Origin of the sequence: Mycolicibacterium arabiense, from assembly GCF_010731815.2 — a bacterium.
Classification (GTDB): Bacteria; Actinomycetota; Actinomycetes; order Mycobacteriales; family Mycobacteriaceae; genus Mycobacterium; species Mycobacterium arabiense.
Genome location: NZ_AP022593.1, coordinates 4474730 through 4531671, shown reverse-complemented (window position 1 = coordinate 4531671; position 56942 = coordinate 4474730). Strand labels below are relative to the sequence as shown.

The 56942-nt window shown below is 68.3% G+C and carries 52 protein-coding genes and 2 pseudogenes (2 of these 54 running past the window's edge); 26 read left to right on the top strand and 28 right to left on the bottom strand.

Annotation, left to right across the window (positions count from 1 at the left end):
* Positions 1 to 215 carry the 5' portion of a heparinase II/III family protein gene (locus G6N61_RS23410; RefSeq protein ID WP_235887273.1) on the bottom strand. 622 nt of this gene lie to the left of the window's left edge, so the window shows 215 of its 837 coding nt (coding positions 1-215); it begins with the start codon at positions 213 to 215; its stop codon lies beyond the left edge, outside the window.
* Positions 216 to 333: 118 nt separating this feature from the next.
* On the opposite strand from G6N61_RS23410, the gene G6N61_RS23405 reads away from it, so the two are divergent.
* Positions 334 to 1341: an IS481 family transposase gene (locus tag G6N61_RS23405; protein WP_163916602.1), complete on the top strand. Its 1008-nt coding sequence runs from the start codon at positions 334 to 336 to the stop codon at positions 1339 to 1341.
* Here G6N61_RS23405 and G6N61_RS23400 read toward each other — a convergent pair.
* Positions 1237 to 2589 (bottom strand): heparinase II/III family protein, encoded by a 1353-nt coding sequence (locus tag G6N61_RS23400; protein ID WP_235887272.1) that lies wholly within the window; start codon positions 2587 to 2589, stop codon positions 1237 to 1239. The two genes, G6N61_RS23405 and G6N61_RS23400, sit on opposite strands and share 105 nt — an antisense overlap.
* Positions 2590 to 2798: 209 nt before the next feature.
* Here G6N61_RS23400 and G6N61_RS23395 point away from each other — a divergent pair, with 209 nt between their 5' ends.
* From G6N61_RS23395 to G6N61_RS31345, 6 genes and pseudogenes are all read left to right on the top strand, one after another.
* Complete coding sequence (locus G6N61_RS23395; RefSeq protein WP_163921781.1) at positions 2799 to 4112, top strand: phenylacetate--CoA ligase family protein; 1314 nt, start codon at positions 2799 to 2801, stop codon at positions 4110 to 4112.
* 13 nt (positions 4113 to 4125) lie between these two features.
* Positions 4126 to 5460: a putative glycoside hydrolase gene (locus G6N61_RS23390; RefSeq protein ID WP_235887271.1), complete on the top strand. Its 1335-nt coding sequence runs from the start codon at positions 4126 to 4128 to the stop codon at positions 5458 to 5460.
* A gap of 24 nt (positions 5461 to 5484) precedes the next feature.
* Complete coding sequence (locus G6N61_RS23385; RefSeq protein ID WP_163921778.1) at positions 5485 to 6078, top strand: AMIN-like domain-containing (lipo)protein; 594 nt, start codon at positions 5485 to 5487, stop codon at positions 6076 to 6078.
* Positions 6065 to 7699, top strand: coding sequence for a hypothetical protein (locus G6N61_RS23380; RefSeq protein WP_163921775.1), 1635 nt, complete (start codon positions 6065 to 6067; stop codon positions 7697 to 7699). The genes G6N61_RS23385 and G6N61_RS23380 overlap by 14 nt, the downstream gene beginning before the upstream one ends.
* A gap of 105 nt (positions 7700 to 7804) precedes the next feature.
* A complete protein-coding gene (locus tag G6N61_RS23375) occupies positions 7805 to 9184 on the top strand; it encodes a P-loop NTPase family protein (protein WP_163921772.1) in 1380 nt (459 codons plus the stop codon).
* A pseudogene (locus tag G6N61_RS31345) lies at positions 9184 to 10407 on the top strand (O-antigen ligase family protein); the annotation flags it as partial. The gene G6N61_RS23375 and the pseudogene G6N61_RS31345, both read left to right, overlap by 1 nt.
* Positions 10408 to 10557: 150 nt before the next feature.
* On the opposite strand, the gene G6N61_RS23370 reads toward G6N61_RS31345, so the two are convergent.
* From G6N61_RS23370 to G6N61_RS23320, 11 genes are all read right to left on the bottom strand, one after another.
* Positions 10558 to 11907, bottom strand: a complete 1350-nt coding sequence (locus G6N61_RS23370; RefSeq protein ID WP_163921754.1) for a glycosyltransferase family 4 protein — start codon at positions 11905 to 11907, stop codon at positions 10558 to 10560.
* Entirely contained in the window at positions 11904 to 14168 is a 2265-nt protein-coding gene (locus tag G6N61_RS23365) for a glycosyltransferase (RefSeq protein WP_235887270.1), read from the bottom strand. The genes G6N61_RS23370 and G6N61_RS23365 overlap by 4 nt, the downstream gene beginning before the upstream one ends.
* On the bottom strand, positions 14165 to 15235 hold the full coding sequence (locus G6N61_RS23360; protein ID WP_235887269.1) for a glycosyltransferase family 4 protein: 1071 nt from the start codon (positions 15233 to 15235) through the stop codon (positions 14165 to 14167). The genes G6N61_RS23365 and G6N61_RS23360 overlap by 4 nt, the downstream gene beginning before the upstream one ends.
* The gene (locus G6N61_RS23355; RefSeq protein ID WP_163921751.1) at positions 15232 to 16659 is read right to left on the bottom strand and encodes a P-loop NTPase family protein; all 1428 of its coding nucleotides are present in this window, start codon (positions 16657 to 16659) and stop codon (positions 15232 to 15234) included. The genes G6N61_RS23360 and G6N61_RS23355 overlap by 4 nt, the downstream gene beginning before the upstream one ends.
* Before the next feature lie 40 nt (positions 16660 to 16699).
* Positions 16700 to 18265 (bottom strand): oligosaccharide flippase family protein, encoded by a 1566-nt coding sequence (locus tag G6N61_RS23350; RefSeq protein ID WP_163921748.1) that lies wholly within the window; start codon positions 18263 to 18265, stop codon positions 16700 to 16702.
* A gap of 389 nt (positions 18266 to 18654) precedes the next feature.
* Positions 18655 to 19824 carry a 17-hydroxy-3-oxo-4-pregnene-20-carboxyl-CoA lyase gene (locus tag G6N61_RS23345; RefSeq protein ID WP_163921746.1) on the bottom strand — a complete coding sequence of 390 codons (1170 nt, stop codon included), beginning with the start codon at positions 19822 to 19824 and terminating at the stop codon, positions 18655 to 18657.
* A complete protein-coding gene (locus G6N61_RS23340; protein WP_163921742.1) occupies positions 19824 to 20246 on the bottom strand; it encodes a MaoC family dehydratase in 423 nt (140 codons plus the stop codon). Before G6N61_RS23340 ends, G6N61_RS23345 begins: the two co-directional genes overlap by 1 nt.
* Entirely contained in the window at positions 20228 to 21211 is a 984-nt protein-coding gene (locus G6N61_RS23335; RefSeq protein ID WP_163921739.1) for a bifunctional MaoC family dehydratase N-terminal/OB-fold nucleic acid binding domain-containing protein, read from the bottom strand. Before G6N61_RS23335 ends, G6N61_RS23340 begins: the two co-directional genes overlap by 19 nt.
* On the bottom strand, positions 21208 to 22371 hold the full coding sequence (gene fadE29, locus G6N61_RS23330) for an acyl-CoA dehydrogenase FadE29 (protein WP_163921736.1): 1164 nt from the start codon (positions 22369 to 22371) through the stop codon (positions 21208 to 21210). The genes G6N61_RS23335 and fadE29 overlap by 4 nt, the downstream gene beginning before the upstream one ends.
* On the bottom strand, positions 22371 to 23378 hold the full coding sequence (locus G6N61_RS23325; RefSeq protein ID WP_163921733.1) for an acyl-CoA dehydrogenase family protein: 1008 nt from the start codon (positions 23376 to 23378) through the stop codon (positions 22371 to 22373). The genes fadE29 and G6N61_RS23325 overlap by 1 nt, the downstream gene beginning before the upstream one ends.
* Positions 23379 to 23426: 48 nt before the next feature.
* A complete protein-coding gene (locus G6N61_RS23320) occupies positions 23427 to 24668 on the bottom strand; it encodes a cytochrome P450 (protein ID WP_163921730.1) in 1242 nt (413 codons plus the stop codon).
* A 142-nt stretch (positions 24669 to 24810) separates the two neighbouring features.
* Here G6N61_RS23320 and G6N61_RS23315 point away from each other — a divergent pair, with 142 nt between their 5' ends.
* The 3 genes from G6N61_RS23315 (at position 24811) to G6N61_RS23305 (ending at position 26912) form a co-directional block, all read left to right on the top strand.
* Entirely contained in the window at positions 24811 to 25974 is a 1164-nt protein-coding gene (locus G6N61_RS23315; protein ID WP_163921727.1) for a steroid 3-ketoacyl-CoA thiolase, read from the top strand.
* A gap of 71 nt (positions 25975 to 26045) precedes the next feature.
* Positions 26046 to 26411, top strand: a complete 366-nt coding sequence (locus tag G6N61_RS23310; protein ID WP_163925048.1) for a DUF8021 domain-containing protein — start codon at positions 26046 to 26048, stop codon at positions 26409 to 26411.
* A gap of 21 nt (positions 26412 to 26432) precedes the next feature.
* Entirely contained in the window at positions 26433 to 26912 is a 480-nt protein-coding gene (locus tag G6N61_RS23305; protein WP_163921724.1) for a nitroreductase family deazaflavin-dependent oxidoreductase, read from the top strand.
* Here the strand turns inward: G6N61_RS23305 and G6N61_RS23300 are convergent.
* Entirely contained in the window at positions 26909 to 28111 is a 1203-nt protein-coding gene (locus tag G6N61_RS23300; protein WP_163921721.1) for a metallophosphoesterase, read from the bottom strand. The genes G6N61_RS23305 and G6N61_RS23300 overlap by 4 nt on opposite strands.
* Positions 28112 to 28181: 70 nt before the next feature.
* Between G6N61_RS23300 and G6N61_RS23295 the strand changes: the two genes are divergently transcribed.
* On the top strand, positions 28182 to 28922 hold the full coding sequence (locus G6N61_RS23295) for a mycothiol-dependent nitroreductase Rv2466c family protein (protein WP_163921718.1): 741 nt from the start codon (positions 28182 to 28184) through the stop codon (positions 28920 to 28922).
* Positions 28923 to 28958: 36 nt separating this feature from the next.
* The gene (locus G6N61_RS23290; protein ID WP_163921715.1) at positions 28959 to 29414 is read left to right on the top strand and encodes a nitroreductase family deazaflavin-dependent oxidoreductase; all 456 of its coding nucleotides are present in this window, start codon (positions 28959 to 28961) and stop codon (positions 29412 to 29414) included.
* Here G6N61_RS23290 and G6N61_RS23285 read toward each other — a convergent pair.
* The gene (locus G6N61_RS23285) at positions 29411 to 30316 is read right to left on the bottom strand and encodes an SDR family oxidoreductase (protein ID WP_163921712.1); all 906 of its coding nucleotides are present in this window, start codon (positions 30314 to 30316) and stop codon (positions 29411 to 29413) included. The genes G6N61_RS23290 and G6N61_RS23285 overlap by 4 nt on opposite strands.
* Positions 30317 to 30329: 13 nt before the next feature.
* Positions 30330 to 31103, bottom strand: a complete 774-nt coding sequence (locus tag G6N61_RS23280) for an SDR family oxidoreductase (RefSeq protein ID WP_163921709.1) — start codon at positions 31101 to 31103, stop codon at positions 30330 to 30332.
* Between the two features lie 53 nt (positions 31104 to 31156).
* Here G6N61_RS23280 and echA20 point away from each other — a divergent pair, with 53 nt between their 5' ends.
* The 5 genes and pseudogenes from echA20 to G6N61_RS23255 all read left to right on the top strand — a co-directional run bounded on the left by echA20 (position 31157) and on the right by G6N61_RS23255 (position 35643).
* On the top strand, positions 31157 to 31915 hold the full coding sequence (gene echA20, locus G6N61_RS23275) for a (7aS)-7a-methyl-1,5-dioxo-2,3,5,6,7,7a-hexahydro-1H-indene-carboxyl-CoA hydrolase (RefSeq protein WP_163921707.1): 759 nt from the start codon (positions 31157 to 31159) through the stop codon (positions 31913 to 31915).
* A gap of 34 nt (positions 31916 to 31949) precedes the next feature.
* Positions 31950 to 32849, top strand: coding sequence for a cholesterol ring-cleaving hydrolase subunit IpdA (gene ipdA, locus G6N61_RS23270; protein ID WP_163921704.1), 900 nt, complete (start codon positions 31950 to 31952; stop codon positions 32847 to 32849).
* Complete coding sequence (ipdB, locus tag G6N61_RS23265) at positions 32846 to 33595, top strand: cholesterol ring-cleaving hydrolase subunit IpdB (protein ID WP_163921701.1); 750 nt, start codon at positions 32846 to 32848, stop codon at positions 33593 to 33595. The genes ipdA and ipdB overlap by 4 nt, the downstream gene beginning before the upstream one ends.
* A complete protein-coding gene (gene ipdC / locus G6N61_RS23260) occupies positions 33592 to 34665 on the top strand; it encodes a (3aS,4S,5R,7aS)-5-hydroxy-7a-methyl-1-oxo-octahydro-1H-indene-4-carboxyl-CoA dehydrogenase (protein WP_163921698.1) in 1074 nt (357 codons plus the stop codon). Before ipdB ends, ipdC begins: the two co-directional genes overlap by 4 nt.
* 115 nt (positions 34666 to 34780) lie before the next feature.
* Positions 34781 to 35643: pseudogene (locus G6N61_RS23255) on the top strand (endonuclease domain-containing protein).
* A gap of 78 nt (positions 35644 to 35721) precedes the next feature.
* Here G6N61_RS23255 and fadA6 read toward each other — a convergent pair.
* The 5 genes from fadA6 to ipdE1 are packed head-to-tail and all read right to left on the bottom strand — an operon-like array spanning position 35722 to position 39751.
* Positions 35722 to 36870, bottom strand: a complete 1149-nt coding sequence (gene fadA6 / locus G6N61_RS23250; protein WP_163921696.1) for a steroid 3-ketoacyl-CoA thiolase FadA6 — start codon at positions 36868 to 36870, stop codon at positions 35722 to 35724.
* A complete protein-coding gene (gene kstR2, locus G6N61_RS23245) occupies positions 36863 to 37486 on the bottom strand; it encodes a TetR family transcriptional regulator KstR2 (RefSeq protein WP_163921694.1) in 624 nt (207 codons plus the stop codon). The genes fadA6 and kstR2 overlap by 8 nt, the downstream gene beginning before the upstream one ends.
* A gap of 53 nt (positions 37487 to 37539) precedes the next feature.
* Positions 37540 to 37803: a hypothetical protein gene (locus G6N61_RS23240; protein WP_163921691.1), complete on the bottom strand. Its 264-nt coding sequence runs from the start codon at positions 37801 to 37803 to the stop codon at positions 37540 to 37542.
* Positions 37804 to 37817: 14 nt separating this feature from the next.
* Entirely contained in the window at positions 37818 to 38606 is a 789-nt protein-coding gene (gene ipdF, locus G6N61_RS23235; protein ID WP_163921689.1) for a (5R,7aS)-5-hydroxy-7a-methyl-1-oxo-2,3,5,6,7,7a-hexahydro-1H-indene-carboxyl-CoA reductase, read from the bottom strand.
* Positions 38603 to 39751, bottom strand: coding sequence for an acyl-CoA dehydrogenase IpdE1 (gene ipdE1 / locus G6N61_RS23230; protein ID WP_163921687.1), 1149 nt, complete (start codon positions 39749 to 39751; stop codon positions 38603 to 38605). The genes ipdF and ipdE1 overlap by 4 nt, the downstream gene beginning before the upstream one ends.
* Positions 39752 to 39798: 47 nt before the next feature.
* On the opposite strand from ipdE1, the gene fadD3 reads away from it, so the two are divergent.
* The 5 genes from fadD3 to G6N61_RS23205 all read left to right on the top strand — a co-directional run bounded on the left by fadD3 (position 39799) and on the right by G6N61_RS23205 (position 45641).
* Positions 39799 to 41346 carry a 3-((3aS,4S,7aS)-7a-methyl-1,5-dioxo-octahydro-1H-inden-4-yl)propanoate--CoA ligase FadD3 gene (fadD3, locus tag G6N61_RS23225; RefSeq protein ID WP_163921685.1) on the top strand — a complete coding sequence of 516 codons (1548 nt, stop codon included), beginning with the start codon at positions 39799 to 39801 and terminating at the stop codon, positions 41344 to 41346.
* A gap of 7 nt (positions 41347 to 41353) precedes the next feature.
* A complete protein-coding gene (locus G6N61_RS23220; RefSeq protein WP_163921683.1) occupies positions 41354 to 42487 on the top strand; it encodes an acyl-CoA dehydrogenase family protein in 1134 nt (377 codons plus the stop codon).
* A 73-nt stretch (positions 42488 to 42560) separates the two neighbouring features.
* On the top strand, positions 42561 to 43523 hold the full coding sequence (locus tag G6N61_RS23215; protein ID WP_163921680.1) for an acyl-CoA dehydrogenase family protein: 963 nt from the start codon (positions 42561 to 42563) through the stop codon (positions 43521 to 43523).
* Positions 43520 to 44461 carry an acyl-CoA dehydrogenase IpdE2 gene (gene ipdE2, locus G6N61_RS23210; protein WP_163921677.1) on the top strand — a complete coding sequence of 314 codons (942 nt, stop codon included), beginning with the start codon at positions 43520 to 43522 and terminating at the stop codon, positions 44459 to 44461. Before G6N61_RS23215 ends, ipdE2 begins: the two co-directional genes overlap by 4 nt.
* A 10-nt stretch (positions 44462 to 44471) precedes the next feature.
* Positions 44472 to 45641 (top strand): pyridoxal phosphate-dependent aminotransferase, encoded by a 1170-nt coding sequence (locus G6N61_RS23205; RefSeq protein WP_235887268.1) that lies wholly within the window; start codon positions 44472 to 44474, stop codon positions 45639 to 45641.
* Here the strand turns inward: G6N61_RS23205 and G6N61_RS23200 are convergent.
* The 3 genes from G6N61_RS23200 to G6N61_RS23190 form a co-directional block, all read right to left on the bottom strand.
* Positions 45638 to 47944: a putative bifunctional diguanylate cyclase/phosphodiesterase gene (locus tag G6N61_RS23200; protein ID WP_163921673.1), complete on the bottom strand. Its 2307-nt coding sequence runs from the start codon at positions 47942 to 47944 to the stop codon at positions 45638 to 45640. The two genes, G6N61_RS23205 and G6N61_RS23200, sit on opposite strands and share 4 nt — an antisense overlap.
* 217 nt (positions 47945 to 48161) lie before the next feature.
* Positions 48162 to 48908, bottom strand: a complete 747-nt coding sequence (locus G6N61_RS23195) for a 3-hydroxybutyrate dehydrogenase (RefSeq protein WP_163921670.1) — start codon at positions 48906 to 48908, stop codon at positions 48162 to 48164.
* Entirely contained in the window at positions 48908 to 50257 is a 1350-nt protein-coding gene (locus G6N61_RS23190) for an MFS transporter (protein ID WP_163921667.1), read from the bottom strand. Before G6N61_RS23190 ends, G6N61_RS23195 begins: the two co-directional genes overlap by 1 nt.
* A gap of 108 nt (positions 50258 to 50365) precedes the next feature.
* On the opposite strand from G6N61_RS23190, the gene G6N61_RS23185 reads away from it, so the two are divergent.
* Genes G6N61_RS23185 through G6N61_RS23175 form a run of 3 tightly spaced genes read left to right on the top strand, consistent with a single transcriptional unit; the run spans position 50366 to position 52894 of the window.
* The gene (locus G6N61_RS23185) at positions 50366 to 51271 is read left to right on the top strand and encodes a LysR family transcriptional regulator (protein ID WP_179973515.1); all 906 of its coding nucleotides are present in this window, start codon (positions 50366 to 50368) and stop codon (positions 51269 to 51271) included.
* 31 nt (positions 51272 to 51302) lie between these two features.
* On the top strand, positions 51303 to 52079 hold the full coding sequence (locus tag G6N61_RS23180) for an alpha/beta fold hydrolase (RefSeq protein ID WP_163921662.1): 777 nt from the start codon (positions 51303 to 51305) through the stop codon (positions 52077 to 52079).
* Positions 52080 to 52120: 41 nt separating this feature from the next.
* Positions 52121 to 52894 carry an alpha/beta hydrolase gene (locus tag G6N61_RS23175; protein ID WP_163921659.1) on the top strand — a complete coding sequence of 258 codons (774 nt, stop codon included), beginning with the start codon at positions 52121 to 52123 and terminating at the stop codon, positions 52892 to 52894.
* Positions 52895 to 52912: 18 nt separating this feature from the next.
* On the opposite strand, the gene hsaB is transcribed toward G6N61_RS23175, so the two are convergent.
* The 4 genes from hsaB to hsaA are packed head-to-tail and all read right to left on the bottom strand — an operon-like array spanning position 52913 to position 56547.
* Positions 52913 to 53491: a 3-hydroxy-9,10-secoandrosta-1,3,5(10)-triene-9,17-dione monooxygenase reductase subunit gene (gene hsaB, locus G6N61_RS23170; RefSeq protein WP_163921656.1), complete on the bottom strand. Its 579-nt coding sequence runs from the start codon at positions 53489 to 53491 to the stop codon at positions 52913 to 52915.
* 35 nt (positions 53492 to 53526) lie between these two features.
* The gene (gene hsaC, locus G6N61_RS23165; protein WP_163921653.1) at positions 53527 to 54429 is read right to left on the bottom strand and encodes an iron-dependent extradiol dioxygenase HsaC; all 903 of its coding nucleotides are present in this window, start codon (positions 54427 to 54429) and stop codon (positions 53527 to 53529) included.
* A complete protein-coding gene (gene hsaD / locus G6N61_RS23160) occupies positions 54426 to 55346 on the bottom strand; it encodes a 4,5:9,10-diseco-3-hydroxy-5,9,17-trioxoandrosta-1(10),2-diene-4-oate hydrolase (RefSeq protein WP_163921651.1) in 921 nt (306 codons plus the stop codon). Before hsaD ends, hsaC begins: the two co-directional genes overlap by 4 nt.
* A gap of 16 nt (positions 55347 to 55362) precedes the next feature.
* A complete protein-coding gene (gene hsaA / locus G6N61_RS23155) occupies positions 55363 to 56547 on the bottom strand; it encodes a 3-hydroxy-9,10-secoandrosta-1,3,5(10)-triene-9,17-dione monooxygenase oxygenase subunit (protein WP_163921647.1) in 1185 nt (394 codons plus the stop codon).
* Positions 56548 to 56726: 179 nt separating this feature from the next.
* Here hsaA and G6N61_RS23150 point away from each other — a divergent pair, with 179 nt between their 5' ends.
* Positions 56727 to 56942: the 5' portion of a ferredoxin--NADP reductase gene (locus G6N61_RS23150; RefSeq protein WP_163921644.1), read on the top strand. Its footprint extends 846 nt past the window's final position; the window shows 216 of its 1062 coding nt (coding positions 1-216); the start codon lies at positions 56727 to 56729; the stop codon falls past the right edge of the window.

The following is a 56942-nucleotide window of genomic DNA, read 5'->3' as shown; positions in this document are numbered from 1 at the left end:
ACTTCGACGGTCGGGTGCACCCGGGTGCCGCGGTGGACGGTCCGCCACTCGGGGTGCCCGTAATAACTCGCCGCGCCTGGGTCACCGATCAGGTCATCACCGTCCAGGGCGACGGTGACCGACAACGCGTCGGCATGGCCGTGCGCGGCGATCGAGAGGAAGCCGAGTGGTCCGACGTCCATCACCACCCGCCGCCGGTCCGAGCGGAGGATCACTAGTTGTGATGTCCAGGGACGTTGTCCTGATTTGTATCGGTGAGCCTGTGTGACAGGGAAGGCCTCCGGTTGTGAAGTGGAGCTGTCTAGAAACCGCTTCACCAACCAGGAGGCCTTCGTGTCCCACGCTAATGCTGCATTGACCCCGCGCGCTCGATTGAGGCTTGCTCGGCTCGTCGTTGAGACCGGCTGGACCTACGCCGCCGCGGCCAAGTTGTTCATGGTCGCTCCGCGAACCGCCAAGAAGTGGGCCGACCGGTACCGGGCCGAGGGCCCGGCCGGGATGGTCGATCGCAGCTCGCGCCCGCACGTCAGTCCGACCAAGACTGCGCCTCTAGTCATGCGGCGGATCGTGGACATGCGATGGCGACAGCGGTTGGGACCGGTGCAGATCGGCGGACGGCTCGGAGTGCCGGCCTCGACTGTGCACGCGGTGTTGACTCGGTGCCGGGTCAACCGACTGTCCTACATCGACCGCGTCACCGGGGAACCGCTGCGCCGCTATGAACACCCTCATCCCGGATCGCTCGTCCACGTCGACGTCACCAAGTTCGCCAACATCCCCGACGGCGGCGGCCACAGGTTCGTGGGCAGACAACAAAGCAAACGCAACGCCATCGCTACCGGCCACCGCACCGGCGAGCGTGGCGGCCAATCAACGCACTATCGCCCCAGGATCGGAATAGCGTTCGTGCACACTGTGATTGACGACTATTCACGGATCGCCTATGCCGAAGTCCAGTTCGACGAGAAAGCCGCCACCGCGATCGCCGTACTGCAACGCGCCGTGATGTGGTTTGCCGCTCGCGGCGTCACCGTGGAGCGGGTCCTATCCGATAACGGATCGGCCTATCGCTCTTACGCCTGGCGCGACGCCTGCACCGAACTGCACATCACCCCAAAGCGAACCCGTCCCTACAGACCGCAAACCAACGGCAAGATCGAACGATTCCACCGAACCCTGGCCGACGGCTGGGCCTACGCCCGACTCTACGAATCCACCGAACAACGCAACACCGCGCTACCAGGCTGGCTGCACTTCTACAATCACCACCGAGCCCACTCCGCCCTCGGAGGCCGCCCACCGGTCACCCGGCTGACCAACCTCCCTGGACATCACAACTAGTCCCCCTGCCGGCGCGTGGTGACTGTCGCCGACCGTCTCGAGGGTCGACGGCGCACCGGTTGGCACCCTTGAGCCGGCGAGCCCGCCGAACCACTCGGATGTCCACGAGGCGGTGCCGTGACGGCTGCTGACGGGTTCGCCGGTCACCGCCGCCACCAGACCGAGGTGGTCTCGGACCGAGCGCAGGGGCGATCCGTCGAGTCGGAATGCGAAACCCTCGTCGTCGTCACCGATGCGTGGCGCTGGGTCGCCGTCACCCACTAGCGCCGTGAGGTAGTGCCCACTGCGGATGAGCGCACGCCGGATGCCGTCGGGTATCTGGCCGTCCCTGACCTGGAGCAGGGCGCCGACCACGAGTAGCAACTCGGCCGTGAAGACCTGGTAGCCCACGGCCTGCTCCGCGCCCGAGCCGTCGTCGAGGATCTGCCGGCCCGCTTCGGCCTCGAGTTCGCGCACCGCGCGGCGCTCCCAGGTCGTCGCCCCGGGCAGGTCGGGGAAGACGAGCGCGACGACCGCCAGGCCCGCGAGTTCTCCGACGAGGTGATTGTTCGCCGAACTGAACCGGGACCGGTCCGACCAGCAGTACTGCGCAGTCGCGACGAGCATGTCGGTGATGCGCGCGAACCGGTCGACGGTGAGATCGGGGCTGTCCCGCAAACCCTGCAGCGCCAGCGCGATCGAGATCGCCCGCAGTCCCGGCTCGAACGGGTTGCGCCAGCCGATGCCCGTCCCGGGCGGGTTCTGCCGGATCCAGTCGTCGATCTGGTCGAAGGCGGCCGCGCTGAACCGCGCCTCGCCGGTGATCAGCCACGCCTGCGCGAGCAGTGGCAGGTGCTGCAGCCGGTTCAGCTCCCAGATCCACTTCACGTCACCGGCGGCGGTTCGGTAGTCGATCGCCGAAGCCGCGGTGGTCGGCCACGTCGTCCGCGACACCGGGTCGAAGTGCCAGTCGACGGGGGCGGGCACCTGAACGGTGGGGTAGCCGAAGTAGGTGACCTCCAGGCGCGCCGCCCGCTCCGCCGCGTCGACGAGGTCGGCGGCCCACCGCGGGTGCGCATCGGCCAGCGCTCGAGCACGCGACCGGTCCAGCAGCACGGGACGTCGCCGCGCCGCACGGAACGCGTCGAGCGCCGCATCGCGCATGCCGTCCGAATAGCCCGAAGCAGGCCTCCCGACAGGCAGCCCTGCCGCGTGGACCCGTCGCGCCGCCACCCGGCCGACCCGCCAGCCCACCTCGGCCGCACTCATCGACCTGAGTCGACTGGCATACCAGCGAAAATTTGCCATGACACCGCCTTTCGTGTGCAGGCGAGTACCCTAACCGCCGTTCGATGAGTCACACGAATCCTCGCACAGCAGTTAGATCGGGTATCGTCTGCGTTCGGCCCTCGTTTACGGCCTCAACCATTAGTTCCGTATCGACGTTGCTAGCAGCAACCAGAGGAAAGTGATTGGCAATGGCTCCACGCGTACCGGCGGTGAGCATCACCCACCGCGCGCGGACCATGCATCCGCTGCGTCCCGCCATGCGCCGCGAACTGTCGCGATTGGAACGAGCGGGCGCCGACGAGATCCGGCGCACCCAGGAGCGGCGACTGCGCGCCCTGGTCCGCTTCGCCGCCTCGGCGTCCCCGTTCTATCGCCGGTACTTCCGGGACAGCGGCATCGACCCGCGTTCGATCACCACGCTCGACGATCTCCACCTGCTGCCACTGCTGACGCGCGACGATCTCGCGGCCGACCCAGAGGCCTTCCGCACCTACCCCCGACGCCTGATGTGGAGTTCGAGTTCGAGTGGCACGTCGGGGCGACCGGTCCGTGTCTACCGCACCCAGGGCTCGTCGGTGTACGAACTGTGCGCGCTCGAACGGCAGTGGTCGTGGTTCGGCCTACGTCCCGGAGCACGTCGGGTCATCCTGCGGGGCAGCGCCTTCGCCGCCGACGAACCGGGCCGGGTCACCAAGGAGGTGCCCGGCGCCCACCAACTCCTGGTGTCCAGCTTCCACCTCACCCCGGCCACGCTGGACGCCATCCTGACCGACGTCCGGGCCTTCACCCCGGATGCCATCGAAGGCTGGCCGTCGAGCATCGCCCTGCTCGCCTCGCTGCTGCGCGAACGTGGCGAACGGCTGCCCGTCACCGCGGTCATCACGTCGTCGGAGACCATGAGCGACGCACGCCGTGCGCTGATCGCCGACACCTTCGGCGGCCCCGTGGTCGACCACTACGGCCAGACCGAACGCGTGCTGATGGCAGGCGGTTGCGAGCGCGGCGGGTATCACGTCTTCCCGGACTACGGCATCGCCGAGTCGTTGCCGGTACCCGGTGCACCGGATCGGTGGGAACTCGTCGGCACACCGCTGCACAACTGGGGCTTCCCGCTGTTCCGCTACCGGACCGGTGACGAGGTGGGCCCCGAACCCGGACAACAGTGCGCATGCGGGCGCTCGTTCCCCCGACTACACCCCGTCTACGGCCGCGTCGAGGATTCGTTCACCGCCGCCGACGGTAGGCCGATCCCGTTGCCCGGCACCGTCGTCGACGATCTGACCGGTGTGCGCGAGGCGCAGATCGCGCAACTCGGAGCCGGGCGCTTCGAGGTGCGCGTCACCCCCGCGGGAGGTTTCGAGCGACCCATCGTCGATGCGGCAGTGCGACGCAACGTCGACCGCTACATCGGAGCAGGGCAGAACGTGACGCTGCGCGTCATGACCGAGATACCGCGCGGCAAGAGCGGCAAGCTCAAGACCGCCGTGGTCGAGGGTGGCTGATCTCGTGCGCGTCGTGACCAGAGCCGTCGTCTACTCGATGGTGGCCGCGCTCATCGCGTCCTGCAGCGCCGCGAACGTCGGCACCGCGACGTCGCGCGCCGAACCCATCCGCGCCGCAGAGACCGGGCCGACGTTCCCCAGAACCGCCGCCTACTACCTCGACCAGGACGAACTGCCGCCGGTCGACGAACTCGCCCGCTACGACGTCGTCGTGATCGACAACGAGTGGGCCCACCGGATGCCGCGTTCGTTCTTCGATCGGCTGCACGCGCGCAACCCGCGCCTCGAACTGCTGGCCTACGTCAACGTCGTGGACTCGGTACACGAGATCGGGTCCCACGAATATTGGCGCAACGCCTACGCGATGTGGCAGATCACCAAGGACGACAAGGCCTTTCGATTCCCCGACCAGTGGCTCGCCAAGACGGCGGCCGGCGCACCCGTGCACGAGTGGGAGGACCGCGTGATGGCGAACCTCACCGATCGCGCACCGCGGGTCGACGGACGGCTCTTCGTGGAGTACGCCGCCGACTGGATCGTCGACACCGTCTGGACGGCTGGCATCTGGGACGGGGTCTTCCTCGACGTCTGGGGTGACCGCATCTGGACCGCCGATGCCGACCGCTGGGACGTCGACCGCGATGGCGTCGACGAGACCGACGCCGAGATCTACGCGCCAGGGGGCCCGTGGGACCGGGGCCTCACCATTGGTGAGCGCAGGCTGCGCAGCGCGCTGCCCACCGCGATCCTGGTGGCCAACGGCAACCGCACTCTGCGCGACGGCCTGCTCAACGGACGGGTGTTCGAGAGCTTCGCCGATCCCGCCGTGCGGCCCGACCCGATCGACGACGTCTACTCCTATGTCGACGCCGCGTCCAGCGGCGGACAGCGCCAGCCGTCGGTCTCGATCAACGTCAACACCGACCGCGAGGCGCCGGGCTCACCGGTGGCGTTGCGCAAGGCCAGGTTCCGGTTCGTGGCCACCTTGCTGCAGGACGGCTACTGGGCCCCGATGGGCAAGGACTACGGCGTCCTCGAGTACTACGACGAGATGGATGGCGCCGGGCGCGGCCCGGGCTACCTCGGCCGTCCGCTGCAGCCCGACCCGACGGTCGACGCACTCACCCGACCACGCGAGGCAGGCACCGGTTCGCCCTTGGGCGGGGTGCTGCGACGCGACTTCGAGAACGGGATAGTGCTGTTGAACACCACGCCCAGCCGGGTCAGCATCGAACTCGAACGGCCCTACGCGAGATTGCAGGGCACCCAAGACCCGGTGACGAACGACGGCGTACGCGCCGCCTCCGTCACCATCGACGGCCACGACGGAATCGTCTTGGTGAGGTGACCGATGGAGCTGACACGATGCACCATGAGAGCTAGCCGCCGCACCGCCGCCTACCTGGCGCCGCTCGTCTGCCTGGCGATACTCGCGTCCGGATGCAGCAACGCCGTGTCTGCCGGCGAGAGCACGGCGCCCATGACGTCGTCGGCGCCCACCACCGCCTCGCAGCCGGTTCCGTTGCGACAGGCGGGAATCGGACGCAAGACCCGTAGACCCGACGCCGAGGCGCTGGCGATCTCGATGACGAGCATGGCCGTCGCCCGCCAGGGCGATCACGACAGCGCGGTGCTGACCTTCACCGGCACCGCGGTGCCCGGGTGGACCGCCCAGTACGTGACGACACCGCTGCAGAACGGCACCGGCCAGGTGCTCGCGCTACCGGGGCAGTCCGTCCTGGAGGTCCTTGTCCTCGAGACGCCGAGCCCCTTCTCGAGCCCTGCCGGCTACACCGGACCGCCGGTCGTCTTCGACCAGGCCACGCCACAGATCAACACCGTTCAGTTCTCGGCTCAGGGCGCGGGCATCACGCAGGTGTTCGTCACCGTCAACGGCAATCAGCCCGCCTTCGACGTCACGGCGCTGACCAACCCGACGCGGATCGTCATCGATGTTGCTGACTGAGTCCCGCCGTACCGTCACCACGTCGACGGCGTCGATGCTGTTCGTCGCGGTTATCGCGGTCCACGCCGCGGTGGCACTGCTGGTGGGCATGCGGGGCTGGGACGACGGATCGATCACCGTCGCGTTCGCGCGCACGTTCGCCGACACGGGGCGCATCGCGCTGACACCGTTGTCGGAAGTGGTGGAGGGCTATTCGAGCCCATTCTGGATGGCGCTGCTCGCAGCGACCTACCGGGTACTGCCGCTGGGCTTCGACGGCATGGTGCTGGCCAGCCAGCTGTGGGCGGGTCTGTTCGCAGCAGTCGGCGCCGTACTGCTGCACCGACTGCTCCGCCCCTTCCTTGGCCGGTCCGCCGTCGTGGTGTCCTTCGTGGTGTTCGTCTCCACCGCATTCCTGAACGAGACCGCCAACGGCATGGAGATGACGGCGTTGAGCGCCGTCACCCTGGCCGTCCTGTGGGCGCTGCGGACCCGGCGCCCCACGTCCGTCCTGTTCGCGCTCGCAGCGCTCATCCCCTGGATCCGGCTCGAGGCGTCGGGCTACGTCATCGCGGGTGCCGTGCTGATCGCATTGGTCACGCGCAGTCGTCGCCGCGGTGGTGCGCTGATCCTCGGCGTGCTCGCCTCCGCGCTCCTGTTGACCGCACTGCGCTACGCCGTGTTCGACTCGGTGCTGCCAAACACCATGCTGGCCAAGCAGTCTCCCCCATACCCGTACGGCACCTCGCTCGCAGAACGCGTCGCGATGAGCAAGACCGTGGTCAAGGAGCTACTGCTCGTGGTGACCCCAGGACTGATCGTTGGCGCCGGAGCCCTGCTCGGCAGGCGGTTCCCCGCTCTGCCGAACCCGCTGGCCCGGCTGCGAGCACGGACGGTGTCACCGGCAATCGCGTTCGCCGTGGGCTACCTCGCCGGAGTGGTGGGCGCCAACCTGGTGCTCGGTCCGAACTGGGGATACCTCGGCCGGATGGAACAGTCGCTGGTGGCACTGGCCGTCGTGAACGTGGCGTTCTGCCTCCCCCGCGCGATGCGAGCACTCGAGTCGCCGATGCGGCTGGCGTGCGTCGTCGTCGCCATGCTGGCGGTGGCCTGCTACGGCGTCGACGGCGAACGCGTCGACGCGGTACTGGAACCCGGTCGCACGGACGCGATCACCCCCGCGGCCTACCGTGATTCGGCCGAGGCGGTCGACACCGTGCGGCGCGCACTCGGCGCCGAGCAGTTCTCGCTGCTGACCCCCGACGTCGGGGGAGCCAGCCTGTGCTGCGAGAACTTCGAGATCCTCGACTCCGGACTTCTGACCAACCGCGAACTCGCCCGCAACGGCTACCGGGCGCTTGGTCCGTACCTGGCGAGCCATCGACCCGATGCGATCATCACGCACTCCGTCTGGTCGAGTGCCTCAGACGTCTACGCGCTGACGCAGTTTCGGACGGCGTATTCGCCGATCACGGCCTCCGGTACGTGGTTCTACGTGCGCAATGACCTCATCGCGCGACTCGGCGAGTCCTGCTCGCCGGTCCCCGTCGCCGACACCACGTCCTTCCGCTATCGCGGCGACGACGTCGACGAGTCCTACATCCGATCTCTCGGCATGACCGACGTCTGCCGCGTGAACTGACGTCGCTCGCAGCGACCCATGGGATCCGCGCGATCCCCGATCTCTCGAAGGGGACGACCGTTGACCCGCACGAATACTCCGACACCGGACGCCACTGAGGCTCGGGTGCACTCGGATCCACTGACCCCGACCGACCGGCGCCCCGGCGGCCTGGCCATCCAGGTCGATCGGATCCGCCGACGCAAGTGGCTCGTCGCGGCCATCGTCGCGATCGCCGGTCTCGGCGGTATCGCCGCGGCCGCGGCGTCGACGACCCAGTACACCGGCCAGGCGGTGCTGTCGGCGGCGAGCGTGAACCGCGCCCCGCTGGAGGACGCGGCGCTGTCGCAGGGCTACGTGATGTTCTTCAACGAGGGCGACTACGCCAGCGGCCTGGCCGACCGGGCGAAGGTGACCGGCGACGTCGGCGGATTCAGCGCTCGCACCGCGGGACTGGGTCCGGTCTTCTTCGTCACCGCGACGTCGGGGTCGGCCGAGACCGCACAGAGCGCGGCGACCGCGATGGCGCGGACGTTCGCCGCCGAGATCAACGCCTCGATGGTGTCGCAACGGGACGACAACGTGGCGGCGATGCTCGAGCGGTTGCGTGCCGAGTACGGCGACCGCACCGATCCGGAGGCGGTGGACGCCCAGAATTCCCTGCAGACGCAGATCAACGAATTGAATGCCGACACGTCCAACCAGGTCACGCTGCTCGAACCAGAGGGCGGTGTCACCGAGATCGGCGCGGGTCGGGTCACCACGATTGCCATGTCGCTCGCGGCGGGTCTCGTATTGGGATGTGCTGCTGCGCTGTTCGCGGCGAACGCGGCACGGCGCATCGACACGGACTACGACCTCGTCGACAAGCTAGGGATCGAACCGCTCGACGTGCTTCCCGCCCCTGGCGATGCCGCGCACGCGGGAACCCGTGCCGTTCGGGTGCAACACCTGCTGAATCTCCTGGTGCGCGACGCCGACGGCCGCCCCGTGACCGTTTCCGTGGCGCCCGCGGGCACGGGCCGTGCGGCACACGACCTGGCCGACGACATCGCGAGACAACGCGCGGCACAGGGCGAGCGGACCGTGCTGGTGCAGGCCGATCTGCGCGACGGCGGCGACAAGCGACCGGGTCTGGCCGAACTACTGGCGTCCGGGGCGCCCTCCGAGGTCGACTTCATGGTGGAGAACACGGCCGACGACCTCGACGTGGTCCGGCCCGGCACCACGAACGGCGATCCGTACGAGTTGTTCGACAGGGCAGCCGTGCAGGCCGTGCTGACCAGCCTTCGCGAACGGGCCCGGTTGATCGTCGTCAGTACGCCGTCGATGTCGCGAGCCGGGGAGGCCCAGGTGCTCGGTGACCTGAGTGACTCCGTGGTGCTGGTCGTCGAGGTGGGCACCTCGCTGATCGACGTCCAGGAATCGATCCGCACCGTGGCGCAGGTCGACGGACGACTGGTCGGCGTCGTGCTCGTCGAGCGCACCGCGCGGGGGCGGTCCTGATGGTCGACACCGCGCTACCCACGGGTGAACCGGAGACCTGCAGCCGGTCGCAGTGGACGGTTCGCCTCGTAGTCGCGGCGCTGCTCGGCGTTGCCGCGGCCGCCACCGTTGCAGGTGCCGGGCTCTCGGGCGGGTTCGCCGGGACTGCCCTCACCGTCGCCGTAGCCGTGCCGCTGGTCGTGGTCGGTCTGCGTAGCCCGCTGTGGGCCGTGATCCTGTTGCTCGTCACGCTCCTGATGCGTCTGGCGCTGCCCAGTGTCGGGGCCGACCCGTTCCTGGCCGCGTTCGCATTGCTCGTCGTGTCCTTCGGGGCGTGGTGGGCGGCGAATCGCCGGCATCGTCTCAAGCTGGGCGGCATCGAGATCGCCATGCTGCTATACGTCGCGTGGAACGTGTTCTCCATCCTGGGTAGCCACGAGCTGCCCGCGCTGGTGGATCCCGAACTCACCGACCAACTCTCGCTGTGGCGCTACCTGCTCATCGGCACGGTGATTCCGTTCGTCGTCTACTTCGTCGCCCGTTCGGCGATCACGACGCTGGCCGCGGTGCGGACACTGCTCGTCGCGTCGCTGGCCTTCGCGTCGTACTCCGCCGCGGTGAGCATCATGCAGTTCACCGGCCCCCGGGCGCTGGTGTGGCCGCGCTACGTCGTCGATGCGCCGAATTACACCGAGCGCGCCAATGGACTACTGAATCAGCCTGGCGCCAACGGCGTCGTGCTGATCATCGGCTACGCCGTCGCCGTCCTGCTCGCCAGCACACTGCCCCATCCCCGCTGGCGCCGGCTGCTGCTGTGGACCATCGCGGCCGCGTGCACGTACGCCATCTACCTCACCCACACCCGGGCGGTGTACTTCGGCTTCGTGGTGGTCGTCGTGATCGGCGCAACCATGGCCAAGGGCATCCGCAGGCCCTATCTGGTGACGCTGGGGCTGCTGGCGGCAGGGGTTGCCGCCAACTGGCAGTCGTTCTCGAGTTCGGACCGGGAGCAGGGTGGCATCGCGTCCACCAACGAGGTCTTCGACCGGCTCAACGCCGACGCGACCGCCCTGTGGGCGTTCGCCGAGAAGCCCTGGTTCGGCTGGGGTCTCGGCCGCTTCCTCGCGGTCAACACGTTCCACCACCAACGCGCGTCGGAAGACGTGCCGTGGATCCGCGGACTCGGGGTGGCGTCGCACTTCAACGAGCTGGGGATCCTGGCCGAACTCGGCATCGTCGGTCTGCTGATGTGGTTGGCCGTTCTCGGTCTGATCTTCGGTGCGCTGCTCCGGGGCATCCGCGCGATGCCCACCGAGGGCCTGCTCGGCAGGCCCCTCGTACTCACCGCGCTGATGGGCCTGACCGCGCTGACCATCCTCGGCCTCTTCGCCGACCTACGCCTGCTTGACTACCCGAACGCCCTCGCGTTCGGCCTCGTGGGCATGGCGGTGGGTGTGATCGATCGCTGCCGCGGGACGACGGAGCAGCAGTACGTCCGCATTCCGCGCGCGAGGTTCTGACACCGGGGTCAGGCCCTGGCGCGGACGAACCACGTCGGCGAACACCATGTCGTAGAACTTGATCAGGTTGCGGCGCGAGTTCTCCCAGGAGAGCGCCGTTTCGACGCGGGCCCGACCCAGTGCGCCCATCGCGGCGCGCTTGTCCGGATCGTCGAGCAACTCGTCGATGGCCACGGCGAACGCCGCCTCGTCGTTGGCGGGAACGTACACCGCCGACTCCCCTGCCGACACCCGGGCCTCGACGAGGTCGAACGACACCAGCGGCGCGGACATCGCCATGTACTCCACGACCTTGTTCATCGTGGACACGTCGTTCAGCGGGTTCTTCGGGTCCGGCGACAGGCAGACGTCGGCGGTGGACAGGCAGCGCTGGACGAACTCGTCCGGCACCCGGCCGGTGAACTCCACCATCTCGGAGATCCCGAGTTCGGCGGCGAGCAGCACCATGTCGTCGAGCATGTCGCCGCCACCCATGAACACGAAGTGAACGTCCTTGCGCCCGAGCGTGTCCCGAAGGTGTGAGATCGAGCGCAGTGCGTAGTCGACTCCGTCCTGGGGACCCATGACGCCGAGGTAGGCACCGAGGTAGCGCTTGCCCTTGCGCAGGTCCGCATCGGCCGGACGCCGGACGAACCTAGACAGGTCCGGCGCACTCCTGACCACCGCGACCCGTTCGGGTGTCATCTTGCCGCGGCCGATGGCAACCTGCCGATAGCTCTCGTTGGTGGAGATCACGGCGTCGGCAGCGGCGAACGTGATGCGCTCGACGAGCAGCGTCATGCGGTACAGCCACTTGCCGCCGGTGGCGAAGCGGGACTGGAACAATTCGGGGCACAGGTCGTGCTGGTCGAACACGAACCGGGTACCGCCGAGCACCCTCAGCATCAAGGCCACGATGAAGAAGACGTCGGGCGGGTTGCATGCGTGCACGACGTCGATCGGACCGTTGCGCCGCACCTTGAGGGCGAGCCGCATCGTGTGGAACAGCGCGAGCCCGTACTCGCGGACGTAGCCGATCGGACCACCGCTGGCCGCCTGCAGGGGGTAGCGCAGGATGCGCACGCCGTCGATCACCGCCTCGGCCTCGACGTCCTGCTTGGTGCCCTTCGGGCAGATGACGGTTACCTGGTGGCCGGCGTCGACCAACGCCCGGCTCTCCTGCCACACCCGTCGGTCGAACGGCACGGACAGATTCTCGACCAGGATTAGGACGTGACCCTTCATCGTGTTCCTCGAATCAATCGTTGGAGTAGGTCTTCGTAACCGGCTGCCGTGCAACCAATGTCGTGGTGCCGCTCGGCCCGCTGTCTGCCGTGCGCGCCCAGCCGAACACGCGCCGCGTCGTCGCAGGCGAGGCGCACCAGCCGCTCGGCGAGCTGGTCGGCGTCGCCGACCGGGACGACGAAACCCGTCTCGCCGTCGACGACCAGGTCGCGGACCGCGCCGCAGTCGGTGGCGACCACGGGCAGCGCGGCGGCCATCGCCTCGATGAGCGTGATGGGGACGCCCTCGTGCACCGAGGAGAGGCAGGCGACGTCGAGGCCCGGGAGCAGATCGGCGACGTCACGCCGGACGCCGAGGAATCGGGTCCGCTCGTGAATGCCGAGTTCGTCTGCCAGCGCGCGAAGTTCGGCCTCGCGGTCGCCGCCGCCGACGACGACGAGGCGAATGCGGGGTACCTCGCAGGCCGCCTTGGCCACGGCGGCGAACAGCACCTCGTGGGCCTTCTGCGGGCTGAGCCGCGCGACGATCCCCACGACGAAGTCGTCGTCGACCGCACCGATCAGGAGGCGGGCGCGCGCCCGGTCGGCGGCGGCCGGCACCCCGGGCATCGCGATGCCGTTTCCGATCACGACCTCGCGCGTCGTGGCCAGCCGCGACCGTCCGACACCCTCGCGGCGATGGAGATAGTCGCGCTGACTCTCCGACAGCAAGATCAGGGCGTCGGCGAAGGCGAGCGTGTCGACCGTCCACCTCGGTAGTACCCGGCCACCCACCGATGCGAGGTCCATGTCGTGGGCGGCAACGACATTCGCGGTCCGGGTGAGGCGCGCGGCGAGGCGCCCGAGCGCGAGCGCAGCGCGGTGATGGTGGTTCACCAGCACGACGTCCGTCGCGTCGGCGCGCAGCGACCGGACGAGGCGTGGCAGCGTGCGCACGTCGAATCGGCCCGTGCGGTGCAGCACTTCCACGTCGAACCCCGCCGCGCGGAAGTCGTCGGCCAGTGGGCCCGCTTCCCGCAGGCAGATGAGCCGCGGCACCACTGCCCGCGGGTCGAAGCGGCGGAACAATTCGAGCAGCAGCACTTCGGCGCCGCCCACGTGAGTCAGGTCCATGACCACGGCCAGCCGGACCGGCCGCGGCGGCCGCACCGCGGTCAACTCGTCGAGGACCGCCTCGGTCTTGGCGACACTGGCCCGCAGGCTGAACGACGCCTCGACCCGTGCGCGCGCCGCGCGACCCATCCTGCGTGCCAGCGCGTCATCGGTCAGCACGTCGAGCAGTCGCCGGGCCAGTGCGCCGGGGTCGTGTGGGGCGACGAGGTAGCCGGTGACGCCCTCGTCGATCATCTCGCGTACGCCCCCGACGTCGGTGCAGACTGCGGGGCGCCCCGCGGCCATCGCCTCGAGCAGCGCCATGGGGAAGCATTCGATGCTGAAGGAGCTGAGCACCACGACGTTCATCGCTCGGAGCAGGTCTGGCACGTCGTGGCGGGCGCCGGCCATCACGACGTTGTCGCCCAGGCCGAGTTCGTCGCGCAGCGACTCGATCTCGGGGCGCATGGGGCCGTCGCCGACGATCAGGAACTTCGCCTCGGGCAGGTGGTCGACGACACTTCGTGCCGCGCGCATGAAGTTGGCGTGATCCTTCTCGGGTCGCAGCGCGGCCACGATTCCCACGACCGGGTCACCATCGCCGATGCCCAAATCCGCGACGGCACGGCGGTCGTCGTCGCACCGGTAGGCCGCCGGCTCGACGCCGTTGTGAATGACCCGGATCTTGTCGGCCGGGTGCCCGAGGTCGTCGGTCAGGTATTCGTGCTGGGCCTCGGCCACCCCGAAGTAGGCCGTGGTGCCCCGGTCGAGGACGCGGTCGGCGATGCGACGCACCGCCCCGCGCGGTTCGGTGTCGGAGTGGTTGTGCACCCACACCACGCAGTGCGGGACGCCCGCGACCCGGGCGGCGACCCTGCCGAGTAGCTCGGCGTTGTAGCCGCGCAGCAGGACCACGTCGGGCCGGAACGCACGCATCTCGCGGATCAGGTCCCGCAGCGCGCCGAATGCCTGGCGCTTGCTGCGCTGCAACGCAACGGCTCTGACGTCACCGAGGTCGGCGAACAGTTCCCCTTCGACCCCGATGCAGACGACGGCCGGTTCGAAGCGCGCGCGGTCCAGGTTGGGCATCAGCGTCGTGACGTGGCGCTCCGCTCCGCCGAGGCCGAGGTCGGGCACCACGTACATCACGCGCAGGGGCCGTCCGGTCATCGGAGCGCACCGCGGTAGATGCCGTCGAACTCGCGCCACGCCACGTCGACGTCGAACCGGTCACGCACCCGGCGCAAGGCCGCATTGCCGAGATCGGCTCTGCGCTGGTGGTTCTCGACCACGTCGCACAACTCTTCGGCGAGGCGACGGGCATCACCGGGCGGCACCAGGATGCCCGCGTCGTCACCGACCATCTCCGGTATGCCACCCACCGGGCTGGAGATGACGCACAACCCGTTGGCCATGGCCTCGAGCACCGCCATCGGTTGGCCCTCGTAGTGCGAGGCCAAGACCAGCACCTGTGACGACCGCAGCATCTCGGGTACCCGGCGCGGATCGACCCACCCGGTGACGTCGACCGACGGTTCCAGACCGAGATCGGCGACCAGATCGCGGGCCCGCGACACCTCGCCGTCACCGGCGAGGGTGAGGTGCGCCGACGTCCGACCGTCGAGTCGCGCCGTCATGGTCCGCCATGCCTCGATGAGGGTGAACACGCCCTTGTCGTCCTCGATGCGGCCGAGGAACAGCACGCGCACGGGTTCGCCCGCAGCCGGTTGCACCGCAGCCCCGACGGGGCGGATCGGGTTGGGCACGACGCTGACTCGCGCCCGCGGTTCGATCGAACGCAGCCGCTGCGCCCACGTCTCGCCCAACGCGACCACGGCCGCGGAGTGGGCGAGCATGTCGCGGACCAACCATTGCACCACGGCCGGTGAGCCTGCGTAGAACACGTCGAACATCGCGCCGTGCACGTGGGACACGACCGGGACGCCGAAGGCCCTCGCGATCCCCGCGAACGTCGCCTTGCGGAAGAAGCTCCCCCGTGACGCCACGTGCAGGTGCACCACCGTCGGCCGGCGCCACGCCATCCGGTGGGTGAATCGGACCAGTGCCAGGAGGAACTGCACGACCTTGGCGGCTGCGCTGCCGTCGCGGTGGCTCGCGACGTGGGAGATCCCCCACTGCTCACGCAGCGGCGTCGTCAACATGCTGCGGACGAACGTCGACACACCGCCCTTGGTCTCGGTGCTGGTCGACACCCACAGCGCCGTGGGGACCGTCACTGGCCCGCGGCGTCCGCGTACACCGGGGTGCGGCCCGCGACCGGCTGGTCCACCCGTGGCGCTGCGGTAGCGGGCTTGCCTGCGCGGGCGGTGAAGCCGCGTGCCCGCGACGTTCCCGAGAGCACCGATCCGATCAGTCGCGCGCCGAACGACGTGAGCAGCGCCGAGGCTTCCGCGATGTCGGTCGTACGCGACTTCGACGCGTCGACGACCAGCAATACGCCGTCGCCTGCCGCACAGAGGATTTGGGACTCCGCGGCATCGGTGATGGGCGGTGCCGCGACGACCACGAAGTCGAATTCCTCGGTCAACCGCGCCAGTAGCGCGGCCACGCGTGGCGCGGTGACGGTGGTGAAGGGCGTACCCGACACCCGCCCCGACGACATCTCGCTCAGCTGGGTGTCGGTGGTGCGCAGGATCGCGTCGAGGTCGAGCGTCTCGTCCAGCAGCGCCTCGCCAAACCCGAACGCATCTGGTGCGTGCAGGTCCGCGTTCACCAGCACCGTGCGCAGCCCCTGCGCGGCACGACCCCTGGCGAGTTCGCGGGCCATGTCCCCGATTTCGGCCGTGGCGACCGTGGACGTCAACGTCACGACGGCACGCTGGGGTAGTCCGGCCAGACCGACGGCGTTGACCAGCTGCTGGACGCGGTGGGTCCGCAGGGCGCGGCTGCGCGCCGACTTGGCCGCGGGCACTTCGACGATCGGGGCGAGTCCGGTCTTGGCCGCGAGTTCGGCGGCCGTGGGGGTGCGACGCGAGACGGCGCCCGCCGCGACGGCTACGAGGCAGCCCAGCAGCAGTCCGCCGATCAGCGCGAGCAGCGCACCCGGCCAGGCGTTGGGCGAACTCTCGCTCATCCCCGACTCGAGCTGCATGCTCTTCAAGGTGTTGGTGCTGTCTGCGTTGATCTGATTGACCTGCTGCTGGAGCTGGTCGAGTGACACACCCGAGGCCACGCCGTTGGCCTGACGGGCGTCGTCGAAGGGCTTCCGGACCGCGGCGATCGTCTCGTCCCTGGCCACCTGCAGCTGTGCGTTGATGTCGTCGCGGAACATCTGCGCGGCTGCGGGAGCGGCGATCTCGGCCGAGGGGCGCGACTCGGACGTCGCCTCCACGTAGATGATCGGGCTGGCCGCAGCCGTCCGCGCGTGCATCGTCACGTCGGCGGGCACGGTGCCGGTGCGCTTGAGCTTGTTCTGGTAGCCGCTGCTGTTGAAGTAGTCGACGTAGCCCGACGCCAGCACGCCGTCCTGCTCGGGGGCCCGATCGGTCGTCGCGGTACTGAGCGTCGCCCAGCCGGTGTAGTGCGTGGGCTGGGACAGGCCGAACGCGTAACCCGCGATCGCGGCGGCCAGGCCGAGCGCGAGCACCGGCCAGAGGTGCCTACGGATCCGGTCGGTGTAGAGATTCCAAGCGTGGTTCACTGCGCCTCCATGTGCTGAAGTTCGGGGGTTCGAGATGCGGTCATGGGCGTCCCACCGTCTGCTTGACCTTGGCGATGCCGACGCCGGCGAGCTGCCGCATCGTGCTGGGCGCCACCAGGCACAGGGCTCCGACGTAGGCCGACGAGAAGATCAGGACGTCGAGCGCGAGCAGCCCGATGGCTGCTGCACCGGTCGTCGAATTGGCATGTACGACGGCGTGTTCGAGATAGGCCGTGACGAGCGCGGCGGCCGTGGCGGCGAGCAGCGAGGGCAGCAGGGCCCGGGCCACGGAACGGTAGGGCACGTCGACGACCTGCTTGGCGAGCTTGGCGACGATCAGCGCGACCAGGATGGTGGTGATCGAGATGGCCAGTGCGACGCCGGTGAGTCCGAGCGGACCCACTAGCGCCAGGGCCAGCGCGATGCCGACGCCGACTTCGGTTGCCGTGCACCAGTTGAGCAGGGAGGTGCGACCCGCGCCCTTGATCGCCTCCTCGCCGACGATGCCGAGGGCCCGGCCGATGCCCAGTCCGGCCATCGCGGCCACCGCGTGGCCCGCATGCCGCCACGGCTCGCCCAGGATGACCACCACTGCGGGTTCGCCGAGGACGATCATCATCGCGGTCAGCGGCGCGCCGCCGATCATGGCCCACTGCAGTGCGCGCAGGTAGCCCGATCGCATGCGGGTGGCGTCGTGGGCGATCCGCGAGAACGCGGGGAACAGCGCCACCGCGCCGACGTCGACGATGATCCGTTCCGGGATCTGGGCGATGCGCTGGGCATAGCGGTACTGGCCGAGTTCGGCGGCGCCGAGGGAACGGCCGACGATGACGGCTTCGGCGATGCCCTTGACCCGGAACCCCACCTGCGAGGCCACCAGCGGTGAACCGAACTTGGCGAGTTCGCGCCACAGCGTGAAGTCGAAGCGGCCACGACCTGGTCGCCAGCCACTGATCCACCACACGCCGACGACCCAGACGAGCGTCGACGCGTAGGACCCGACGACCATGCTCCACACGCCCCAGCCGCAGGCGGCCAGCGTGACCGCCACGGTCGCGAACGTGAGCGATACGGCCGGGCCGACGATGATGCGCCTGCGGACGTTGAAGTCCCGCTGCAGCATCGCCTCGGGCACGTTGGTGAGGGCGAAGAGCAGCAGGGTGCCGGACGTGGCGGCGGCGACCAGGCCGACGGTCTGATCGTCGAACACCATGCTGACCACCGGGGCGATGGCGAGTACGCCGACGCACAGCACTGCACCGCTGAGCAGCGTCGCGCGGAACACCGTCTCCGCGGCGTCGTCGATGCGCCCTCCGCGCTGTACCAGCGCTGCGCGCAGCCCGCCTTCGACGAAGTCGAACAGCGCCGTCGTCAGCACGGTGCCTGCCGTGAAGATCCCCACCTCGGCGGGTGTCAGCAGCCGGGCCAGCGCCACGACCTGCGCGAGCGTGACCAGTTCGCCAACGACCAGTGCCAGCGCAGATGCCGACGCGACGAGGCCGATCTTGCGGCGCAGCGAACCCTCGGATTCCCCGGATGAAGAGCCGTCGCCGTCGGCACGTACCGCTGCGTACTCCCCCGAGGGGCTCGACGGCACATCCGACATACTTCGCTCAATTCGCAATCTGTTGCACATTTACTTAGCTGCACCGGGCCAAAATACATTTTCACCAGGGTCGACATGCAGAACTGGTCCGGCTTGGTCACCGTACACGTGATTGCCAAAACGTTGCTAGTGTTGGCGTAGCGAATCCGAAGAAGTGTGACCTACGACTCAACCAGTACGTCGACGGATGGATTCGCGCAGTTCGCGGCGTCGCGAGCGCGTGCTGACGACTGCGTCAGGCAAACCACGAAGTACGTCTGGGTACGTTGCGGCCGCACCTGGCCTCGCGTGTCAGCCCGTCAACGACGACGAGCAGACGCGGAATCGCACGACCGAGGTCGGTTCAGTGCGATCCCGCGTCTGCTCGCGGAAGGAAGTGCGTGCGGGGTTTACCCGAGGATGAGGCCGGAGGTGGGCACACCGGTGCCCGCGGTGACCAGGACGTGCTCGACGTCGGGTACCGGGTTGACCGAGGTGCCGCGCAGCTGGCGGACGCCCTCGGCGATGCCGTTCATGCCGTGGATGTAGGCCTCGCCGAGCTGGCCGCCATGGGTGTTGATGGGCAGCCGCCCACCGATCTCGATGGCGCCGTCGGCGATGAAGTCCTTGGCCTCACCCCAGCCGCAGAACCCAAGTTCCTCCAACTGGATCAGGGTGAACGGCGTGAAGTGGTCGTAGAGGACCGCGGTCTGGATGTCGGTCGGCTTCAGCCCGGACTGCGACCACAACTGCTTGCCGACCAGGCCCATCTCGGGCAGGCCGTCGAGTTCGGGGCGGTAGTAGCTCACCATCGAGTACTGATTCGGGCTGGCGCCCTGAGCGGCCGCTTCGATGACGGCCGGCCGCTGCTTCAGGTCTTTGGCGCGCTCCGCCGACACGATCACCAGCGCGACGCCACCGTCGGTCTCCTGGCAGCAGTCCAGCAACCGCAGGGGTTCGGCGATCCACCGCGAGTTCTGATGATCCTCGATGGTGATGGGCTTGCCGTAGAAGTACGCCTTCGGATTGTTCGCCGCGTGCTTGCGATCGGCGACCGAGACGGCGCCGAAGTCGCGGCTGGTGGCGCCCGACAGGTGCATGTAGCGCTTGGCGATCATCGCCACCTGCGCAGCCGGCGTCGACAGGCCGTGCGGGTAGGAGAACGAGTTGTCCACTCCGGTGGAGTCGGCGTTCTCGACCAGCCGCATCTGCACCTGGCCGAACCGCATCCCGGACCGCTCGTTGAAGGCGCGGTAGGCCACGACGCAGTCGGCCACGCCGGTGGCGACCGCGATCGCGGCCTGCTGGACCGTCGCGCACGCCGCGCCGCCACCGTGGTGGATCTTCGAGAAGAACTTGAGGTCGCCGATGCCCGTCGCACGCGCGACGGCCACCTCGGTGTTGGAGTCCATCGTGAACGTCGTCATGCCGTCGACGTCGGCGGGCGTCAGCCCGGCGTCGTCCAGCGCGGCGAGCACGGCCTCGGCGGCCAGGCGCAGCTCGCTACGGCCGGAGTCCTTCGAGAAGTCCGTCGCACCGATGCCCGCGATCGCGGCCTTGCCCGACAGTGGCCCCGGCATCAGGCGTTCTCCCCCAGTTCGAGTGTGGCGTTGGCGATCACGTGGTCGCCAAGACTGTTGCTGCCCTTGATCTTCAGAGTGACCAGACTGCCGTCGACCGCGGTCACCTCACCGGTGAACGTCACCGTGTCGTAGGCGTACCAGGGCACGCCGAGACGCAGGCCGATCGACTTCACGATCGCGTTGGGACCGGCCCAATCGGTGATGAAGCGCTGCACCAGACCGGTGTCGGTCAGGATGTTGACGAAGATGTCCTTGGACCCCTTCGCCTGCGCCAGGTCGCGGTCGTGGTGCACGTCCTGGTAGTCGCGCGTCGCGATCGCGGTCGACACGATGAACGTCGGGTCGCCGTACAACTTCAGCTCGGGAAGCTTGGTGCCGACCTCGACATCACTGACGGCGGTCACGCGTCGGGCTCCCATGCATACAGGGTCCAGGCGGGGCCGACCTCACCCTCGGGGAAGTCGACGTACGTTGCGCGCACGGGCATTCCGATCTCGACGCTGGCGGGGTCTACGTTGCGGAGTTCGCCGAGCATCCGAACGCCTTCGTCGAGTTCGACGAGGGCGATGACGAACGGCGGCTTGCGGCCGGGCACCTTCGGCGCATGGTGCACGACGAAGCTGAACACCGTGCCCTTGCCCGAGGCCACCACGTAGTCGGTGGGTAGTTCCTTGTCCTGCCACAGCGCGGGCACCGGCGGGTGCACCAGGGTGCCGTCGGGACGCTTCTGGATGCGCAGCTCGTGGGCGTTGACGCCGTCCCAGAAGAACTTGGTGTCCTTCGACGACGACGGCCGCATCATGTTGTCCGCGTCGAGGTCGTCGGGCACCGCCGACGCCAAGGTCTCCGTCGAGGACCCCTCGGACTCCTTGGGCTTGAACTTCATGATGCGCCAGTCCATCTCGGCGACTACGTCTTCGTGCCCGTCGACGACCGTCGACCACGTCATCTTCTGGTTGATGAAGTAGCCCTCGCCCAGAGCGGTGTTCTTCGGGCCGATCACGTCGGTCAGTTCGGCGCTGATGCTGACTTCTTCGCCCGGCCGCAGATAGCGGTGGTAGGTCTGTTCGCAGTTGGTCGCGACGACGCCGACGTAGCCGGCATCGTCGAACAGCTGCATCATCTTCGACAGGGGGTCGTCGTCGGAGCGCCGGCCACGCAAGCCCGCCATTGTCCACACCTGGATCATCGCGGGAGGCGCGACGACACCCGGGTGGCCGGCCGCACGGGCTGCCTCGTCGTCGACGTAGATCGGGTTGTCGTCGCCAATGGCTTCGACCCAGTGCCGAATCATCGGCTGGTTGACCGGATCCGGACCGACGCGGGGCTCGCTGCGACCCGCGGCCTTGATCTGCTCGACCGCCGAGGCGATGTCCGCGCTCACCTTGGAACCCTCGGCACCTTCAGCCCCGACGCCGCGATCATCTCCCGCATCACCTCGTTGACACCACCGCCGAAGGTGATGACGAGGTTGCGCTTCGTCTGCGAGTCGAGCCACTCCAGCAGCTCTGCCGTCTCGGGTTCGGCGGGGTTGCCGTACTTTCCGACGATCTCCTCGGCGATGCGGCCCACCCGCTGGATGCGTTCGGTGCCGAACACCTTGGTGGCCGCGGCATCGGCGACGTTGATCTCCTCGCCGCCTGCAGCGACCTGCCAGTTGAGCAGTTCGTTGATGCGCCAGATGGCCTTCACCTCACCGAGCAACCGCTTCACGTCGTCGTGATCGATCGGCGTGACACCGTCACCACCGGGCTTGGAGGCCCAGGTGTGCACGCGGTCGTAGACACTGGCGACCTTGCCTGCGGGTCCGAGCATCACGCGCTCGTGGTTGAGCTGCGTGGTGATCAATCGCCAGCCGGCGTTCTCCTCGCCGACGAGCATGTCCACTGGCACCCGGACGTCATTGAAGTAGGTGGCGTTGGTGTGGTGCGCGCCGTCGGACAGGATGATCGGCGTCCACGAGTAGCCGGGATCGGACGTGTCGACGATCAGGATCGAGATGCCCTTGTGCTTCACGGCTTCCGGGTCGGTCCTCACCGCCAGCCACAGATAGTCGGCATCGTGACCGCCGGTGGTCCAGATCTTCTGGCCGTTGACGATGTACTCGTCGCCCTGGCGCACCGCGGAGGTGCGCAGCGATGCGAGGTCGGTGCCCGCCTCGGGCTCCGAATAGCCGATGGCGAAGTGGATCTCACCGGCGAGGATGCCGGGCAGGAACTTCTTCTTCTGCAGATCGGTGCCGTACACCTGCAGCGTGGGGCCGACCGTCTGCAACGTCACCGCGGGCAACGGCACGTCCGCGCGGGCGGCCTCGTTGACGAAGATCTGCTGCTCGATCGGGCCGAAGCCCAAGCCGCCGAACTCCTTGGGCCAGCCCACGCCGAGCTTGCCGTCCGAGCCCATCCGCTTGATGATCGCCCGGTAGGCCTTGCCGTGCCGGTCGACCTCCATCTCGGCGGCCTCTTCGGGCGAGATGAGATTCGAGAAGTACTCCCGCATCTCGGCTTGCAGCTGCCGCTGCTCGGGCGTCAGTTCGATGAACATCAGGCTCCCACCAGATCGAGACGATGCGAGGGACCGCCCAGGAGCCGGGCGACGTCCTTGACGGATGAATAGAAGCGGTTCATCGGGTAGGTGATGTCCATGCCCATTCCGCCGTGTAGGTGATGGCACGTCTGCATGTTCGGCGGTGCCTGCGACGTCAGCCAGTAGCCGAGCACCGCGAGGTCGCCGTCGGCGTCGCGGCCCTCCGCCAAGCGCCAGATCACCGACGTCGACGCCAACGACAGTGTCCGCGAGGCGATGTAGACCTCGGCGAGCTGTGCCGCCACGGTCTGGAACGTCGACAGCGGCCTGCCGAACTGTTCGCGGTTGGCCACGTAGTCGGCGGTCAACCGCAGTGCCCCGGCGACCAGACCGGCGGCGAAGGCGCCGGTGGCGGCCAGCGCCAACTGGTTCACGCGGTGGACTGCCTCGGTCCCGCCGAGGATGTCGGCGTCTTGCACCGCGACGTCGGCGAACGTGACCGCGTACTCGTCGGACCCGTTGGCCGTCGGCGTCTTGGTCAGCGTCACGCCGTCGGCCGTGGGCGACACCACCACCACGGCACTGTCGGTGCTCACGACCAGCCACTGCGCCTGCTCGGCGTAGGGGACGCCGACCTTGGTGCCGGAGAGCTTGCCGCCCGCCAGCGCCGTTCTCGGGTGCTCGGGAAGCGAGTTGCCCGGCTCGTTGAGCGCCGCCGACAGCACACCACCGTTGGCCACACCGGCGAGGAACCTGTCCTGCTGCTCCTGCGACGCCAGGTCCAGCAGCGGGATCAGGCCCAGCCCGAGCGTCGCCAGCGCCGGGCCCACGGCCCCGTGCCTGCCGATCTCGGTGAGCGCGGTCGTGATCTCGGGGAGGCCCAGCCCGTCACCGCCGAGGCGCTCCGGGACGCCGAACGCGATGACGCCGCCGTCGACCAGCGCCTCCCACGTGTTGTCCCGTCCGAGTGCAGACGTCACCACATCGGCGACGGCCTGCTGTCCTTCACCAGGACTGAAGTCCACCCGAATCCTCCTTGATTCGATTGCGCGGTACGGAATCCGACCGCCGGACTAGGCGCGTGCGCCCGTGTAGTCGACCTGCCAGTGCTTGATTCCGTTGAGCCATCCCGACCGTAGCCGCTCGGGCTCGCCGATGGGCTTGAGATCGGGCATGTGATCGGCCACGGCGTTGAAGATCAGATTGATCGTCATGCGCGCGAGGTTGGCGCCGATGCAGAAGTGCGCCCCGGTGCCGCCGAACCCGACGTGCGGGTTGGGGTCGCGCAGGATGTTGAAGCTGTGCGGGTCGTCGAAGACCTCCTCGTCGAAGTTCGCCGAGCGGTAGGACATCACCAGCCGGTCGCCCTTCTTGATCTTCACGCCGGCCAGCTCGGTGTCGGCGTTGGCGGTGCGCTGGAAGGCGGACACCGGTGTGGCCCAACGGATGATCTCGTCAGCCGTCGTGCTCGGGCGCTCCTTCTTGAACAGCTCCCACTGATCGGGGTTGTCCGCGAGCGCGACCATGCCGTGCGTGATCGAGTTGCGGGTGGTCTCGTTGCCTGCCACCGCGAGCATGATCACGAAGAAGCCGAACTCGTCGTCGGACAGCTTCTCGCCGTCGATGTCGGCCTGGATGAGGGTCGTGACGATGTCGTCGGTCGGGTTCTTGCCCCGCTCGTCGGCCATCGCCATCGCGTACATGATCAGTTCCATCGACGACTGCGCAGGGTCGACGTCGGCGAACTCGGGATCCTCGCCGCCGGTCATCTCGTTCGACCAGCGGAACAGCTTGTCGCGGTCGTCCTGCGGGACGCCGAGCAGCCCGGCGATCGCCTGCAGCGGAAGCTCGCAACTCACCTGTTCGACGAAGTCACCGACGCCCTCCGCGGCGGCCGTCTTGGCGATGTTCTGTGCGCGCTGGGCCAACTCTTCCTCGAGCCGGCCGATGGCGCGCGGGGTGAAGCCGCGGGAGATGATCTTGCGCAACCGGGTGTGGTGCGGTGCGTCCATGTTCAGCATGACGTTGCGCTGCAGTTCGATCTGCTCGAACTGCATCTCCTTCGGCCAGACCGGAATGGCGCCGTTCTGCCAACTGGAGAAGACGTCGCTGCGCCGGGACACCTCCTTGACGTCGGCGTGCTTGGTGACGAGCCAGTAGCCCTTGTCGCCGAAGCCGCCGGTTCCGCCGGGGACGTCCACCCAGTGGATGGGCTCGGTCTTGCGCAGCTCGGCCAATTCCTTGACCGGCAGGCCCTCCTGGTTGACGTCGGGGTCGAGGAAGTCGAAGTCGGCTGGGATGGTGGGGGGTGCCATGCGGGAATCTCCTCAGAGGTGTCGCTGCCTGAGCGCAATTGCAACGTGTTCTAGTGCCAGTAAAACATGGCTTCACCGCAGATCAAAGGCACGGGCGTATCACCGCTTGTCAGGTATATGAAACGTGTTCTAGCCTGACGGAATGGGTAACCCTGTCATCGTCGAAGCCACCCGCAGTCCCATCGGCAAGCGCAACGGATGGTTGTCCGGCCTGCACTCGACCGAACTGTTGGGAGCCACTCAGAAGGCCCTGATCGAGAAGGCCGGCATCGATGCCGGGGACGTAGAGCAGGTCGTCGGCGGCTGCGTCACGCAGTTCGGCGAGCAGTCCAACAACATCACCCGGGTCTCCTGGTTGGTCGCCGGACTGCCCGATCACGTGGGCGCCATGACCGTGGACTGCCAGTGCGGCAGCGGCCAGCAGGCCAACGGCCTCATCGCCGGTCTAATCGCGTCGGGCGCCATCGACGTCGGCATCGCGTGCGGCATCGAGGCGATGAGCCGGGTCGGCCTCGGTGCCAACGCCGGACCCGACCGCGGCATCCTGCGCCCTGCGTCGTGGGACATCGACATGCCCGACCAGTTCACCGCGGCCGAGCGGATCGCCAAGCGGCGCGGGATCAGCCGCGAGGAGATCGACCAGTTCGGTTTCGACTCGCAGCGCAAGGCCAAGCAGGCCTGGGCCGAAGGCCGGTTCGACCGCGAGATCAGCCCCATCGAGGCGCCCGTCCTCGACGAGAACAAGAAGCCGACGTCCGACCGCGCACCCGTGACGCGTGATCAGGGTCTGCGCGACACCACCCTCGAAGGCCTGGCATCGCTGAAGCCGGTGATGGAGGGCGGCATCCACACCGCAGGCACGTCGTCGCAGATCTCCGACGGCGCCGCCGCAGTCTTGTGGATGGACGAGGACAAGGCCAAGGCCCTCGGCCTGAAGCCACGCGCCCGCATCGTCAGCCAGGCACTCGTCGGCGCAGAGCCGTACTACCACCTCGACGGGCCCGTGCAGTCGACCGCGAAGGTGCTCGAGAAGGCCGGTATGAAGATGGGCGACATCGACATCACCGAGATCAACGAGGCATTCGCGTCGGTCGTGCTGTCATGGGCCCGGGTGCACGAGCCCGACATGGACACCGTCAACGTCAACGGTGGCGCCATCGCCCTCGGACACCCCGTCGGCAGCACCGGCAGCCGGCTGATCACCTCGGCACTGCACGAACTCGAGCGTACCGACAAGACCACCGCACTCATCACCATGTGCGCGGGCGGCGCACTGTCGACGGGCACGATCATCGAACGGATCTGAACGTGACGGAGGGCAGGAGCGAAGCGACCCGGGATGTGATCGGGGAGGGCAGGAGCGAAGCGACCCGGGATGTGATCGGGGAGGCTCAGCGGATCGAGGCGGCGAAGGCCTACATCCGGGCGCTGGCCGACCACCGAGCCGACGACGTCCCGTTCGCCCCGGACTGCACCCGCGTCGAGCTGGGGGTCAAGACGGGCTTCTCGGGAGATCACCTGCGGCGCAGCCTGAACAAGGGCCTGCAGTACAAGGTCATCGAGCAGACGACGACGCCCGACGTCACCGTCGACGGCAACGCGGTGCGTGCGAGATTCGACGTCGTCACCAAGCCGTCGCTGGCGGGCAGGCGGGTGTGCGCGCACGTCGACGAGACGTTCACGTTCTCGCCCGACGGGCTGATCCAGCACATCCGCGCCGACCTCCGGCCGTTCATCAAGTGATGGCGAGATAGGTTCTACGACATGGCCAACCCGTCCCGCCCGCTCAAGCCGAAGCAGATCGAGAGCCTGAACTCGTCGAAGGTCGGCACCGCCATCAAGTGGATGTCCAAGGCGCAGACCTTCCTGTTCAAGAAGACCGGCGGCAAGTTCGGCAACAAGTTCCTGAAGGGAACCGAGGTCGGGATCCTGACGACGATCGGTCGCAAGACCGGTGAGCCGCGGGACAGTCCGCTGCTGTTCCTGCAGGAGGGCCGGCGCATCGTGCTCGTCGCATCGCAGGGCGGCCGGGCCACCAACCCCATGTGGTACCTGAACCTCAAGGCCAACCCGAAGGTCACCTTCCAGACCAAGGCCGGCGTGCACGCGCTCACGGCGCGCGACGCGACCGACGCAGAGCGCGAGGAGTACTGGCCCAAGCTCGACGCCATGTATCCCGACTTCGCGAACTACCGGTCCTACACCGACCGCAAGATCCCGATCGTCATCTGCGATCCGAACTAGGCCCCGCCGAGCGTCACCACGGTGATGTCGGGCGGGGCTCCGACCCGGACCGGCGGACCCCAGAAGCCTGCACCCCGGGTGACGTACAACTGCGTGTCGCCCACCGTGGACAGCCCTGCCAATGCCGGCTGCACCATGTCGACGGCGTAGTGGAACGGCCACATCTGACCACCGTGCGTGTGACCCGACAGCTGTAGGTCGACTCCGCGCGACGATGCCTCGGCGACCTGAATGGGTTGGTGGGCAAGCAGAATCGTCGGCCGGGACTCGTCCAGGCCGCCGAGCGCCCTGTCGAAGTCGGGCCCGTCCCCACGTTCGGCGCCGACGACGTCGTTGACGCCGGCCAGGTCGAACGCCGCCGCGCCCCGCCGGATCGCCGTGTTGTCGTTGCGTAGCGTCCGAACGCCGAGACGATTGAGTTCCCGCAGCCACGAAGCCGTGTCGTCGACGAAGTACTCGTGGTTGCCGGTGACGAAGAAGGTGCCCTCCCGGGACTGCAGGTCGCGCAACGGTTCTGCCGCACGGCCCAGTTCCTCGACGGTGCCGTCCACCAGGTCTCCCACGATCGCGACGAGGTCGGGCTCCTGCTCGTTGATCATGCGCACGATCCGCTCGGTGTGCCCGCGACCGGCGAGCGGGCCCAGGTGGACGTCGGACACCACGGCCATCCGGAAACCGTCGAACGCGGGATCGAGACGGCGCAGGCGCACCGGCACCGTGAGTACGTTCGGCGGACCCAGCGCCGTCGCGGCGCCGTAGCCGACCAGCCCCACCGACGCCGCGCCCGCGGCCAACGCGGCCGAGCGCGCGATGAACACCCGGCGGTTCACCGAAGGCTTCGTTGCGGCCGGGTCTGATGTCGCCGGTTCCGGTGTCGCCGGCTGGTCCGGCTCGGGCTCTGGTGATCGCCGCGCCCAGCGCCACAGCGCCAGCCGGACCGGTTCGATGGCCAGCAGGGTGAGGAACAGGTACGCGATCAGACCGAACCAGAGGTACCCCGGCCATGCGAGCCAGGGGGACTCGGGGGTGCCCGTGACGCGCGGCAGGATCAGCGTTGCAACCAGGAGCACGGCGAGCGCGACGAGCACGAGCGTCGCCACCCGCCGCCTGAGGCCGGGCGCAGTCGTGTCCTTGATCAGGCGTTTCCACACATACAGGTGCATCAGCCCGAGGACTACCCCGAGGACGACGATGAACATTGATGGTCCTTCGGATTGGGCGGGCTCTCGTTCAGCTTAGGCAAGCCGGCCGCGGAGCTAGCCTGAGGACGTGGCTGCCGACGACGAACCCTCTGCGCACCTGCACTTCTACTTCGATCCCGTGTGTCCGTTCGCCTGGCTGACCAGCAAGTGGGTGCGCATGGTCGCCACCCAGCGCGACTTCGAGGTGGACTGGCGCTTCATCTCGCTGCGGTTGCTGAACGCCGACGTCGACTACGCCAGTCACTTCCCGCCGGAGTACGAGGCGGGGCACACGGCCGGCCTGCACCTGCTGCGGGTGGCAGCGCGCGTGCGCGCCGAGCACGGCCGGGAGGCCGTCGGCCCGTTCTACGACGCGGTCGGGACTCGCATCTTCGACACCTCGCGTGCGGTCGATCCGTTGTCGGCGGCCGACCAGGGCGCGCGCCACGTCGTAGCGCCGCTGCTCGAGGCCGTCGGCCTGCCTGGCGACGTCGCCGACGCACTCGACGACCCCGCGTGGGACGACGAGATCCGGGCGGAGACCGAGGAGGCGCTCGCGCTCACGGGCCGCGACGTCGGGACGCCGATCCTGCACTTCCAGCCACCGACGGGAGCGGCGTTCTTCGGGCCGGTGATCAGCAGGCTGCCCGATCCGGAGCAAGCGGTGGCGCTGTGGGATCACGTCGTCGGCCTGGCGTCCTTCCCGGGCTTCGCCGAGTTCAAGCGGTCGCTGCGGGAGCGCCCGCAGCTCGCCAGCTTCGGTGTCGATCCGGGAGCCATCGGCGCACAAGAGGATTGGCACGGCGGCAGCCGACGCACCAAGAAGTGAGCGTTTGCCCGGCGGTGCCGCGGGAATGCGGTGGGCATGACGGACGTCTCGCACCGGATCCGCAATTCAGGGCTGCTCGCGTGGTCGATGAAGAACTTCGCCAAGGCCCACGTGTGGGCCTACCAGCACACCGGCGGGCTCGTCGGATCCCGGTTGCTGTGGTTGCCGTCCGCACTCATCACCACGACCGGCCGGCGCTCGGGCCGGCCCAGGGTGACCGCCACCCTGTGCCTGCGCGACGGTGAGCGGGTGGTTCTGCCCGCGTCGTTCGGCGGTCGCGACCACGACCCCGCGTGGTACCTCAACATCGAATCCGATCCGAGGGTGCACGTGCAATACGGCTCCAACAAGATGGCCATGGTGGCCCGCGACGCGACGGCGGCCGAACGAAATGAGTACTGGCCGAGGCTCACTCGGATGTACCCGCCGTACCGTGGCTACCGCGAGGCGGCCGACCGCGTCATCCCCCTGGTGATCTGCGAACCAGCTTAGGCGCCATAGACCGGAACCGGTGGACGGGACTTCTCCAGCAGGTCGCGGACGACGGGACCCAGTTCAGCCGGATCCCACCGGGCGCCCTTGTCGATCTGCGGTCCGTGCGCCCATCCCTCGGCGACGCGAACGATGCCGCCCTCGACCTCGAACATGCGGCCGGTGACGTCACGCGACTCGACGCTGCCCAGCCACACGACCAGGGGTGAGACGTTCTCGGGTGCCATCGCATCGAAGGAGGCGTCTTGGGTCGACATCATGTCGGCGAACACCGTCTCGGTCATGCGGGTACGGGCGGACGGGGCGATGGCGTTGACGGTGACGCCGTAGCGACCCATCTCCGCCGACGCCACCAGGGTCAGCGCGGCGATGCCTGCCTTGGCGGCGCTGTAGTTCGCCTGTCCCACACTGCCTTGCAGGCCGGCGCCGGAGCTGGTGTTGATGATGCGGGCGTCGCGCGGGTTGCCTGCCTTGGACTCCGCACGCCAGTACGCCGCTGCGTGCTTCATCGTGGCGAAGTGTCCCTTGAGGTGGACCGCGGTGACGGCGTCGAACTCTTCTTCGCTGGTGTTGGCGAACATCCGGTCACGGACGATGCCCGCGTTGTTGACCAGAACGTCGAGACCGCCGAACGAGTCGACTGCGGTCTGGATGAGGCCCTCGGCCTGCGCCCAGTCTGCGACGTTCGCACCGCTGGTGACCGCTTCGCCTCCGGCAGCGACGATCTCGTCGACGACGCCCTGCGCTGCGCTACCGCCACCGGCGGGCGAGCCGTCGAGGCCCACGCCGATGTCGTTGACCACCACGCGGGCGCCCTCCGCGGCGAATGCCAGCGCGTGTGCGCGGCCGATGCCGCCGCCTGCGCCCGTGACGATGACCACGCGGCCGTCGAGCAGTCCCATGTCGTGTCTCCTTCTACTTGATGTCGGCGGTGGTGGTGGACAGGTAGTGCGGCGGTTCGCCGCCACCGTGCACCTCGAGTGACGCACCGCTGATGTACGACGCTGCCTCGGATGCGAGAAATGCCGTGGCCCAGCCGATGTCGGCTGGTTTGGCGAGCCTGCCGAGCGGCACGTTGCGCGAGATGGCGGCGATCGAGTCGGCGTCACCGTAGAACAGTTCCGACTGTTCGGTCTCGACCATGCCGACGACCACCGAGTTGACCCGCACCTTCGGCGCCCATTCGACGGCCAGCGTGGTGGTCATGTTCTCCACGCCCGCCTTCGCGGCACCGTAGGCGACCGTCCCCGGGGTCGGTCGACGCCCACTGACGCTGGTGATGTTGACGATCGACCCGCCCGAATCCTGTTGCTGCATGGCGGCGTTGGCATGCGTCGACACCGACAGCACGGCTAGCAAGTTGAGTTCGACGATCTTCGTGCTGAACCGCGCCGACGCGTCCGAGGCGGCCACGTAGGGCGATCCGCCGGCGTTGTTGACGACGACGTCGAGACGTCCGTGCTTCTCGACGATCGCGTCCACGAGCGCCTTCACGGCCTCGTCGTCGCGGATGTCGCAGGAGTGGAACTCGTAGGGGCTGCCCTCGACCGGCCTCCGCGCGCAGGTGATGACCGTGGCGCCCTGGTCGGCGAAGACCGCGCTGATTCCGGCCCCGACACCACGCACGCCACCGGTCACGAGGACCACCCGGCCATCGAGTCGCAGATTGATTCCAGTGGCGTCACTCACTGTGCTAGCGTACCAAGCAAGTGCTTGCTTAGGTAGTCAGCTCAGGAGTCCGCATGACCATCACCTCGAAAACCGTGGAACCGGGCATCGTCTCGGTTACCGTCGACTACCCACCCGTCAACGCGATCCCGTCGCGTGGCTGGTTCGAACTCGGCGACGCCATCACCGCGGCCGGCCGCGACACCAGCACGCACGTGGTGATCCTGCGCGCCGAGGGTCGCGGCTTCAACGCCGGTGTCGACATCAAGGAGATGCAGAAGACCGACGGGTTCACTGCGCTCATCGACGCCAATCGTGGCTGCTTCCACGCCTTCCGCGCGGTGTACGAGTGCGAGGTGCCGGTCGTCGCAGCCGTCAACGGCTTCTGCGTCGGCGGCGGCATCGGACTGGTCGGCAACGCCGACGTCATCGTCGCGTCCGATGACGCCAAGTTCGGTCTGCCGGAGGTGGAGCGAGGCGCACTCGGTGCTGCCACCCACCTCTCGCGGCTGGTGCCGCAGCACATGATGCGCAGGCTGTTCTTCACGGCCGCGACCGTCGACGCCGCCACGCTGCACCACTTCGGCTCGGTGCACGAGGTGGTGCCCCGCGCCGAACTCGACGAGTCCGCTCTGCGGGTGGCCCGCGACATCGCCGTCAAGGACACCAGGGTGATCCGCGCGGCCAAGGAGGCGCTGAACCTCATCGACGTACAGCGGGTCAACGCCAGTTACCGCATGGAGCAGGGCTTCACCTTCGAACTCAACCTGGCAGGCGTCGCGGACGAGCATCGCGATGCCTTCGCGGGGACCGACAAGGGGGCCTCCAAGTGATCCGGCGGGCACGAGCGAAGCGAGCGGGGAAATAATGGCAGACAAGCGGACGACGCTCGACGAGGCCGTCTCGTCGATCGAGAGCGGCATGACCATCGGCATCGGCGGTTGGGGATCGCGCCGCAAGCCCATGGCGTTCATCCGGGCACTGCTGCGCACCGACGTCACCGACCTGACCGTGGTGACCTACGGCGGACCCGACCTCGGCCTGCTGTGCTCCGCCGGCAAGGTCAAGCGCGTCTACTACGGTTTCGTCTCGCTGGACTCGCCGCCGTTCTACGACCCCTGGTTCGCCAAGGCGCGCACCACCGGCGCCATCGAGGCGCGCGAGATGGACGAGGGCATGCTGCGCTGCGGCTTGCAAGCTGCCGCACAACGACTTCCGTTCCTCCCCATCCGCGCCGGGCTCGGCAGCGACGTCCGCAGGTTCTGGGGTGACGAACTCAAGACGGTGCGCTCGCCGTACCCGACGGGTGACGCCTTCGAAGAGTTGATCGCCATGCCCGCGCTGAACCTCGACGCCGCGTTCGTGCACCTGAACGTCGGCGACGAGAAGGGCAATGCGGCCTACACCGGCATCGACCCGTACTTCGACGACCTGTTCCTCATGTCGGCCCGGCAGCGCCTGATGAGCGTCGATCGGGTCGTGTCCACCGAGGAACTGGTGAAGTCGGTTCCACCGCAGGCACTCCTGGTCAACCGGATGATGGTCGACACCGTCGTCGAGGCACCCAACGGCGCGCACTTCACCACTGCCGAGCCGGACTACCGTCGCGACGAGAAGTTCCAGCGGCACTACGCCGAGGCTGCCGCCTCCGACGAGACGTGGGCGGAGTTCGTCGGCACCTACCTGTCGGGCAGCGAGGCCGACTACCAGGCCGCCGTCCGCACGTTCGCCAACGAGCAGGCCGCAGCGAAGGAGGCATCCAAGTGATCTCCGTGACCCGAGCCGAGGTGTGCGCGGTCGCGTGCGCCGAATTGTTCCGCGACGCAGGCGAGATCATGGTCAGCCCGATGGCCAACATGGTGTCGATCGGCGCGCGCCTGGCGCGGCTGACGTTCTCCCCCGACATCGTGCTGACCGACGGCGAGGCCCGCATCCTGGCCGACACCCCTGCGCTCGGCGCGACCGGCGCCATCGAGGGCTGGATGCCGTTCGGCCGCGTGTTCGAGACCCTCACCTGGGGCCGGCGCCACGTGGTGATGGGCGCCAACCAGATCGACCGCTACGGCAACCAGAACCTCTCGGCGTTCGGCCCGATCCAACACCCCAAGCGCCAGATGTTCGGCGTGCGCGGCGCACCGGGCAACTCGATCAACCACGCCACCAGCTACTGGGTGGGTGCCCACTCGACGCGCGTCTTCGGCGAGTCGGTCGACATCGTATCGGGAATCGGCTGGGACAAGGTGGATCCCGAGAACCCGGCGTTCCGCTTCGCCAACGTCTACCGCGTGGTGAGCAACCTGGGCGTCTTCGACTTCAACGGCCCCGACCATCAGATGCGCGCCCTGTCGCTGCACCCGGGCGTCGAGGCCGACCAGGTCGCGGAAAACACATCCTTCGAGGTGCACGGACTGAACGACGCCGAGGTCACGCGACTGCCGTCCGAGGACGAGCAGCGGCTGATCCGCGAGGTCATCGATCCGAAGTCGCTGCGAGATCGCGAGATTCGGGCATGACTCATCTCAAGACCCCGCTGACCGAGTTGGTCGGCATCGAGCACCCCGTCGTCCAGACCGGCATGGGCTGGGTCGCCGGAGCCCGCCTGGTAGCGGCGACGTCGAACGCCGGTGGGCTCGGCATCCTGGCATCGGCGACGATGACGCTCGATGAATTGCGCACCGCGGTGTCGAAGGTCAAGGCCGCCACCGACAAACCGTTCGGCATCAACATCCGCGCCGACGCCGGCGACGCCAACGAGCGCGTCGACCTCCTGATCCGCGAAGGAGTCAGAGTCGCCTCCTTCGCCTTAGCTCCAAAGCCCGACCTGATCGCCAAGCTGAAGGACGCGGGCGTCGTGGTCATCCCGTCGGTCGGCCTGGCCAAGCATGCCAAGAAGGTGGCCGGCTGGGGCGCCGACGCCGTCATCGTGCAGGGCGGCGAGGGCGGTGGTCACACCGGCCCGATCGCGACGACGCTGCTGCTGCCGTCGGTGCTGGACGCCGTCGCCGACACCGGCATGCCCGTCATCGCGGCGGGTGGGTTCTTCGACGGCCGCGGTCTGGCCGCCGCACTGTCCTACGGTGCGGCGGGCGTGGCGATGGGCACGCGGTTCCTGCTGACATCGGACTCCACGGTGCCCGACGCGGTCAAGCAGCGCTACCTCGGCGCGGGTCTCGACGGCACGGTCGTCTCGACGCGCGTCGACGGCATGCCGCACCGCGTCCTGCGCACCGGTCTGGTCGAGAAGCTCGAAAGCGGTTCGCCGGTGCGGGGTTTGACCGCTGCGGTTGGCAACGCGCAGAAGTTCAAGAAGATGACTGGCATGTCGTGGAAGTCGCTGGTCACCGACGGCTTGGCCATGCGGCGCGGCAAGGAACTCAGCTGGTCGCAGGTCGTGATGGCGGCGAACACGCCGATGCTGCTCAAGGCCGGGCTGGTCGAGGGCAACACCGATGCCGGCGTGCTGGCGTCGGGTCAGGTCGCGGGCATCCTCGAGGATCTGCCGTCGTGCGCCGAGCTGGTCCCCGCGATCGTGGCCGAGGCCATCGGGCACCTCCGCTCGGCGACGAGCTTCATCGCCGACTAGGTTTGCCGCCGAGTTATCCCCAGTGTGGGGGTTGTCCACAGGCACACCCGCGATTCGCATTCAGTAGGCGCACAGTCGCTGATCGGCGTCTGACTCGACCGCGATCGTCGCCGTCATGGAGCGACTGGACACACCCTTCCTCGGACAACAGGCGGTACGAGCCGGCGAGGTGACTGCGCGTCGCCTGCAGAAGGACTTCCGCGCGGTCTACCGCAACGTGTACGTGCCGAAGCGGTTCGACGTCGATGCGGCTACCCGAGCCAAAGCCGCATGGCTGTGGGCTGGTGGCGACTGCACGCTGACCGGACTCTCCGCTGCAGCGCTGTACGGCGCGAAGTGGATCGACGGTGGTCTGCCCGCCGAGATGGTGCGCGCGGATCGCCACTCGCCGAACGACATATCGGTGCACGCCTACGCACTTCGACCGGACGAGGTGTGCACCATCGACGGAATGCGGCTGACTACGCCCGCCCGCACCGCATTCGACATCGGCGAACCCGCGCGACGCTACCTGCGGTGATCCACCTCGACGCGTTGTCCAGGGCGACGCGGCTCCAGCCGTCCGACGTCCTCGCAGTCGCCGATTCACACGCGGGTGGTCGCGGAGTTCGTCGACTCCGTGAAGCCGTCGCACGCATGGACGGCGGTTCGGAATCACCGCAGGAGACTCGCGTACGCCTGCTTCTGGTCGACGGCGGACTACCCATCCCCGAGACGCAGATCGAGTTCCGGGATCGGTACGGCGTCGTCCGAGTTCGAGTCGACATGGGCTGGCGCGAGTGGAAGGTCGCGGTCGAGTACGACGGCGTCCAGCACTGGTCAGACCGACGACAGCGGTCATGGGACATCGATCGAATCGCCATGCTCGAGTCGGCGAAGTGGGTCGTGGTGCGGGTGAGCGCGGAGATGCTCACCCGTCCCGACGTGATCCTCCGCCGTGTACGCGAGAAGCTCCGCGCTGCCGGATGTCCCGTGTGAGCACACCGAGTGTGGGGGTTCTCGACACCGCTACTCGCGTTTCGCATTCAAAAGCCCCACACTCGGCGCGACCAACAGCTAGAGGCGCTCGATGATCGTCACGTTGGCGGTGCCGCCGCCCTCGCACATCGTCTGCAGGCCGTAGCGACCGCCGGTGCGCTCCAACGTGTTCAGCATCGTCGCGAACAGCTTGGCGCCGGTCGCACCGAGCGGGTGACCCAGTGCGATCGCGCCGCCGTTGGGGTTGACCTTGGCCGGATCGGCCCCGGTCTCCTTCAGCCACGCCATGACCACGGGCGCGAACGCCTCGTTGATTTCGACGGTGTCGATGTCGTCGATCGTCAGGCCGGTCTTGTCCAGCGCGTACTCGGTCGCGGGGATGGGGCCGGTAAGCATGTAGACGGGATCGGCTCCGCGGGCGCTGATGTGGTGGATGCGGGCACGCGGCTTGAGCCCGTGGTCGGCGACGGCTTGCTCCGATGCGAGCAGCACCGCGCTGGCACCGTCGGAGATCTGGCTGGCCATCGCCGCGGTCAGGCGGCCGCCGTCGACGAGCGTCTTGAGCCCGGCCATCTTCTCCAGCGACGTGTCGCGCGGGCCCTCGTCGATCGCGAACCCGTCGATCTCGATGATTTCGTTCTCGAAGTGCCCGGCCCGGATCGCCTCCTGCGCCCGCTGATGGCTGGTCAGCGAGAACTGCTCCATCTCCTCGCGCGACAGCCCCCACTTCTCGGCGATCATCTCCGACCCGCGGAACTGCGAGATCTCCTGGTCGCCATAGCGGTGCAGCCAGCTCTTCGACTCGTTGGTCGGCGAGGTGTAGCCGAACTGCTCGCCGACGATCATGGCCGAGCTGATCGGGATCTGGCTCATGTTCTGCACGCCACCGGCGACGATGACGTCGGCCGTGCCTGCCATGATCGCCTGTGCGCCAAAGGAGATCGCCTGCTGACTCGACCCGCACTGCCGGTCGACGGTCACGCCGGGCACTTCCTCCGGGAAGCCGGCGGCCAGCCAGGACAGGCGCGCGATGTTGCCTGCCTGGGCTCCGACGGCGTCCACGCAGCCGGCGATGACGTCCGTGACGGCGCCGGGGTCGAGGTCGGTCCGGCCGAGCAGACCGCGCCAGGCTGCCGCGCCGAGATCGACGGGGTGGATCCCCGCCAATGACCCGTTGCGCTTGCCGACGGCGGTCCGGACGGCATCGATGACGTACGCCTCAGCCATTAGTTTCTCCTTCTGCTGTTGTGATGCCACGCGCTGTCGTGATCCCACCCAGCACGATGGCCAAATACTGCCTACCGACCTGTTCGGCCGTGAGAGGTCCGCCGGGTTGATACCAGCGGACCGAGACCCAGGTCGTGTCGCGGATGAACCGGTAGACCAGGTCGACGTCGAGATCCGGCCGGAAGCGACCTTCGGCGACGCCTTGGGTGAGGATGTCCACCCACATCCTGCGCTGTTCGCGATTGCGTTCGTCGACGAATGAGAACTGCGGCAGCGGGGACAGTCGCTTGGCCTCGTCCTGGTAGATCACGACCTGCGCGTGACGGTGCTCGATGGCCTCGAACGACGCCATGAACAGTCCCTTGACCCGCTCCAGCGGATCGGTCTCGGCTTCGACGATCTCCTGGTAGCGGCCGAACAGCCAGTCGAGGAAGTCTCGCAGGACCTCTTCGACCATCTGCTCCTTGGACTTGAAGTGGTGGTACAAACTCCCCGACAGGATTCCGGCGGAGTCAGCGATGTCGCGCACGGTGGTGGCGCGCAGTCCGCGGTCGGCGAACATCGTCGCGGCGAGGTCGAGCAACTCGTCACGGCGGCTGAGCGGCGCCTTGTCCACGCACCCAGGGTATCAACCAAGCGCTTGCTAGGTAAGGCGTGGGTTGATCCGGGTCAGCCGAGGTCGCCGATCTCCGCGTCCGCACGGTCGTCGGCACCGCACGATGCGACGATGGACTCGCGTTTGTCGACGATCTCGCCGGTCGCCGAGTTCCTGCCGTTGCGCTCCTTGAGGAGCTTGGCGACGGTGGCATCCTGATCGCTGGTGCGCAGCGCGAGGAAGTCCTCGCAGGTGGTCTTGCCGCCGGAGTTGCTGGCGCCGGAGCACCCCGCGACGAGCGCGACGAGGCACGCTGCAGCCGCCGCCGTTCGCTTCACTCGGCCCAGCGTAGTCAGGCGTGCTGGCTGGACACCGAGATGACCTCGCCCGTCAGGTAGCTGGAGTAGTCGCTGGCCAGGAACGCGATGGTGGTGGCGATCTCCCACGGCTCGGCGGCCCTGCCGAACGCCTCGTCGGACGACAGCTGGTCGAGCAGCTCCGACGAACTGGTCTTCTCGAGGAATTTGTGCCGCGCGATGCTCGGCGAGACCGCGTTGATGCGCACGCCGTGCTCGACGGCCTCGATCGCGCTGCAGCGCGTCAGCGCCATGACCCCGGCCTTTGCGGCGGCGTAGTGCGACTGCGAATGCTGTGCACGCCAACCCAATACGCTTGCGTTGTTGACGATCACGCCGCCGTGGTCGACATCCCGGAAGTACCGCAGCGCGGCCCGCGTCGCGCGCATCACCGACGTGAGCGTGACGTTGAGAACGCGGTCCCACTCGTCGTCGGTCATGTCGATGACGGGTGTCTGCCCGCCCAATCCGGCGTTGTTCACCAGCACGTCCAGGCGCCCGAGCTTCTCGACTGCGCTGACGATCAAGGCGTCGACGGCTTCGGTGGACGTCACGTCGCACACGACGGACTCGACGCGACCCAACCCCAGCGCCGCCAGTTCGTCGCGGGTCTCGCCCAGTCGACGTTCGTGGTAGTCCGACACGACGACGTCGGCGCCTTCGAGCAGCGCGCGACGCGCCGTCGTCGATCCGATGCCGGTACCCGCGGCAGCGGTGACCAGGACGATCTTGCCTGCCAGCAGGCCGTGCCCGTCGATCTCCTTCGGTGCGGCTGACAGGTTCATCCCTTGGCCTCTCGCGGTAGGCCGAGCACCCGCTCGGCGATGATGTTGCGTTGGATCTCGTTGGACCCGCCGTAGATGGTGTCCGAGCGGGAGAACAGGAACAGTCGCTGCCACTCGTCGAATTCGCCGTCGTCGAGCGTGAGGCCCGCCATGCCCTGCACGTCCATGGCGATCTCGCCCAGCTCGCGATGCCAGTTGGCCCACAACAACTTCGACACGGAATCTTGCCCCGCCTGCTCTACGTCCATCGTCTTGAGCGCGTACGACCGCATCGTCTGCAGGCCGGCCCACGACCGGGTCAGCCGCTCGCGGATCACCGGATCGTCGATCGCGCCGGTCCGCTTGGCCATCTCGACGATGCCTGCGTGCTCACGCTTGTAGCGGATCTGCTGTCCGAGCGTCGAGACCCCACGCTCGAAGGTGAGCGTGCCCATCGCGACCCGCCAACCGTCGCCGGGCTCCCCCACGACCAGGTCGGCGTCGGTGCGGGCGTCGTCGAAGAAGACCTCGTTGAACTCCGAGTCGCCGGTGAGCTGGATTATCGGGCGGATCTGCACGCCGGGCTGATCCAGCGGCACCAGCAGGTAGGCGAGCCCCGCGTGCCGCTTGGACCCCTTCTCCGACCGGGCGACGACGAAGCACCACTGCGCCCAGTGCGCCAGCGACGTCCACACCTTCTGGCCGTTGATGATCCACGAGTCGCCGCGCAGTTCGGCCGAGGTGGACACGTTCGCCAGATCGCTACCCGCACCGGGCTCCGAGTACCCCTGCGACCACAGCTCCGTGACGTCGAGGATCTTGGGCAGGAAGCGCTGCTGCTGCTCGGGCGTGCCGTACGCGATCAGCGTCGGGCCGACGAGTTCCTCGCCGAGGTGGTTCACCTTGTCGGGGGCGTCGGCCTTGGCGTACTCCTCGTAGAACGCGACGCGGTGGGCGACCGTCAACCCCCGCCCGCCGTGCTCCTCCGGCCAGCCCAAACAGGTCAGGCCTGCCTTGGCGAGATGCTGGTTCCAGGCCAGCCGTTCCTCGAATGCCTCGTGCTCGCGACCCGGTCCACCGAGACCCTTGAGAGCTGCGTATTCGCCGACCAGGTTGTCGGCGAGCCACTCCCGGACCTCGGTCCTGAACGCCTCGACTTCCAACATGCTTGTAGGCTAACCTACCAAGCACTTGCTTTGTTAGAGGAGCATCAATGAAGACGCCCCAGAGCGAGCGGCCGAGGACCATCCCCGCGATGCTCGATTGGGCCGCCGCGGAATTCGCCGACCACGACGCGCTCGTCACCGAGGACCGTCGGATCACCTACGCCCAGCTCCGGACCGAGGTCAGACAGGCCGCGGCAGCAATGATCGACCTCGGCGTCGGGGCCGGCGACCGGGTCGGCATCTGGTCGCCGAACACCTGGCACTGGGTCGTCGCCAGCCTCGCCACGACCTATGCGGGCGCCATCGTCGTACCGCTCAACACCCGGTACACGGCCAGCGAGGCCACCGACATCCTCGCCCGCACGCAGGCCCCCCTCCTGATCGGCATGGGCCGGTTCCTCGGCGCCGACCGGGTCGGCGACCTCGACCGCGCGGCTCTGCCCGCGCTGCGTCACGTCGTGCGCGTGCCCATCGAGAACGGCGAGGACGGCTCCTGGGACGAGTTCGTCGCCCGCGGTACCGATCTGGAGGCCGCCGACGCCAGGGCCGCCGCCGTCGCCCCCGACGACGTCGCCGACATCCTGTTCACCTCCGGCACCACCGGCCGCAGCAAGGGCGTGCTGTGCGCGCACCGGCAGTCCCTCGAGGCACCCGCGGCGTGGGCCGCGTGCGGGCAGCTCACCAGCGCCGACCGCTACCTCTGCATCAACCCGTTCTTCCACAACTTCGGGTACAAGGCAGGCATCCTGACCTGCCTGCAGACCGGGGCCACGCTGATCCCCCAGCTCGTCTTCGACCCGGAGCGAGCGATGCAGGCGGTCGCCGACCACGGCATCACCGTCCTGCCCGGCCCGCCGACGATCTACCAGACGCTGCTCGACCACCCCCGTCGCGACCAGTACGACCTGTCGTCACTGCGGTTCGCCGTGACGGGCGCGGCCACCATCCCCGTGGTGCTCATCGAGCGGATGCAAACCGAACTCGACATCGACGTCGTCCTCACCGCGTACGGGCTAACGGAGGCAAGCGGTTTCGGCACCATGTGCTGTGCCGACGACGACGCCGTCACCGTGGCCACCACCAGCGGCCGCCCGATCGCGGACTTCGAACTGCGCATCGACGGCGACGCCGACACCGGCGAGGTGCTGCTGCGCGGACCCAACGTGATGCTCGGGTACCTCGACGACCCCGAGGCCACCGCCGAGGCCATCGACGCCGACGGCTGGCTGCACACCGGTGACATCGGCAGCGTCGACGCGGCAGGCAACCTGCGGATCACCGACCGTCTCAAGGACATGTACATCTGCGGCGGCTTCAACGCCTACCCCGCCGAGATCGAGCAGGTGCTGGCCCGCCTCGACGGCGTCGCCGAGTCGGCCGTGATCGGCGTACCCGACGAACGCCTCGGCGAGGTCGGCAAGGCCTTCGTCGTCGCCAAGCCCGGCTTCGACCTCACCGAGGCCGACGTGATCGCCCACGCCCGTGCGCATCTCGCCAACTTCAAGGCGCCGCGCACGGTCACCTTCCTCGACGCCCTGCCGCGCAACCCCGGCGGCAAGGTGGTCAAACCCCAACTGCGAGAGACGGCTGGATAGAACCGACATGGACCTGCATCTCGACGACGAGACCGAGGCCTTTCGCGCGGAGGTCCGGGACTTCCTCGCGGCCAACCGGTCGCACTTCCCCACCAAGTCCTACGACACCGCCGAGGGCTTCGAACAGCACCGCGCGTGGGACAAGGTGCTCTTCGACGCCGGGCTGTCGGTGATCGCATGGCCCAAGGAGTACGGCGGGCGCGACGCCACCCTGCTGCAGTGGGTGGTGTTCGAGGAGGAGTACTTCCGCGCCGGTGCGCCCGGCCGGGCCAGCGCCAACGGCACCGGCATGCTCGCCCCGACGCTGTTCGCCCACGGGACCGAGGAGCAACGCGCCCGCATCCTGCCGAAGATGGCCAGCGGCGAGGAGATCTGGGCGCAAGCCTGGTCAGAGCCGGAGTCCGGCAGCGATCTCGCCTCGCTGCGGTCGACCGCGACCCGCACCGACGGCGGCTGGAAGCTCAACGGCCAGAAGATCTGGAGTTCGCGCGCACCGTTCGGCGACCGCGCGTTCGGCCTGTTCCGCTCGGACCCGGAGGCGCAGCGGCACAAGGGCCTGACCTACTTCATGTTCGACCTGAAGGCCGACGGCGTCACCGTCCGCCCCATCGCGCAGCTCGGTGGCGACACCGGTTTCGGCGAGGTCTTCCTCGACGACGTCTTCGTGCCCGACGAGGACGTCATCGGCGAGCCCAACGACGGGTGGCGCGCCGCGATGAGCACGTCGAGCAACGAGCGCGGCATGTCCCTGCGCAGCCCGGCGCGGTTCTTCGCCCCCGCCGAACGGCTGGTCGGGCTGTGGAAGGAGGACGCCGACCCGGCGTACGCCGAACGCGTTGCCGACGCCTGGATCAAGGCGCAGGCCTACCGCCTGCACACGTTCGGGACGGTCACGCGCCTGCAGGCCGGCGGCGAACTCGGCGCCGAGTCGTCGGTGACGAAGGTGTTCTGGTCCGACCTCGACGTGGAACTGCACCAGACCGCGCTCGACCTGCGTGGCGCCGACGCCGAACTGGCCGACGAGTGGACCGAGGGACTGCTGTTCGCGCTCGGCGGACCGATCTACGCCGGCACCAACGAGATTCAGCGCAACATCATCGCCGAGCGCCTGCTGGGCCTGCCCAGGGAGCCGAAGAAGTGAACATCCGAAGACGATCGCGAGCGAGGATCGCAGCGAGGCACGAGCGAGGACCGGAACGAGCGGGAGTCGAGAAGTGAACTTCGAGATCGACGATCAGCAGCGCGACTTCGCGGCGAGCATCAACGCCGCGCTGGGCGCGGCCAACGTGCCCGCGGCCGTGCGCTCCTGGTCGGCGGGTGACCACGATCCCGGTCGCAAGGTGTGGTCGACACTGGCCGAACTCGGCGTGACGGCGCTGGCCGTCCCCGAGAAGTTCGACGGCATCGAGGCGCATCCGGTGGACCTGGTGGTCGCCGCCGAACGCCTCGGGTACTGGGGCGTGCCCGGTCCGGTGGCCGAATCCGTAGCCGTCGCACCGGTATTGCTGGCCGACGACGACCGCTCGGCGGCCTTGGCCGCGGGCGAACTGGTCGTCACCGTGGCGCTGCCGCCGCACGCACCGCGGGCCGTCGACGCCGACAGCTCCGGCCTGATCCTGGTGGCGGGCGACGGCGAGGTCCGTGACGGCACGGCGGGCGAGGCGCATGCCTCCGTCGATCCCTCCCGCATCCTGTTCGACGTGGCGGCCGACGGTGCACCGTGGCAGGCCGACACGGCCCGGGCATTCGAGTTCGGCGCACTGGTCACCGCGGCCCAACTCGTCGGCGCGGGTCAGGCGATGCTCGACGGTTCGGTCGCATATGCCAAGCAGCGCACCCAGTTCGGTCGCGTGATCGGCTCCTACCAGGCCATCAAGCACAAGCTCGCCGACGTCCACATCGCCGTCGAGATGGCTCGACCGCTCGTCTACGGCGCGGCTCTGGCACTGGCCGACGGCTCTCCGGACACGGCGCGTGACGTGAGCGCCGCCAAGGCCGCGGCATCCGATGCGGCGCTGCTGGCTGCGCGCACCTCGCTGCAGACACACGGCGCGATCGGCTTCACCCAGGAACACGACCTGTCGCTGCTGCTGCTGCGGGTGCAGGCGCTGCGGTCGGCATGGGGCGACGCGACATGGCACCGCAACCGCGTACTGAGGGAGTTGACCCGCTTGTGAGCGAAGAACGTGATCTGCTGCGCGACACCGTGACCGCGCTGGTCGAGAAGCACGCCGGGCCGGAAGCGGTCCGCGCGGCGATGGAGTCCGAGCGCGGCTACGACGAGAACCTGTGGACCCTGCTGTGCGAGCAGGTGGGAGCCGCCGCACTCGTCGTGCCCGAGGAACTCGGAGGTGCGGGCGGCGAGTTCGGTGATGCCGCCGCGGTGATCGAGGCGCTGGGCCGCAACCTGGTGCCGACGCCGCTGCTGGCGACCACGCTCGCCGAACTGGCCCTGCTGTCGGCCGCCGACCCGGACGAGGAGACCATCTGTGCGCTCGCCGAGGGCACCTCCATCGGCACCATCGCATTCGATGCCGACTACGTGCTGGGCGGCGACGTTGCCGACGTCATCATCGTCGTCGACGGGGACCAGCTGGCCCGCGCGACGTCATTCGAGTCGCACGCGCTGACGACGATGGACCCGACCCGACGGCTGGCCCGCGTCGAGGTGCGCGACACCCAGCCGATCGGCCCCGACCCCGGTATCGCCGATCTGGCCGCGATCCTGCTCGCCGCCGAGCAGATCGGCGCGGCGAGCCGCTGTCTCGACCTGACAGTCGCCTACACGAAGGACCGCGTTCAGTTCGGCAGGCCGATCGGCAGCTTCCAGGCGCTCAAGCACCGGATGGCCGACATGTACGTGTTGGTGCAGTCGGCCCACGCGGTGATCCACGACGCGATCGCCAACCCGACCCCGACGTCCGCGGCGCTGGCCCGCTTCTGCGCCACCGAGGCGTTCGACGCGGTCGCGGCCGAGGCCGTGCAGATGCACGGTGGCATCGCGATCACGTGGGAACACGACATCCAGCTGTACTTCAAGCGCGCACACGGCAGCGCCCAGCTGCTCGGACCACCGCGAGAGCATCTGCGCCGCCTCGAAGCCGAGGTGCTCTAGCCTGAACGGGGTGAACCCCCACGTCGCGCTACGCGCCGGCATCCCGCCGTTCTACGTGATGGACGTGTGGCTGGCCGCCGCCGAACGACAGCGGTCCCACGGCGACCTGGTGAACCTGTCGGCCGGTCAGCCGAGCGCCAAGGCGCCCGCACCCATCCGTGCCGCGGCCGCCCGCGCCCTGGCCGAGGACAACCTCGGCTACACCGTGGCGATGGGCATACCCGAACTGCGCGAAGGCATCGCCGCGTCGTACGCCACCAAGTACGGCGTCGACGTCGGGCCCGACGAGGTCGTGGTCACCACCGGTTCGACGGGCGGCTTCCTGCTGGCGTTCCTGGCCTGCTTCGACGTCGGCGACAGGGTGGCGGTGACCAGCCCGGGCTACCCGTGCTACCGCAACATCCTCTCCGCGTTGGGCTGCGAGGTCGTCGAGGTGCCGTGCGGCCCCGACACCCGCTTTCAGCCAACCGTCGAGATGCTCGAGGCGATCACCCCGCCGGTCAAGGGCGTCATCATCGCCAGCCCGGCGAACCCCACCGGCACCGTGCTGCCCCCGGAGGAGCTGGCCGCGATCGCGTCGTGGTGCGAGCAGTCCGGGGTGCGGCTGGTCAGCGACGAGATCTACCACGGCCTGGTGTATCCCGGTGCGCCGCAGACGAGTTGCGCGTGGGAGACCTCCCGCGACGCGGTCGTGGTGAACAGCTTCTCCAAGTACTTCGCGATGACGGGATGGCGGCTCGGCTGGCTGCTGGTACCGCGGCCGCTGCTGCGGGCCGTCGACCGCCTCACCGGCAACTTCTCGATCTGTCCGCCGACGCTGCCGCAGCAAGCCGCCGTCGCCGCATTCGACGCCGCCTCCATCACCGAGGCCGACGCGCTCGTTGACGACTACACCGTCAACCGGGACCTGCTGCTGCGCGGGCTGCCCGAGATCGGGCTGCCCCGCCTCGCGCCCGCCGACGGGGCGTTCTACGTGTACGCCGACGTCTCCGACTACTCGACGGACTCGCTCTCATTTTGCGCGAAGCTGTTGGCGGACACCGGCGTTGCGATCGCTCCGGGCATCGACTTCGACACCGTGCACGGCGGCGCCTACGTCAGGTTGTCGTTCGCCGGCGCGGCCGAGGACATGTCCGAGGCGCTGCGCCGCATGGAACCCTGGCTCGCGAACGCGCGCTAGCCGGGATTCGACTCGAGTGCGGACTCGACCGGCCGCAGATTCTGGACCTCGCGCGCCGACTCGGACGCGCTGAGCCAGCGGTCGAACTCGTCAGCCGGAAGCGGCGGGCAATGCACGAAACCCTGCGTGACGTCGCAGCCGTAGGCGCGCAACGCGTTCAGCGTCTCGAGGTCCTCTACGCCCTCGGCGACCAGTGCCGCGCCGAGACTGTGGGCGAGCGCCACGGTCGAGCGCACGATGGCGATGGATCGGGAGTCCTCGGTGACCTGGGCGACGAAGACGCCGTCGAGCTTGAGTTCGTCCACCGTCATCTCCTGCAGCCGCGCCAGTGACGACCACCCGGTGCCGAAGTCGTCGATCGACAGCTTGATCCCGAGGTCCTGCAACGCCCGGACCACGCTGCGCGAGCGCGTGCCGTCGGACGTCAGGACGCCCTCGGTGATCTCGAGGATCAACGAGGCGGCCGGCACGTCGTGGGTGCGCAGCAGGTCGCCGATGTGGTCGACGAGGTCGACGTCGAGCAGATTGGTGACCGACAGGTTCACGGCGACGGTCATGTCGAGACCGTGCTCGCGCCACGTACGAGCCTGCCGAAGCGCGACGTTGAGCACGGTGGTCGCCAGCGGACGCATCAGACCGCCGCGTTCGGCGTGGTGCAGGAAGTAGCTGGGCATCAGCAGTCCACGGGCGGGATGCTGCCAGCGCACCAGCGCCTCGACGCTGTGCAGTCGACCGTCGTCGGCACGGATCTTGGGCTGGTAGTGACACACCAACTGGCCGGTGGCCATCGCGGTCCGTAGCTCCTCGACGGCCTGACGTTCGTCTACGAGGTGGGAGTCCTGGACGCTGTCGTACATGGCGATCCGGACCGGTGACCCCTTGGCGAGGTACATGGCGATGTCGGCGCACTGCAGGAGGTCGTCGGGCTGGCGGCAGTGTTGCGGGCACAGCGCGATGCCCACGCTCGCCTCGACGTTGACGGTGATGCCCTTCAGGTCGTAGGGCTCACCGAGCGCCTCGACGATCCGTGCGGCGACCGCCTCGGCGGTGGGCGGATCGATGCCCGGCGCCAGCAGCACTGCGAACTCGTCGCCGCCGACTCGAGCCAGTAGGTGCTCGGGCGCCACCGACCGTGCCAGCCGCTCGGCGACCTGGCAGAGCAGTTCGTCCCCGACGTGATGCCCGAGGAAGTCGTTGATCCCCTTGAACCGATCGAGATCGAGCAGCAGTAGCCCGGGCCCGGCGGGTGGGCCGTTCGTTCGCGCGTTGTCCGCGTATTCGAAGGACGCCGCGGTCAGCGCCGCGGACATGGCCCGACGATTGGGCAGCAGCGTGAGGTCGTCGGTCGTGGCGTGCACGTGGCTGTCGGCGAGCCGGCTGACCTCCCGGAACGACAGCGCGAAGCGGGCTGTGACCGCGATGAGCCCCAGCACGGCCAACGCCACGGCGAACCGAGGCAGGGCCGCTCCGTTGCCGAGCACCAGCAGCCCGACGAGAGTGGCGGTTCCGACGAGCTGAGGCACGCCGTTGGTGCGCAGCCCGCTCGACCGGTGCGGCAGGCTCCGCCCGGATCCCGACCAGCTCGCCACGGCCAGGAGCAGCGCGGCCGCGGGACGCAGCGCGTCGAACCACGTGCCCCGTGAGTACGAGCCGTCGGCTACGGCGAACATGAACAGGACGTCGGCGACGGCGTACAGGACGAAGCCTGCGAGCAGCAGGGCCCATCGGCGGTCGGTGCGCCACCCCAGTGCGGACAGCGCGCACGAGGCCACCGAGAGGAGCAAGACGTCACCCACCGGGAAGGCCAGCGCCAACATCACGGTCAGCGGTGCTGCACTGGTGGCTGCGCCATAGGGGCCGAAGGCGACCGCTGCAACTGCGCCCACGGCGGACCCCGCGATCAACGCGTCCAGCCAGAGTGCGACGGGCAACCGTGTCAGTCTGGCCCGCAGCAGCAACAGGAGTCCGGCGAACAGCAGCGGATAGAAGCACAGCCACAGCGGGCGGAGTTCGTTCAGCGTCCCGAACGCCGGATACAGGAAGTTGCGGACCGCTGGGATGAGCATTCCGGCGGCGATCAGCGCCCACGCCCATCGTTCCTCGCGCCGAGACCAGGCGCGGGTGGCGACCATGCCCGCTGCGGTGAGCATCAGTGACGGGTAGAGCCAGTGACCGAGGGCCGAGGAAGCGGAGCCGGCACTGCCCGGCAGGGTCGTGGCGCCGTAGCCGACGACGCCGAGCAGCAAAGCGGCCAGGACGAGGCGGGCGCTACGAGGCATCGACGCCGATGGGTATGCCTGCATCCGCGCTCACCTCAGCTCGCTTCTGAACTGGTCGAAGTCGGACACCCGGTGGGATCCGGGGCCGAGACTGCGTCGAGTTTGCCAGCATCATGATCGCACGCAAAGTTGCCGAGTAGTCGCAGGCACTCGCGATCGTGTGAACCGTCACAATCGAGCCACTACGCCAATGGCGGGCCACCAACGCCTCGGCCCCTGCGATTCGCTGTGATCACCAGCGCTAGCTGGCGCTCCACCCGCCGTCCATGGAGTAGGAGGCACCGGTCACCATTCCGGCGGCCGGCGAACTCAGCCACGCGACCAACGACGCAACCTCCTCCGGCTCGACGAGGCGCTTGATCGCGCTCTCGGTGAGGAGCACTTGATCGAGTACCTCGTCCTCGGTGATTCCGTGGGTGCGGGCCTGGTCCGCGATCTGCTTGGACACCAGCGGTGTTCGCACGTAACCGGGGTTGACGCAGTTGCTCGTCACGCCGTGGGCCCCGCCCTCGAGCGCGGTCACCTTCGACAGCCCCTCGAGCGCGTGCTTGGCGGTGACGTAGGCGACCTTGAACTGCGACGCCCGCAATCCGTGCACCGAGGAGACGTTGACGATCCGGCCGAAACCACGCTCGTACATGTGCGGGAGCGCCGCGCGGATCAGTAGGAACGGCGCCTCGACCATCAGCGCCTGCATGCTGCGGAAGCGTGCCGGGTCGAACTCGGTGATCGGCGCGACGGTCTGCACGCCGGCGTTGTTCACCAGCACGTCGACCTCGAGCCGCAGGGATTCGAGCGCTCCCACGTCGAGAAGGTCGACGCCCCAGGCAGTTCCACCGATCTCGGCAGCGACCTTGCCCGCCGCCTCCTCGTCGACGTCGGCCACCGTGACCGTTGCGCCGCGGTTGGCGAGCTCCCGCGCGCACGCCGCACCGATGCCGCTCGCGCCTCCGGTCACCAGTGCGGAACGGCCGTCCAGGTCCGGCATCAGACGGCAGCCCTGCGACGCTCCGCCGCCAGGTCCTCGGCGTCGGCGACGTCGAGCGACTCCAGGTCGATGCCGTTGGTCTCACGGGTGAAGAACACCGCGATCAAGGTGATGCCACACGCCAGCGCGAGGTAGATCGCGATCGGCACCGAGGAGTCGAAGACGTCCAGCAGCTTGACCGCGATCAGCGGCGCCAGCGAGCCCGCCACGATCGACGTCACCTGATAGCCCAGCGACACACCGGAATAGCGCATCCGGGTGGGGAACATCTCCGCCATGATCGCGGGCTGAGGCGCGTACATGAACGCGTGGATCATCAGTCCGATGGTGACCGCGGCCGTCACGACGGCGTAGTTGCCGCTGTTCATCATCGGGAAGGCGAAGAAGCCCCACGTCGCGCCGAGGACCGCACCGAATGTGTAGACGGGCTTGCGGCCGAACCGGTCGGCCAGGTGTCCGACCAGGGGCACGACGGCGAAGTGCACTGCGTGCGCGACGAGCAGGTACCAGAGGATGGAGCTGGTGTCGGCACCCACCTGGACCTTCAGATACGTGATCGAGAACGTGACCACGAGGTAGTACATGATGTTCTCGCCGAACCGCAGGCCCATCGCGGTGAAGACGCCACGCGGGTAGCGCTTGAGCACCTCGACGACGCTGAACGACGTGGCCTTGATCCGCTCCGCTTCCTCCTGCGCCGCAACGAAGATCGGGGCATCGGTGACCTTCGTGCGGATGTAGTAGCCGACCAGGACGACCACCGCGGACAGCCAGAAGGCGACACGCCAGCCCCAGGACAGGAACGCCTCGTCGGACAGCGTGCCGGTGAGCGCGAGGAGCACGACGGTCGCGAGCAGGTTGCCGACCGGGACGCCGGCCTGCGGCCAGCTGGCCCAGAACCCGCGCTGGCGGTCGGGGCTGTGTTCGGCGACCAGCAGAACCGCGCCGCCCCACTCCCCTCCGACCGCGAAGCCCTGGATGAACCGCAGCGTGACCAGCAGCCCCGGTGCCCAGTACCCGATCTGCCCGAACGTCGGCAGGCAGCCCATCAGGAACGTTGCGGCACCCACCAGCAGCAGGCTGAACTGCAGGAGCTTCTTGCGGCCGAACTTGTCGCCGTAGTGGCCGAACACCACACCGCCGACGGGACGCGCGACGAAGCCGACGGCATAGGTGGCGAAGGCCAGGAAGATCGCGTTGAGTTCGCTGGTCGTCTCCGAGAAGAAGATCTTGTTGAACACCAGCGTGGCCGCGGTGCCGTAGAGGAAGAACTCGTACCACTCCACGACGGTGCCGGCCATGGAGGCCACGACCACCCGCTTGAGACCGGTCGTTATGGGGCTGCTCATGAGACCACCTTCCGTTGTGACGCGGCACACATCGATCATGAGTATTCCTGCAGGAACTGATGCAGTGCAATGGGCAGAATCGCAGCACGCGTCTGCGAAAATGCAGACATGACGACGCCGAGCGCGGACGACCTACTCGTCCTGCTGGCCGTCGCACGTTCCGGCCGGTACGTCACCGCAGCCGACGAACTGGGCATCAACCACACGACGATCTCGCGGCGCATCGCCACGCTCGAGCAGTCGCTCGGCGGCCGGCTGCTGGTCCGCGTGGCGGGCGGTTGGGAACTGACCGACATGGGGCGCAGCGCACTGTCTGCGGCCGAGGCCGTCGAGTCCGCGGTGCGTGGCCTGTCGAGCGATCCCGACGGCGGACGACCGCTCAGCGGCGTGGTGCGGATGTCGGCCACCGACGGCTTCAGTGCCTACATCGCCGCGCCTGCGGCGGCCGACGTGCAGCGCAACCATCCGGACGTATCGGTGGAACTCGTCGCCACCACGCGCCGCGCGACCCAGCAGCGTTCCGGCCTCGACGTCGAGGTGGTGGTCGGCGAACCGCAGGTGCACCGGGCCAAGGCCATCCGCCTCGGCGACTACTGCCTCGGCCTCTACGGCTCGCGGGACTACCTCGCCAGGCACGGCACGCCTGCGGCGCGCGCCGACCTCACCGGCCATCCCCTGGTGTACTTCATCGACTCCATGCTGCAGGTCGACGACCTGGACCTCGCCCGCGCCGTGGCACCCGGAATGCGGGAGTCCGTCACGTCCACCAACGTCTTCGTCCACGTCGAGGCGACCCGGGCCTCAGCGGGCCTCGGCCTGCTGCCCTGCTTCATGGCCGACCGGCACGACGACCTGGTCCGGGTGCTGCCCGATGCCGTCGCGCTGCGACTCACCTACTGGCTCGTCACACGATCCGAGACCTTGCGCAGGCCCGAGGTCGCCGCCGTCGTCGACGCGATCGAACACCGCATGCGGGAGCTACGAGACGTTCTCCTCGGTACGGACCGGCACTGATTCGCCCCGGCACCCTCGGGTAACCACCCGCATGCACTTCGTGACCACCGGCACCGGCAGGCCGCTCCTGCTCGTACACGGCATCTCCAACCTGCACAACTGGGATCTCGTGGTTCCGCTGCTCGCCCGCGAGCGGACCGTGTACGCCGTCGACCTGCCCGGCTTCGGCGACAGCCCGCCGCTCGCCGGCGAGGTGAGTGTCGCAACGCTCACCGACGCAGTGGAGGAGTTCATCGCCCAACAGGGCCTCGACGACGTGGACGTCGTGGGCAGTTCGATGGGCGCGCGCATGGTCCTGGAGATGGCCCGTCGAGGCCACCGCGGCAATGTCGTGGCCCTCGACCCCGGCGGGTTCTGGACCGACGGCCAGGTGCGGTACTTCGGCGCGACGGTGGTCCCCTCGATCGCACTGGTCAAGCGGATCCAGCCCGTGTTGCCCGCGCTGACCCGCAGCAGCGTCGGCCGGACTGCGTTGCTCCTACAGTTCTCGGCGAAGCCGTGGCGGCTGCCGGCCGACCTGGTGCTACGGGAACTCCGCGGTTTCGCGAAGTCCGCCAGCATCGACGACGCGGTGCACGAGCTGATCCACGGACCCAAACAGCAAGGCGCCGAGAACGGTTCGACCCGAGCGGCGGTGACCATCGGATGGGGTCGCAACGATCGGGTCACGCTCCCCGGCCAGGCGAAACGCGCCAAGCAGCTCTACCCGAACGCCGCGATGCACTGGTTCACCGACTGCGGACACTTCCCGCACTGGGACCAGCCCGAGCAGACGGTGCGTCTGATCCTCGACGCCACGTCCGGGTGAAGCGCGAGCGCCGACGCCCCCCGGTGCCCTAGCGTCGAACCATGCCGTTCCTCGATACCGAAGGCGCCCGCGCCTACTACCGGCACTGGGCTGCCGAGGACCCGGTCGCCGCAGTGGTGTTCCTGCATGGCTTCGGCGAGCACACCGGGCTCTACCACCGCTATGCGTTCGCGCTCAACGCCCGCAGCATCGACGTCTGGGCCGTCGACCAACTGGGCCACGGGCTCAGCCCCGGCGACCGAGGCGACTTCGGCACCATCGAAGCCTCCTCGGCGCTCGCCGATCGACTCACCGAGATCGTCGAAGAGACCACGCCCGGGTTGCCGCTCGTCGCGGCAGGCCACTCCTTCGGTGCGATCGTGACGCTGTTCCGGGTGCTCGGCACACCGGATCGCTACCGCGCGGCCGTCGTCTCCGGCGCGCCGCTGGTTCCCGTGGCCGGCCTGCTCGACGTCGACACGTCATTGGCGCTCGAGCCGGCCTGGCTGTCGGCCGACGAGTTCTACCTCGACGCGATGGAGAACGATCCCTTGGCCTTCGTCGACGCCGACAGCGGCTCGCTGACCCGCGAACTCGACCGCGCGTGGGACCGGTTCGGTAAGGACCTGCCGACCCTGTCGATACCCACGCTCGCGGTGCACGGCGAGGACGATCCCATCGCAGACGTCGGCGCGGTGCGCGCCTACGCCGACCAGATCGAACCGCTGTCGCTCTACGAGATCCCCGGCGGTAGACACGACATCCTCAACGACTCGGCGCACCGGCAGGTCGCCGCCGCGGTCGCGGACTTCGTGACCGAACACGTCGGGCACTGAGCCGCCCGACGACCGCGTCTAGAGCCAGGTGTCCGACGTCGTGGTGGTGAGGAAGGCCTCGAGATCGTCACGCCAGTGCGCGGGCGTGTTCTTGTCGGGCTCGATACCCGTGTACTCGCCCCGGTAGAACAACAGCGGCCGAGGTTTCCGCTTCGGAACCTCGGACAGCGAGTGCACCGCACCGAAGACCACGAAGTGATCGCCGCCGTCGTGCACCGAGTGCACCGTGCAGTCGATGTGCGCCAAGGTGTCGGCGATCACCGGCGACCCCAATTCCGAGGGACTCCAGTCGATCCCGGCGAACTTGTCCGGCTCCCTGGACCCGAACCGCGCAGACACGTGCTGCTGCTTCTCGTGCAACACGTTCACGCAGAACTTGCCGCTGGCTTCGATCGCCTGCCATGACCGCGACTGCTTGGTCGGGCAGAACAGCACCAGCGGCGGGTCGAGCGACAGCGCCGCGAACGACTGGCAGGCGAAGCCGACGGGCTCAGTGCCCGTGTCACCCTCGGACATAGTCGTGATGATCGTGATGCCGGTGCAGAACTGCCCCAGCACGTGTCGGAAGGTGCGTGGGTCGATACCCGGGTCGCTCATCTTCGACTGCTCTTCGCGCAAGCGCTCATCGGGGACTACTTGAAGCCCACGCTGAAGTCGTGACCCCACAGGCTGACCGCAGTGCTCTCCCTGGCCACCCAGCTGTTGTCGTCCTCCACTTCCAGTCCTTCGCAACCGAACTCGACGTCGAAGCCACCCGGAGTCTTCATGTAGAACGACAGCATCTTGTCGTTGACGTGGCGGCCGAGCGTTGCCGACATCTTCACCTTGCGGCGCAGCGCGCGGTCCAGGCAGAGGCCCACGTCGTCGGCGTTCTCGACCTCGACCATGAGATGGACGATGCCGCTAGGCGTCTCACCCGGCATGAACGCGAGGCTGTGGTGCCGCGGGTTGACGCCAAGGAAGCGCAACCACGCCGGCGCGCCGTCGGCCGGGCGGCCGACGAGCTGCGGTGGCAGACGCATGGAGTCGCGCAGGTGGAACCCGAGCACGTCGCGGTAGAAGTGCAGCGTCTCGGCGTCGTCGCGCGTGGTCAGCACGACGTGCCCGAGCCCCTGCTCCTCGGTGACGAACTTGTGGCCGTAGGGGCTCACGACGCGACGGTGCTCGAGTGCGACGCCGTGGAACACCTCGAGGGTATTGCCCGACGGGTCGTCGAAGATGATCATCTCGTCGACGCGGCGGTCGGCGAGTTCGGCCGCAGTGGCCTCCTTGTACGGCGTGCCGTGGATGTCGAGCGCGGAGCGAACCTCCTGCAGCGCAGCGGCATTGGAGGTCTCCCAGCCGGACTGCAGCAGGCGATCACGCTCACCGGGAACGATGACCAGGCGGGCGGGGAACTCGTCCATCCGCAGGTATAACGCTTCGTCGGTGGGGCCGGACCCCTCCACCATGCCGAGGACCTTGAGTCCGTACTCGCGCCACGCCGCCATGTCGGTGGCCTCGAGTCGCAGATAACCGAGTGACCTGATGCTCATTTGCCTGCCCCCTTGCCTGCCGTGAGGAAATCAGCGGTCAGCTTGTTGAATTCGTCGAACTTCTCCAGCTGCGCCCAATGGCCGCACTGGCCGAACACGTGCAGTTGCACACGCGGAATCTGCTTGAGCGCCACCAGGGCACCGTCGAGCGGGTTCACCCTGTCCTCGCGGCCCCAGATCAGCAGGACCGGCTGGCGCAGCTTGTACACCTCGCGCCACATCATGCCGAGTTCGAAGTCCGCACCGGCGAACGACTTGCCCATCGCCTTTGCGGCGGCGAGCGACTCGGGCTGACTGGCGATCTCGAAGCGCTCGTCGATCAGTTCCTCGGTGATGAGGCTCTGATCGAAGACCATGATGCGCAGGAACTTCTCCATGTTCTCGCGCGTCGGATCCATGGTGAACCGACCGAGCAGCTTGACGCCCTCGGTCGGATCGGGCGCGAACAGGTTCACGCTCAGCCCGCCGGGGCCCATCAGCACGAGCCGTCCGGCACGCTTGGGGTTGTCCAGCGCGAAGCGCACGGCCGTGCCGCCGCCGAGCGAATTGCCCACCAGCGCAGCACGTTCGATGCCGAGGTGATCGAGCAGGCCCAGCAGCGCGTTCGCGCTGTAGCGGTTGTACTGCTCGTGTTCGGTGAGCTTGTCGGAGTGCCCGTAGCCGGGCTGGTCGACCGCGATCACGTGGAACTGCCGCGCCAGTACCGCGACGTTCTTCGAGAAGTTCGACCAGCTCGATGCGCCGGGACCGCCGCCGTGGAGCAGCACCACGGTGTCTGCGGAACCCTTGTTCCCCACGCCGGCTTCGTGATAGTGCAGGCGCATGTCCCTCTCGCCGGCACGCACTTGCGCATAGCGCGACGTCGACTCGAAGGTGACCTCGACCTGCTGCTCGGTCTCTTGGATGTATGACGTCATGAAGTGTGAGACCCCGCTAGACCATCGTGTCCTGGGGCGGGAGGCCGAAGGCCTCGTTGCCGAAGATCATGTACGCGCGTTCCGGCTCGTTCGCGGCGTGCACCCGCCCGGCGTGAGCGTCACGCCAGAACCGCTGTACCGGCTTGTCGGTCTCCAGTGCGGTGGCACCCGAGGCTTCGAAGAGCAGGTCGATCGACGCGATGGCGCGGGCCGTGGCGCGCACCTGATCGCGTCGCGCGCGGGCGCGGAGTTCGAACGGAATGTCCTTGCCCGCCTTGAGCAGTTCGTACTCGTCTCCGACGTTGCCGATCAGCTGGCGCCAGCCGGCGTCGATGTCGCTGGCCGCCTCGGCGATGCGCACCTTGGCGAAGGGGTCGTCCTTCGACTTCTCGCCGGCGAACGCCGCACGCACCCGCTTGCCCTGATGCTCGACGTGCGCGTCGTAGGCGCCGTACGCCATGCCCATGATCGGGGCGGTGATCGTCGTGGGATGCATGGTGCCCCATGGCATCTTGTAGACCGGCGCGGTGTTGTTCTCCAGGCCGCCAGCGGTGCGGTCGTTCATCGCCTTGTACGACAGGAAGCGGTGGCGCGGCACGAACACGTCCTTGACGACCACGGTGTTGCTGCCCGTCGCCTTCAGACCGACGACGTGCCACACGTCGTCGATGCGGTACTCCGTGCGCGGAATCAGGAAGCTCCCGAAGTCGACGGGCTTGCCGTCCTTGATGACTGGGCCGCCGAGGAAGGCCCACGTGGCGTGGCCGGACCCCGACGACCACTGCCAGGCACCGCTGACGAGGTAGCCGCCGTCGACCACGACGCCCGCGCCCATCGGGGCGTACGACGACGAGACGCGGACCGTGGGGTCGTCGCCCCAGACCTCGTCCTGAGCCTTCTGATCGAACAGCGCGAGGTGCCAGTTGTGCACGCCGATGATGGAGCTGACCCAGCCGGTGGACCCGCATGCGCTGCCGAGCCGACGCACCGCCTCGTAGAACGACGTCGGGTCGCACTGCAGGCCGCCCCACTGCTCGGGCTGCAGGAGCTTGAAGAAACCGACCTCGTTGAGTTCGTCGATCGTCTCGTCGGGGATCTGACGCAGATCCTCGGCCGCCTGGGCACGCTTGGCGATACGCGGCAGCAGATCGTCGATTCCGTCTAGGACCGACTGCGCATCGCGTTGTTCAATGGACGTCACTGCATTGCCTCCAGCATCGCGGGCCCGTACTCGATCTAGTCGCAAGATTAGAACACGTTACGATTCGTGTCGAGTAAGGCTTTCCTTTGATGGCTGGACCTGCGGAAGCAGGTTTTTGTAACATGTTCTAGTTCTGGGCGCTCACCGCGGCGGACGACGAGAGAATGGGAGACGCCAGCGTGACCGACGAGCCACTCGGCAGCCACGTACTCGAACTCGAGTTGGCCGACGTGGTCATCGAGACCGCCGACGCACGTTCCCTGGTGTTCAAGGTGCCCGACGGACACGACGTGCCCGCGGACAAACTGAAGTACGCGCCCGGGCAGTTCCTCACCCTTCGCGTGCCCAGTGACCGCACCGGTTCGGTGGCGCGGTGCTACTCGCTGAGCAGTTCG

Excerpts from the sequence above, each read along its gene's own strand:
- G6N61_RS23400 (WP_235887272.1), bottom strand. The coding sequence starts at position 2,589 with ATGAGTGCGGCCGAGGTGGGCTGGCGGGTCGGCCGGGTGGCGGCGCGA.
- G6N61_RS23395 (WP_163921781.1), top strand. The coding sequence starts at position 2,799 with ATGGCTCCACGCGTACCGGCGGTGAGCATCACCCACCGCGCGCGGACC.
- G6N61_RS23385 (WP_163921778.1), top strand. The coding sequence starts at position 5,485 with ATGAGAGCTAGCCGCCGCACCGCCGCCTACCTGGCGCCGCTCGTCTGC.
- G6N61_RS23380 (WP_163921775.1), top strand. The coding sequence starts at position 6,065 with ATGTTGCTGACTGAGTCCCGCCGTACCGTCACCACGTCGACGGCGTCG.
- G6N61_RS23370 (WP_163921754.1), bottom strand. The coding sequence starts at position 11,907 with ATGAAGGGTCACGTCCTAATCCTGGTCGAGAATCTGTCCGTGCCGTTC.
- G6N61_RS23365 (WP_235887270.1), bottom strand. The coding sequence starts at position 14,168 with ATGACCGGACGGCCCCTGCGCGTGATGTACGTGGTGCCCGACCTCGGC.
- G6N61_RS23350 (WP_163921748.1), bottom strand. The coding sequence starts at position 18,265 with ATGTCGGATGTGCCGTCGAGCCCCTCGGGGGAGTACGCAGCGGTACGT.
- G6N61_RS23345 (WP_163921746.1), bottom strand. The coding sequence starts at position 19,824 with ATGCCGGGGCCACTGTCGGGCAAGGCCGCGATCGCGGGCATCGGTGCG.
- G6N61_RS23340 (WP_163921742.1), bottom strand. The coding sequence starts at position 20,246 with ATGGGAGCCCGACGCGTGACCGCCGTCAGTGATGTCGAGGTCGGCACC.
- fadE29 (WP_163921736.1), bottom strand. The coding sequence starts at position 22,371 with ATGTTCATCGAACTGACGCCCGAGCAGCGGCAGCTGCAAGCCGAGATG.
- G6N61_RS23320 (WP_163921730.1), bottom strand. The coding sequence starts at position 24,668 with ATGGCACCCCCCACCATCCCAGCCGACTTCGACTTCCTCGACCCCGAC.
- G6N61_RS23315 (WP_163921727.1), top strand. The coding sequence starts at position 24,811 with ATGGGTAACCCTGTCATCGTCGAAGCCACCCGCAGTCCCATCGGCAAG.
- G6N61_RS23305 (WP_163921724.1), top strand. The coding sequence starts at position 26,433 with ATGGCCAACCCGTCCCGCCCGCTCAAGCCGAAGCAGATCGAGAGCCTG.
- G6N61_RS23300 (WP_163921721.1), bottom strand. The coding sequence starts at position 28,111 with ATGTTCATCGTCGTCCTCGGGGTAGTCCTCGGGCTGATGCACCTGTAT.
- G6N61_RS23290 (WP_163921715.1), top strand. The coding sequence starts at position 28,959 with ATGACGGACGTCTCGCACCGGATCCGCAATTCAGGGCTGCTCGCGTGG.
- G6N61_RS23285 (WP_163921712.1), bottom strand. The coding sequence starts at position 30,316 with ATGGGACTGCTCGACGGCCGCGTGGTCATCGTCACGGGCGCAGGCGGC.
- echA20 (WP_163921707.1), top strand. The coding sequence starts at position 31,157 with ATGACCATCACCTCGAAAACCGTGGAACCGGGCATCGTCTCGGTTACC.
- ipdA (WP_163921704.1), top strand. The coding sequence starts at position 31,950 with ATGGCAGACAAGCGGACGACGCTCGACGAGGCCGTCTCGTCGATCGAG.
- ipdC (WP_163921698.1), top strand. The coding sequence starts at position 33,592 with ATGACTCATCTCAAGACCCCGCTGACCGAGTTGGTCGGCATCGAGCAC.
- fadA6 (WP_163921696.1), bottom strand. The coding sequence starts at position 36,870 with ATGGCTGAGGCGTACGTCATCGATGCCGTCCGGACCGCCGTCGGCAAG.
- ipdF (WP_163921689.1), bottom strand. The coding sequence starts at position 38,606 with ATGAACCTGTCAGCCGCACCGAAGGAGATCGACGGGCACGGCCTGCTG.
- ipdE1 (WP_163921687.1), bottom strand. The coding sequence starts at position 39,751 with ATGTTGGAAGTCGAGGCGTTCAGGACCGAGGTCCGGGAGTGGCTCGCC.
- fadD3 (WP_163921685.1), top strand. The coding sequence starts at position 39,799 with ATGAAGACGCCCCAGAGCGAGCGGCCGAGGACCATCCCCGCGATGCTC.
- G6N61_RS23220 (WP_163921683.1), top strand. The coding sequence starts at position 41,354 with ATGGACCTGCATCTCGACGACGAGACCGAGGCCTTTCGCGCGGAGGTC.
- G6N61_RS23200 (WP_163921673.1), bottom strand. The coding sequence starts at position 47,944 with ATGCAGGCATACCCATCGGCGTCGATGCCTCGTAGCGCCCGCCTCGTC.
- G6N61_RS23195 (WP_163921670.1), bottom strand. The coding sequence starts at position 48,908 with ATGCCGGACCTGGACGGCCGTTCCGCACTGGTGACCGGAGGCGCGAGC.
- G6N61_RS23190 (WP_163921667.1), bottom strand. The coding sequence starts at position 50,257 with ATGAGCAGCCCCATAACGACCGGTCTCAAGCGGGTGGTCGTGGCCTCC.
- G6N61_RS23185 (WP_179973515.1), top strand. The coding sequence starts at position 50,366 with ATGACGACGCCGAGCGCGGACGACCTACTCGTCCTGCTGGCCGTCGCA.
- G6N61_RS23180 (WP_163921662.1), top strand. The coding sequence starts at position 51,303 with ATGCACTTCGTGACCACCGGCACCGGCAGGCCGCTCCTGCTCGTACAC.
- G6N61_RS23175 (WP_163921659.1), top strand. The coding sequence starts at position 52,121 with ATGCCGTTCCTCGATACCGAAGGCGCCCGCGCCTACTACCGGCACTGG.
- hsaB (WP_163921656.1), bottom strand. The coding sequence starts at position 53,491 with ATGAGCGACCCGGGTATCGACCCACGCACCTTCCGACACGTGCTGGGG.
- hsaC (WP_163921653.1), bottom strand. The coding sequence starts at position 54,429 with ATGAGCATCAGGTCACTCGGTTATCTGCGACTCGAGGCCACCGACATG.
- hsaD (WP_163921651.1), bottom strand. The coding sequence starts at position 55,346 with ATGACGTCATACATCCAAGAGACCGAGCAGCAGGTCGAGGTCACCTTC.